At 62.2% G+C, this 57,671-nt stretch carries 47 protein-coding genes and 2 riboswitches (1 of these 49 cut by a window edge); of the genes, 21 read left to right on the plus strand and 26 right to left on the minus strand.

What is annotated here, in order from left to right; translation table 11 throughout:
* Together IB264_RS08375 and IB264_RS08380 are read right to left on the minus strand one after the other, a co-directional pair.
* Positions 1–1,403 carry the 5' portion of a sugar ABC transporter ATP-binding protein gene (locus IB264_RS08375; RefSeq protein WP_025429327.1) on the minus strand. 121 nt of this gene lie to the left of the window's left edge, so only the first 1,403 of its 1,524 coding nucleotides appear in the window; it begins with the start codon at positions 1,401–1,403; its stop codon lies beyond the left edge, outside the window.
* 176 nt (positions 1,404–1,579) lie between these two features.
* Positions 1,580–2,470 carry a substrate-binding domain-containing protein gene (locus tag IB264_RS08380; RefSeq protein ID WP_107027436.1) on the minus strand — a complete coding sequence of 297 codons (891 nt, stop codon included), beginning with the start codon at positions 2,468–2,470 and terminating at the stop codon, positions 1,580–1,582.
* A 343-nt stretch (positions 2,471–2,813) separates the two neighbouring features.
* Here IB264_RS08380 and IB264_RS08385 point away from each other — a divergent pair, with 343 nt between their 5' ends.
* From IB264_RS08385 to IB264_RS08400, 4 genes are all read left to right on the plus strand, one after another.
* Positions 2,814–3,509: an RNA polymerase sigma factor gene (locus tag IB264_RS08385; RefSeq protein WP_107027437.1), complete on the plus strand. Its 696-nt coding sequence runs from the start codon at positions 2,814–2,816 to the stop codon at positions 3,507–3,509.
* 87 nt (positions 3,510–3,596) lie between these two features.
* Positions 3,597–4,121, plus strand: a complete 525-nt coding sequence (locus IB264_RS08390) for a DUF4142 domain-containing protein (protein WP_025429324.1) — start codon at positions 3,597–3,599, stop codon at positions 4,119–4,121.
* A 9-nt stretch (positions 4,122–4,130) separates the two neighbouring features.
* Positions 4,131–4,451: a cupredoxin family copper-binding protein gene (locus IB264_RS08395; RefSeq protein ID WP_057221908.1), complete on the plus strand. Its 321-nt coding sequence runs from the start codon at positions 4,131–4,133 to the stop codon at positions 4,449–4,451.
* A 188-nt stretch (positions 4,452–4,639) separates the two neighbouring features.
* Complete coding sequence (locus IB264_RS08400; RefSeq protein ID WP_057221945.1) at positions 4,640–4,924, plus strand: acylphosphatase; 285 nt, start codon at positions 4,640–4,642, stop codon at positions 4,922–4,924.
* An 83-nt stretch (positions 4,925–5,007) separates the two neighbouring features.
* Here IB264_RS08400 and IB264_RS08405 read toward each other — a convergent pair whose 3' ends face one another.
* A complete protein-coding gene (locus IB264_RS08405; RefSeq protein ID WP_245449177.1) occupies positions 5,008–5,712 on the minus strand; it encodes a TetR/AcrR family transcriptional regulator in 705 nt (234 codons plus the stop codon).
* Between the two features lie 208 nt (positions 5,713–5,920).
* On the opposite strand from IB264_RS08405, the gene IB264_RS08410 reads away from it, so the two are divergent.
* Positions 5,921–7,117, plus strand: a complete 1,197-nt coding sequence (locus IB264_RS08410; RefSeq protein ID WP_107027439.1) for a multidrug effflux MFS transporter — start codon at positions 5,921–5,923, stop codon at positions 7,115–7,117.
* A gap of 103 nt (positions 7,118–7,220) precedes the next feature.
* Here IB264_RS08410 and nrdF read toward each other — a convergent pair whose 3' ends face one another.
* The 6 genes from nrdF to metE all read right to left on the minus strand — a co-directional run bounded on the left by nrdF (position 7,221) and on the right by metE (position 14,836).
* On the minus strand, positions 7,221–8,210 hold the full coding sequence (gene nrdF, locus IB264_RS08415) for a class 1b ribonucleoside-diphosphate reductase subunit beta (protein ID WP_057221906.1): 990 nt from the start codon (positions 8,208–8,210) through the stop codon (positions 7,221–7,223).
* Between the two features lie 16 nt (positions 8,211–8,226).
* Entirely contained in the window at positions 8,227–10,380 is a 2,154-nt protein-coding gene (nrdE, locus tag IB264_RS08420; protein WP_113568508.1) for a class 1b ribonucleoside-diphosphate reductase subunit alpha, read from the minus strand.
* Positions 10,350–10,766 (minus strand): class Ib ribonucleoside-diphosphate reductase assembly flavoprotein NrdI, encoded by a 417-nt coding sequence (gene nrdI, locus IB264_RS08425; protein ID WP_057209889.1) that lies wholly within the window; start codon positions 10,764–10,766, stop codon positions 10,350–10,352. The genes nrdE and nrdI overlap by 31 nt, the downstream gene beginning before the upstream one ends.
* Before the next feature lie 17 nt (positions 10,767–10,783).
* The gene (gene nrdH / locus IB264_RS08430) at positions 10,784–11,005 is read right to left on the minus strand and encodes a glutaredoxin-like protein NrdH (RefSeq protein ID WP_025429316.1); all 222 of its coding nucleotides are present in this window, start codon (positions 11,003–11,005) and stop codon (positions 10,784–10,786) included.
* A gap of 301 nt (positions 11,006–11,306) precedes the next feature.
* Positions 11,307–11,533: riboswitch (cobalamin riboswitch) on the minus strand.
* Positions 11,534–11,684: 151 nt separating this feature from the next.
* Positions 11,685–12,485: an acyl-CoA thioesterase gene (locus tag IB264_RS08435; RefSeq protein ID WP_057221904.1), complete on the minus strand. Its 801-nt coding sequence runs from the start codon at positions 12,483–12,485 to the stop codon at positions 11,685–11,687.
* On the minus strand, positions 12,482–14,836 hold the full coding sequence (gene metE, locus IB264_RS08440; RefSeq protein WP_107027441.1) for a 5-methyltetrahydropteroyltriglutamate--homocysteine S-methyltransferase: 2,355 nt from the start codon (positions 14,834–14,836) through the stop codon (positions 12,482–12,484). Before metE ends, IB264_RS08435 begins: the two co-directional genes overlap by 4 nt.
* Before the next feature lie 97 nt (positions 14,837–14,933).
* Positions 14,934–15,154, minus strand: a riboswitch (cobalamin riboswitch).
* A gap of 462 nt (positions 15,155–15,616) precedes the next feature.
* Here metE and IB264_RS08445 point away from each other — a divergent pair.
* Complete coding sequence (locus IB264_RS08445) at positions 15,617–16,561, plus strand: LysR substrate-binding domain-containing protein (protein WP_057209885.1); 945 nt, start codon at positions 15,617–15,619, stop codon at positions 16,559–16,561.
* On the opposite strand, the gene IB264_RS08450 is transcribed toward IB264_RS08445, so the two are convergent.
* From IB264_RS08450 to IB264_RS08470, 5 genes are all read right to left on the minus strand, one after another.
* Positions 16,519–17,256: an aspartate/glutamate racemase family protein gene (locus tag IB264_RS08450; RefSeq protein WP_057221902.1), complete on the minus strand. Its 738-nt coding sequence runs from the start codon at positions 17,254–17,256 to the stop codon at positions 16,519–16,521. The two genes, IB264_RS08445 and IB264_RS08450, sit on opposite strands and share 43 nt — an antisense overlap.
* A gap of 5 nt (positions 17,257–17,261) precedes the next feature.
* Positions 17,262–18,083: an ABC transporter permease gene (locus tag IB264_RS08455; protein WP_025429311.1), complete on the minus strand. Its 822-nt coding sequence runs from the start codon at positions 18,081–18,083 to the stop codon at positions 17,262–17,264.
* Position 18,084: 1 nt separating this feature from the next.
* Complete coding sequence (locus tag IB264_RS08460) at positions 18,085–18,999, minus strand: ABC transporter permease (RefSeq protein ID WP_107027442.1); 915 nt, start codon at positions 18,997–18,999, stop codon at positions 18,085–18,087.
* Between the two features lie 89 nt (positions 19,000–19,088).
* Positions 19,089–20,387, minus strand: coding sequence for a PotD/PotF family extracellular solute-binding protein (locus tag IB264_RS08465; RefSeq protein WP_057209879.1), 1,299 nt, complete (start codon positions 20,385–20,387; stop codon positions 19,089–19,091).
* 32 nt (positions 20,388–20,419) lie between these two features.
* The gene (locus IB264_RS08470; protein ID WP_057221900.1) at positions 20,420–21,508 is read right to left on the minus strand and encodes an ABC transporter ATP-binding protein; all 1,089 of its coding nucleotides are present in this window, start codon (positions 21,506–21,508) and stop codon (positions 20,420–20,422) included.
* A gap of 433 nt (positions 21,509–21,941) precedes the next feature.
* Here IB264_RS08470 and IB264_RS08475 point away from each other — a divergent pair, with 433 nt between their 5' ends.
* Genes IB264_RS08475 through IB264_RS08495 form a run of 5 tightly spaced genes read left to right on the plus strand, consistent with a single transcriptional unit; the run spans position 21,942 to position 26,966 of the window.
* Entirely contained in the window at positions 21,942–22,778 is an 837-nt protein-coding gene (locus IB264_RS08475; RefSeq protein ID WP_057219289.1) for a metallophosphoesterase, read from the plus strand.
* Positions 22,775–23,938, plus strand: a complete 1,164-nt coding sequence (locus tag IB264_RS08480; RefSeq protein WP_057219205.1) for an ABC transporter ATP-binding protein — start codon at positions 22,775–22,777, stop codon at positions 23,936–23,938. The genes IB264_RS08475 and IB264_RS08480 overlap by 4 nt, the downstream gene beginning before the upstream one ends.
* Positions 23,931–24,845 carry a carbohydrate ABC transporter permease gene (locus tag IB264_RS08485; protein ID WP_057219204.1) on the plus strand — a complete coding sequence of 305 codons (915 nt, stop codon included), beginning with the start codon at positions 23,931–23,933 and terminating at the stop codon, positions 24,843–24,845. The genes IB264_RS08480 and IB264_RS08485 overlap by 8 nt, the downstream gene beginning before the upstream one ends.
* Complete coding sequence (locus IB264_RS08490; RefSeq protein WP_057219202.1) at positions 24,842–25,678, plus strand: carbohydrate ABC transporter permease; 837 nt, start codon at positions 24,842–24,844, stop codon at positions 25,676–25,678. The genes IB264_RS08485 and IB264_RS08490 overlap by 4 nt, the downstream gene beginning before the upstream one ends.
* 22 nt (positions 25,679–25,700) lie before the next feature.
* A complete protein-coding gene (locus tag IB264_RS08495; RefSeq protein WP_107027444.1) occupies positions 25,701–26,966 on the plus strand; it encodes an ABC transporter substrate-binding protein in 1,266 nt (421 codons plus the stop codon).
* Positions 26,967–27,045: 79 nt separating this feature from the next.
* Here the strand turns inward: IB264_RS08495 and IB264_RS08500 are convergent, their stop codons facing one another.
* Positions 27,046–28,032, minus strand: a complete 987-nt coding sequence (locus IB264_RS08500; protein ID WP_107027445.1) for a LacI family DNA-binding transcriptional regulator — start codon at positions 28,030–28,032, stop codon at positions 27,046–27,048.
* 233 nt (positions 28,033–28,265) lie between these two features.
* Between IB264_RS08500 and IB264_RS08505 the strand changes: the two genes are divergently transcribed.
* The 8 genes from IB264_RS08505 (at position 28,266) to IB264_RS08540 (ending at position 38,073) form a co-directional block, all read left to right on the plus strand.
* A complete protein-coding gene (locus IB264_RS08505) occupies positions 28,266–29,294 on the plus strand; it encodes a substrate-binding domain-containing protein (RefSeq protein ID WP_025429301.1) in 1,029 nt (342 codons plus the stop codon).
* Positions 29,295–29,360: 66 nt separating this feature from the next.
* Complete coding sequence (locus IB264_RS08510) at positions 29,361–30,908, plus strand: sugar ABC transporter ATP-binding protein (RefSeq protein ID WP_107027446.1); 1,548 nt, start codon at positions 29,361–29,363, stop codon at positions 30,906–30,908.
* Positions 30,909–30,936: 28 nt separating this feature from the next.
* A complete protein-coding gene (locus IB264_RS08515) occupies positions 30,937–31,926 on the plus strand; it encodes an ABC transporter permease (RefSeq protein WP_025429299.1) in 990 nt (329 codons plus the stop codon).
* Positions 31,927–31,928: 2 nt separating this feature from the next.
* Positions 31,929–32,939 (plus strand): sugar-binding transcriptional regulator, encoded by a 1,011-nt coding sequence (locus IB264_RS08520; protein ID WP_057209872.1) that lies wholly within the window; start codon positions 31,929–31,931, stop codon positions 32,937–32,939.
* Positions 32,936–33,931: an aldo/keto reductase gene (locus IB264_RS08525; protein WP_107027447.1), complete on the plus strand. Its 996-nt coding sequence runs from the start codon at positions 32,936–32,938 to the stop codon at positions 33,929–33,931. The genes IB264_RS08520 and IB264_RS08525 overlap by 4 nt, the downstream gene beginning before the upstream one ends.
* Before the next feature lie 11 nt (positions 33,932–33,942).
* A complete protein-coding gene (locus IB264_RS08530; protein ID WP_107027448.1) occupies positions 33,943–35,691 on the plus strand; it encodes a glycerol-3-phosphate dehydrogenase/oxidase in 1,749 nt (582 codons plus the stop codon).
* Positions 35,664–36,506: a class I fructose-bisphosphate aldolase gene (locus IB264_RS08535; RefSeq protein WP_025429295.1), complete on the plus strand. Its 843-nt coding sequence runs from the start codon at positions 35,664–35,666 to the stop codon at positions 36,504–36,506. Before IB264_RS08530 ends, IB264_RS08535 begins: the two co-directional genes overlap by 28 nt.
* Positions 36,507–36,540: 34 nt before the next feature.
* Positions 36,541–38,073, plus strand: coding sequence for an FGGY-family carbohydrate kinase (locus IB264_RS08540; protein WP_107027449.1), 1,533 nt, complete (start codon positions 36,541–36,543; stop codon positions 38,071–38,073).
* A gap of 224 nt (positions 38,074–38,297) precedes the next feature.
* Here the strand turns inward: IB264_RS08540 and IB264_RS08545 are convergent, their stop codons facing one another.
* From IB264_RS08545 to IB264_RS08585, 9 genes are all read right to left on the minus strand, one after another.
* Positions 38,298–38,936 carry an outer membrane protein gene (locus IB264_RS08545; RefSeq protein WP_025429293.1) on the minus strand — a complete coding sequence of 213 codons (639 nt, stop codon included), beginning with the start codon at positions 38,934–38,936 and terminating at the stop codon, positions 38,298–38,300.
* 221 nt (positions 38,937–39,157) lie between these two features.
* Positions 39,158–40,495 (minus strand): HAMP domain-containing sensor histidine kinase, encoded by a 1,338-nt coding sequence (locus IB264_RS08550; RefSeq protein WP_025429292.1) that lies wholly within the window; start codon positions 40,493–40,495, stop codon positions 39,158–39,160.
* Positions 40,492–41,166 (minus strand): response regulator transcription factor, encoded by a 675-nt coding sequence (locus IB264_RS08555; RefSeq protein ID WP_025429291.1) that lies wholly within the window; start codon positions 41,164–41,166, stop codon positions 40,492–40,494. Before IB264_RS08555 ends, IB264_RS08550 begins: the two co-directional genes overlap by 4 nt.
* A 443-nt stretch (positions 41,167–41,609) precedes the next feature.
* Complete coding sequence (locus IB264_RS08560) at positions 41,610–43,349, minus strand: M14 family metallopeptidase (protein WP_107027450.1); 1,740 nt, start codon at positions 43,347–43,349, stop codon at positions 41,610–41,612.
* Positions 43,346–44,200: an ABC transporter permease gene (locus IB264_RS08565; RefSeq protein WP_057219179.1), complete on the minus strand. Its 855-nt coding sequence runs from the start codon at positions 44,198–44,200 to the stop codon at positions 43,346–43,348. Before IB264_RS08565 ends, IB264_RS08560 begins: the two co-directional genes overlap by 4 nt.
* 4 nt (positions 44,201–44,204) lie before the next feature.
* Positions 44,205–45,128, minus strand: coding sequence for an ABC transporter permease (locus IB264_RS08570; protein ID WP_025429288.1), 924 nt, complete (start codon positions 45,126–45,128; stop codon positions 44,205–44,207).
* 61 nt (positions 45,129–45,189) lie between these two features.
* On the minus strand, positions 45,190–46,722 hold the full coding sequence (locus tag IB264_RS08575; RefSeq protein WP_057209860.1) for an ABC transporter substrate-binding protein: 1,533 nt from the start codon (positions 46,720–46,722) through the stop codon (positions 45,190–45,192).
* Between the two features lie 51 nt (positions 46,723–46,773).
* Positions 46,774–48,606, minus strand: a complete 1,833-nt coding sequence (locus IB264_RS08580) for an ABC transporter ATP-binding protein (RefSeq protein WP_025429286.1) — start codon at positions 48,604–48,606, stop codon at positions 46,774–46,776.
* A 13-nt stretch (positions 48,607–48,619) separates the two neighbouring features.
* Positions 48,620–49,204: a winged helix DNA-binding protein gene (locus IB264_RS08585; protein ID WP_025429285.1), complete on the minus strand. Its 585-nt coding sequence runs from the start codon at positions 49,202–49,204 to the stop codon at positions 48,620–48,622.
* Between the two features lie 121 nt (positions 49,205–49,325).
* Between IB264_RS08585 and IB264_RS08590 the strand changes: the two genes are divergently transcribed.
* Both IB264_RS08590 and IB264_RS08595 read left to right on the plus strand, forming a co-directional pair.
* Positions 49,326–52,946 (plus strand): hydantoinase B/oxoprolinase family protein, encoded by a 3,621-nt coding sequence (locus IB264_RS08590; protein WP_107027451.1) that lies wholly within the window; start codon positions 49,326–49,328, stop codon positions 52,944–52,946.
* A gap of 283 nt (positions 52,947–53,229) precedes the next feature.
* Entirely contained in the window at positions 53,230–55,131 is a 1,902-nt protein-coding gene (locus IB264_RS08595) for a methyl-accepting chemotaxis protein (RefSeq protein ID WP_107027452.1), read from the plus strand.
* 71 nt (positions 55,132–55,202) lie between these two features.
* Here the strand turns inward: IB264_RS08595 and IB264_RS08600 are convergent, their stop codons facing one another.
* Positions 55,203–56,747, minus strand: coding sequence for an aldehyde dehydrogenase family protein (locus tag IB264_RS08600; RefSeq protein ID WP_057209853.1), 1,545 nt, complete (start codon positions 56,745–56,747; stop codon positions 55,203–55,205).
* A gap of 18 nt (positions 56,748–56,765) precedes the next feature.
* A complete protein-coding gene (locus IB264_RS08605; protein ID WP_057209852.1) occupies positions 56,766–57,650 on the minus strand; it encodes an NAD(P)-dependent oxidoreductase in 885 nt (294 codons plus the stop codon).
* Positions 57,651–57,671: the final 21 nt, after the last annotated feature.

Raw genomic sequence — 57,671 nt, forward strand, 5'->3', positions numbered from 1 at the left:
TCCGGCAGCTCGGAGGAGATCAGCAGGATCGCCGTTCCTTCGGCCGCCAGCTGGCGGATGATCTTGTAGATTTCGAATTTCGCGCCGACGTCGACGCCGCGGGTCGGCTCGTCGAGGATCAGCACCTTCGGCCGGGTCAGGAGCCATTTGGCGAGCACGATCTTCTGCTGGTTGCCGCCGCTGAGAGAGCCTGCCGGCGTGTCGAGCGAGCGCGTCTTGATGGCAAGCCTGCCGACCTCGGCTGCCGCTGCCTTGCGCTCGGCGCTGCCGCGGGTAAAGCCAAACGGGCCGGTGAAGTCAGGCAATGCCGCCATGGAAATGTTCCACTCGACGCTGTGCCCGAGCACGAGGCCTTCTTCCTTGCGGTTTTCGGTGACGAAGCCGATGCCGCGGGCAATCGCTTCGGCCGGCGAGCGGAAGCGAACCTCCTTGCCGTCGAGGCGAACCGTGCCGCTCGCGTTCTTCATGCCGAACAGTGCGTTCATCACTTCGGAGCGACCTGAGCCGACGAGGCCGAAGAAGCCGAGGATCTCGCCGGCGCCGACCGTGAAGGAAATATCGGCGAATTCCTCGTCGCGCGTCAGACGCTCGACCGCCAGGACCGGAGGCTGATCCGAAGTAATCTCCGTCGAGCGAACGTGGATTGGGGGCGGATAGATCTCCTCCATCCGACGGCCGACCATCAGCGCAATCAGCGCCTCGATCGTGACGTCGTTGCGATCGTGAGTGGAGACATACTCACCATCGCGGATGACGGTGATGTCGTCGCTGAGCCGCATGATCTCTTCCATGCGGTGGGAAATATAGATGACCGCGACGCCGCGGCTTTTCAGCCGGCCGATGATGTCGAACAGGATCTCGGCCTCGCTGTCGCTGAGCGACGAGGTCGGCTCGTCGAGAATGACGACCTTTGCCTCATGGCTGAGGCCCTTGGCGATCTCGACCAGCTGCCGCTGGGCGATCGAGAGATTGCCGACCTTCTCGGTGACGTCGATCGGCAGCCCGAGTTCAGCGACGATCGACCTTGCCCTGGCAACGAGCGCCTTATCGTTGATGAAGCCGAACTTGCGCGGCTCGCGCGTCGCCAGAATATTCTCCGCCACCGTCAGGTTGTTGCAGAGGCTCAATTCCTGGAACACGATCGCAAGCCCGAGCGCTGCTGCCTGCTGCGGGTTGGTGGGGCGATAGGGTTGATTGTCGAGGGTAATGTCGCCTGACGTCGCGCTGTGAACGCCGGCAAGAATTTTCATCAATGTCGATTTGCCGGCACCGTTTTCGCCGAGCAGCGTATGCACGCGGCCGCGGCGGACATCGAGCCGCATGCTCTTCAACGCGGCAACCTGCCCGAATGACTTCGTGACATTGCTGATCTTGAGAACGGTGTCCGTGGTCGAACCATGCATGGCGGCCTCCTTGGATCGCGCCGAGAAGCGCCTCCGGGCTGCAGCGCAACGTGTCTCATCAGACGCGCAAAGGTCGCTGTAGCACTTCGAATTGCTGCCCGTTTTTGTCGGCAGCAGGCGGAGGCGTTCGTCGTGTTGGTGCCGCCGCCCTCGGGCGGCGGCTGTCCTGGGAGGACTTACTTTGCGGTGTAGACGCCGGGCACGATCGGCTGTTCGGCCGGAACCTGTTCGCCGGCGGCAACCTTGACGGCAGTGTCGACGGCCTGCTTGCCCATCTGGTCGGGGAACTGCTGGATCACGCCGACCATCACCGGGTTGGTGTCGACAGCGTCGCGGGCTTCCTTCATGCCATCGAAGCCGATGACCTTGACCTGGGTTTCGAGGCCCGCCGCCTTGACGGCAACCGCTGCAGCAAGCGCTGCGTCATCACCGAAGCCGAAAATGCCGGTGATGTCAGGGTTGGCCTGCAGCATGTTCTGTGCCGCTGCGAGTGCCTCGGCGCGGGTGATGCCGGTCTGGATGGCGACGATTTCCATCTCCGGATGCTTGGCGATCGCTTCCTTGAAGCCGTTGACGCGGTTCACGACCGACTGGACGGTTGGGTAGTCGATAACGGCGACCTTGCCCTTGTTGTCGAGGATCTTTGCCATCAGTTCGCCAGCCTTGACGCCGCCGGTGAAATTATCGGTGCCGATATGCGAGGTGACGGTCGCGCCGTTGGCAGGCACGTCGACGGTGATCACCTTGATGCCGGCCTTCTCGGCCTTTTCGATCGCGGCGCGCACGCCCTGGCTGTCGACCGGCGAAATGACGATCACGTCAACGCCCTTGACGATGAAATCCTCGACGTCGGCGAGTTGCTTGTTGAGATCCTGGTTGGCAATCGCAACTTCGAGCGCGACGTTCTTCTCTTTCGCCTCGGCTTTCATCGCGTCGGCAAGCTCGATGTAGAACGGATGCTGCTGGGTCAAGAGCGAGGCGCCGATGCCTTCGGCCGATGCGGCGGAAGCAATCAGGATCAGTGCCGTGCCGGCGACAAGCGCCTTGAGAATACGGGGCATGTTCATGGGTTTCCTCCCTTGGAAACGATGTGGGCCTTTGGTCTTGGCGGCCAAGCAGGAGGGCCCTCCCATCACCGTCTTGGCGATGATGTAAAAACCATAAAACTTTGCGCGCGTCAATTTTTAAAAGTACGCGATGAAAAGATTAACAGGGTAACGCGAGAAATTTAGACGCCTCTCGCTTGAGTGGTCGGCAGGCCATTCGACGTTAGGCGGCCAAGGTAGGACCACAATGGCGCAACCGCATTCTCTGAAGAGGTTCCAAAAAGAACGGCACGGTGTCTGCAATTGGAAAAATGACGGGAACCTTTGGCGGAACCGTGCATCTAATGTTGCGGGAGGCTCGGACATGGCAGACATTCGAACAGGCGCGCTGGCGATCACGGACCCGACCGCGAATGTGGCACTGGCGCAAAGGGCGATCGCCGGTGACGGGCAGGCGTTCCTCGCGATCATGCAGGTTCACAACCAGCGCCTCTACCGCATTGCCCGAGGCGTCGTTCGAAACGACAGCGAAGCCGAAGACATCGTACAGGAAGCCTATGTGCTGGCCTTTGCGCATCTCGCAAGCTTTCGTGGCGAATCGTCGCTTGGAACCTGGCTGTCACGCATCGTCATCAACGAGGCGCTCGGACGGTTGCGACGGGGACGCCGCAAAGCCGACGCCCTGGGCTCGATCGGCGATGGCCGCGATGCGACGATCATCCAGTTCCCGCTGCCGGCAAGTGCCGATGATCCCGAACGCACGATGGCGCAGCGGCAGATCCTGCAACTCGTCGAACGGGCGACCGACAATCTGCCCGATATCTACAGAACGGTTTTCGTCGCGCGGGTGATAGAGGGGCTGAGCGTGGAGGAAACGGCTGATCTGCTTGGGTTACGCCCCGAGACGGTCAAGACACGGTTGCATCGGGCGCGGCAGCTGGTGCGCAAACAGTTGCATGAGCAGATCGGCCCGGTTTTGCTCGATGCTTTCCCCTTTGCCGGGCGGCGCTGTGCGCGGCTGACCGCGGCGGTCATGAAGCGGCTTGGCCTTTCCAGCTGACCGGCGGGAACCTTTGCGGGCAGGCGGCATCCAATGGATGTCAACTGCAAACAGGGTCCGCGCCCTGCGTGGAACAAGGAGGTTTCCATGAACATTCGGCCAATGACCGCGCTCGTCACGCTTTGCCTGCTCGGGCTTGTGATCCCGGCACAGGCAGCGGATAAGCCGACCGACCCACAGATCGCTCACATCGCCTATACGGCCGGAGTGATCGATGTGGAAAATGCCAAGCTTGCGATCTCGAAGTCCGGCAACAAGGACGTCGTTTCGTTTGCCGAAGATATGATGCGCGACCATGAGGCGGTGAATACGCAGGCGCTCGATCTCGTCAAGAAACTCAAGGTGACGCCGGAGGACAACGATACCAGCAAGGCGCTCTCGAAAGCAGCTGACGACGAGCGCGCCAAGCTTGCCACGCTCGACGGCGCGAGCTTCGATAAAGCCTATGTCGACAATGAAGTCGCCTACCACAAGCAGGTGAACGGAGCCCTGGAGACCCTGCTCATTCCATCGGCCAGCAATGCCGAACTTAAGGCACTGCTTGAGACCGGCTTGAAGATCTTTCAGGGCCACCAGCAGCATGCAGAACATGTTGCCGCATCGCTGAAGTAGAGCGCGGCCATGCCATCCGGGTTTTATCTCGTTGCCGTTGCCGGGCTCCTGCTCGGCAATGGCGCTGTGGATGCTCAAGCAGAGACAATCCGCGTGACGATCGAAAAAATGGCGTTTGTTCCCGCAGAGGTCGAGGTACGCGTCGGCGACACGATCGAGTGGGTCAACAGGGACATCCTCGTCCATACAGCGACCGTGAAGGGTGGTTGGGAGGTGTTGATCCCGGCGAAGAAGACCGCAAGTCTCGTCGTGCGGGAGGCGGGGCAGATCGATTATTATTGCCGCTTTCATCCCAACATGAAGGGCCGCATTTTGGCGGCGACGCCATAGGCTATTTCCAGGAGAACTGGGAAGCGGTTTTGCGTCCGGAAATGCGTCAAAACAAGGCGGCGGAGAATTCCGCAACTTCGCCCGATGTGGAAACGGCCCGGCGTCGCAGGCGCCCGCAACGTCAGGTGGCTTGTCTTTGTCCGCCTTCGCTCCAGTTTCTCTTCTATAACAAAAAAACAGGTGCGATCATGATCAGAGAGCGCAAGGCGATGCTCGTTCGTGTCAGCGGAAGGGTGCAGGGCGTCAGCTTCCGCATTTGGGCCCGCCGCGAGGCCGAACGCCTCGGAGTGACCGGCTGGGTGCGCAACGAGCGCGACGGATCGGTGGCGGCGATGATCGTCGGCTCCGATGTTGCGCTCGCAAACATGGTCGAGCGGCTCTGGATGGGGCCGGCGGCTGCCTCGGTCGTCAGCGTCGAAACCGAACCGGTGGCCTTGCCCGATCCGGTGCAGGGGTTCCAGATCACTGGTTAGGTGATCGGAGATGCGGAGGGGCGTTGGTCTTAGGTGCGTCGCGAAGACGTCAGGGTGACTGAATTGGTCAGAGCGACTGGCGGTCAAGCCGATTGGTCGAGGCGACCGGCTTTTTTCTGGGGTCGTTCGGTCTCGACCCTGCCATAGGCGCGCAGGAAGGTCCTGACGGCGTTGCGGGCAGAGGTCTGCAATTGCTCCTCCGTTGGAGCTTCGCCAAAAGGACCGGCTATCTGCATGTCCGCCTTGATCAAGGCCAGGAATTGCCGAGCGGCCAAGTCGAGGTCGTCGATCTCAAGCGGGGCCGCGTGGGCAAGTCGAGCAAACAGTGCCGAGAGTGCCGCGCCGATCTTGCCCGGTCCCTGTTCGCGCCAGATCCTGATCAGCTCGGGATATCGCTCTCCCTCGGTCTCGACCAGCTTCTGGATGAACTTGCCGTCCTGATTGCAGATGCAGTTCCTGTTGAGGCGCACTGCAAAGGCAGTGAGGTCGTCCTCGAGATTGTCTGCCCGTTGCGGGAAGGTCGCGAGGATCGAGAACAGCGCGGCGTTGGTTCGGTCGAGGATATCCTGCACCACCGCCATGAACAGCGTCTCTTTTTCGCGGTAGTGATTGTAGATGGTCTGCCTGGAAACACAGGCTTCCGCGGCGATTTCGTCTATGCTGGCGCCGGAAAAGCCTTCGCGGCAGAAGACCTCTGCGGCGGCGTCGAGGATCGAGATGCGTTTGGCGCATTGACCCTTCTGGGTGGGGCCACCGGCGGTCGGCAAGGCGGCTTGTCGTTTTTTCATGATCCGACGATAGGACATGTTGACGGTTTGGACAATAGTGTCTAATTTGACATGTGTGTCCAAAATTATGGACCACATAGGTCAGCGCAGGATGCGTCTCCCGGACGTTCGATCCTGGCACGACCGGCTCATTCCAGTTTCAATCCCGGCGGCAACGAATGCAGGCGCGCGTCCTCGTTCGTTTCGCGACCTCTGAAAGATCATCACCATGACGGCGTCCTTTCTACGCACTGCCATAGTCCTCGGTCTGATTTCAGCGATCGGGCCTTTCGCAATCGACATGTATCTCCCCGCGCTGCCGTCGATCGGCAAGGATCTCGCCGCAGAGACCGGTGTCGTGCAGCTTAGCCTGCTCGCCTTCTTCATTTCCTTTGCAATTTTCCAGCTCGTCTATGGCCCACTCTCGGATATGTGGGGCCGCAAGGCGCCGCTCTATCTCGGCATCGGCCTGTTCGCGCTGGCCAGCATCGGCTGCGCGCTCGCGACCGATATCGAAACGCTCATCGCCTTCCGCTTCCTGCAAGGTATTGGCGGTGCCGCCGGCATGGTCATTCCGCGCGCCATCGTTCGTGACATGCACACCGGCGTTCAGGCGGCACGCCTGATGTCGCTGCTGATGCTGGTGTTCAGCATCTCGCCGATCCTGGCGCCTCTGACTGGCAGCGCCGTCATCGAGTTCTACGGCTGGCGCGGCGTTTTCTGTGCCGTCATGATCGCAGCCTTCATCGGCCTGATCCTGCTGTCGACTCAATTGGCTGAGACCCGTCCGAAGAAGGACAGGGCAGACAGCAATTTCGGCAGCGCGATTGCCGCCTACCGGCTGCTTCTGAGCGACCGGAACTTCCTGACGCTCACCTTCATCGGTGGCCTCGGCATTTCGAGCTTCCTCGTCTACCTCGCAAATTCGCCCTTCGTGCTGATCGATCATTATGGCCTGACGCCGACGCAATACAGCTTCGCCTTCTCGATCAACGCGGTATCGTTCTTCGCGGTCTCGCAGGCGACCGGTTGGCTTGGCGTTCGTTTCGGTCTCGTGCGTGTCATGCAGCTTGCCGTCGCCGGCTTTGCCTTGACCATGGCCAGCATGTTCATTCTCATGAGCCTCGGCTTCAACCAGTTGCCGGTCATGGCGGCATTCCTGTTCGTCGGCTACGGCGCGCTCGGTCTGGTCATCCCGACCTCCGCGGTGCTGGCGCTCGAGGATCACGGCGAGATTGCCGGTACGGCATCGGCGCTGATGGGGACGCTGCATTTTGTCACGGCGGCTGTCGCCATGATCGTTGCTGCCGTCTTCTTCAACGGAACGGCGCTTCCGATGGCCGCGGGCATTGCGATTTGCGCGGTCAGCGCGTTCCTGCTGACACAGGCAACCATCGGCCGCAGCCGTGTCGTGCCGGCGGAGTAACACCACCTCGCTTCGCGCAGTTGAAACAGGACGGCCGGTGAAGACCTTCTCGTCTTCACCGGCCGCTTTGCTATTGGCTCAGCAACGGAGTGCGGCGCGCTTGTCAGAAATCCCAGTCTTCGTCTTCGGTCGCAACCGCCTTGCCGATGACATAGGAGGAGCCTGACCCCGAAAAGAAGTCGTGGTTCTCGTCGGCATTCGGCGACAGCGCCGACAGGATTGCCGGATTGACCTTGCAGGCATCGGCCGGGAACAGCGCCTCATATCCGAGGTTCATCAGCGCCTTGTTGGCGTTGTAGTGCAGGAACTTCTTCACGTCCTCGGTCAGGCCGACGCTGTCGTAAAGCGATTCGGTATATTTCGCCTCGTTGTCGTAGAGTTCGAGCAGCAGGTCGAAGGCGAAATCCTTCATCTCCTGCCGACGCTCGTTACTCAGCCGCTCCAGGCCCTTCTGGAACTTGTAGCCGATGTAGTAGCCGTGCACCGCTTCGTCGCGGATGATGAGGCGGATCATGTCGGCGGTGTTGGTCAGCTTGGCGCGGCTCGACCAATACATCGGCAGATAGAAGCCGGAGTAGAACAGGAAGCTCTCGAGGAAGACGCTGGCGATCTTGCGCTTCAGCGGATCCGTGGTGCGATACTGCTCGAGAATGAGCGCCGACTTCTTCTGGAGATGTTCGTTCTCCTCCGACCAGCGATAGGCGTCATCGACATCAGGTGTCGAGCAAAGCGTCGAAAAGATCGAGGAATAGGAACGGGCATGCACCGCTTCCATGAAGGAGATGTTGGAATAAACCGCTTCCTCATGGGGCGTGATCGAATCCGCCATCAGTGTCGGTGCGCCGATGCTCGTCTGGATCGTGTCGAGCAGGGTCAGGCCCGTGAACACACGGATCGTCAGCTGCTGCTCTTCCGGCCGCAACGCCGCCCAGGAGGGAATGTCGTTGGAAAGCGGCACCTTTTCCGGCAGCCAGAAATTGCCGGTGAGCCGGTTCCAGACCTCAAGGTCCTTGTCGTCCTCGATACGGTTCCAGTTGATGGCGCGCACGGCTTGCGAGCCCTTGGGCGCCTTGGTCTTCAGTTGGATGTTCATCTTGTTCCCCGGAGTATCAAAGCGCGCAGGAAACGCAGCCCTGCACTTCCGTGCCGGACAGCGCCATCTGACGAAGGCGGATGTAGTAGATCGTCTTGATGCCCTTCTTCCAGGCATGGATCTGCGCGCGGTTGATGTCGCGGGTCGTTGCCGTGTCCTTGAAGAACAAGGTCAGCGAAAGCCCCTGGTCGACATGCTGGGTCGCAGCCGCATAGGTGTCGATGATCTTCTCCGGACCGATCTCATAGGCATCCTGGTAGTAGTCGAGATTGTCGTTGGTCATGAAGGCCGCGGGATAATAGACGCGGCCGATCTTGCCTTCCTTGCGGATCTCGATCTTCGAGACGATCGGGTGGATCGAGGAGGTCGAATGGTTGATATAGGAGATTGAGCCGGTCGGCGGCACCGCCTGCAGGTTCTGGTTGTAGAGGCCGGATGTCATCACCGCCTGCTTGAGTTCCAGCCAGTCTTCCTGCGTCGGGATATCGATGCCTGCGGTTTCGAACAGTTCGCGCACCCGCTCGGTCGCCGGCTTCCATTCCTGTTCGGTGTACTTGTCGAAATAGTCGCCCGAGGCGTATTTCGAGTTCTCGAAGCCCTTGAAGCTCGACCCGCGTTCGACGGCGATGCGGTTGGAGGCGCGGATGGCGTGGTAGGTCACCGTGTAGAAGTAGATGTTGGTGAAATCGACGCCTTCGTCCGAACCGTAATAGACCCGTTCGCGGGCGAGATAGCCGTGCAGGTTCATCTGGCCGAGGCCGATCGCATGGCTGTCGTCATTGCCCTTCTCGACGGAGGGAACCGAGGCGATATGGCTCATGTCGGAGACCGCGGTCAGCGCCCGGATCGATGTCTCGATCGTCTTGCCGAAATCGGACGAATCCATCGCGGCGGCGATATTCAGCGAGCCGAGATTGCAGGAGATGTCCTTGCCCAGGTGCTTGTAGGACAGGTCGTCATTGTACTCGCTGGCTTCGCTGACCTGGAGGATTTCTGAGCAGAGGTTGCTCATGGTGATGCGGCCGGCGATCGGGTTGGCGCGGTTCACCGTGTCTTCGAACATGATGTAGGGATAGCCCGACTCGAACTGGATTTCGGCCAGCACCTGGAAGAACTCGCGCGCCTTGATCTTCTTCTTGCGGATCCGGCTGTCGGCGACCATTTCCCGATATTTTTCCGTGACCGAGATGTCGGTGAAGGCAACGCCGTAGACGCGCTCCACGTCATAGGGCGAGAACAGGTACATGTCCTCGTTGTTCTTGGCGAGTTCGAAGGTGATGTCGGGAACGACGACGCCCAGCGACAGCGTCTTGATACGGATCTTCTCGTCGGCGTTCTCCCGCTTGGTGTCGAGGAAACGCATGATGTCGGGGTGGTGGGCGTTGAGATAGACGGCGCCGGCACCCTGGCGGGCGCCAAGCTGGTTGGCGTAGGAGAACGAATCCTCCAGCAGCTTCATCACGGGAATGATGCCGGACGACTGGTTTTCGATCTGCTTGATCGGGGCGCCGGCCTCGCGGATGTTGGTAAGCGACAGCGCCACGCCGCCGCCGCGCTTCGACAATTGTAGCGCCGAATTAATGCCGCGCGCGATCGATTCCATGTTGTCCTCGACCCTCAGCAGAAAGCAGGAGACGAGCTCGCCGCGCTGCTTTTTGCCGGCGTTGAGGAAGGTCGGGGTCGCCGGTTGGAAGCGACCGGAGATGATCTCGTCGACCATGTCGCGCGCCAGCGCCTCGTCGCCGCGCGCCAGCGTCAGCGCCACCATGCAGACCCGGTCCTCGTAGCGCTCGAGGTAGCGCTTCCCGTCGAAGGTCTTCAGCGTGTAGCTGGTGTAATATTTGAAGGCGCCGAGAAAGGTCGGGAAACGGAACTTCTTGTCATAGGCGTGATCGAACAGGTCGCGCACGAAGTTGAACGAATACTGGTCGAGAACCTCCTGCTCGTAGTAGCCCTCGGTGACGAGGTAATCGAGTTTTTCGCGCAGGTTATGGAAGAACACGGTGTTCTGGTTGACGTGCTGCAGGAAGTACTGCTTTGCCGCCAACCGGTCCTTGTCGAGCTGGATCCGGCCGTCCTCGTCATAGAGGTTCAGCATGGCGTTCAGCGCGTGGTAATCGAGCGCCGATTCCGTCGCCTTCAAGGGGCGTTCGAGTGTTGAGACGTCCAAAATCGTTCCATCCCGTTTTTGACATTGGCGACGTCCTCATCGGTTCCCAACAGTTCGAACCGGTAGAGATAGGGCACCTGGCACTTGGCCGAGATCACGTCGCCGGCGATCCCGTAGGTCGCGCCGAAATTGCTGTTGCCCGCGGCAATCACGCCGCGGATGTGGGAGCGGTTGTCCGCATCGTTGAGAAAGCGGATCACCTGTTTGGGCACGGCGCCCCGGCCGTCGTCGCCGCAATAGGTCGGGACGACGAGCACATAGGGTTCGTGCACGTCGAGCGGCGCGTCGGCCGCGCTGACGGGAATGCGTCTGGCGCGCAGGCCGAGCTTGCCGACGAAGCGATGGGTGTTTTCCGAGCGGGTGGAAAAATAGACGATCAGCCCCATCGCGCCGTACCTCGGCTTCAGGACAGTGCGCTGATCTTGTCGGGGCGGAAGCCTGCCCAGTGCTCCGGACCGGCGATGACGACGGGAACCTGCATGTAGCCAAGGCCCTTGACCGTCTCGAACGCGTCCTGGTCGACCGAAATGTCGATCACCTCGTAATTGACGCCCTGGCGGTCGAGCGCGCGATAGGTTGCGGTGCACTGGACGCAGGCGGGCTTGCTGTAGACGGTGACGTTCATTTCTTCCTCGTTTGGTCGGCTGGATCTGGGCATGAAAAGGCATGCGGATACGCACAAGCGATCCGGCGAAATGCAGGACTGGCAGGATGACCGCTTGCTCGGGTCGAGAAGACCCGGGCGCGGTTGTTCGTCAGATTCGCGGCTTCCCGCGCCTCTTCATTGGCGAATGATAGGAATTCGATGACGCGGACATGACTTCACCCCGAAGTTGAAGACGGCGCTTCCGGGGAGACGTCGAGACGATCAGGCAGGTTTCATCCTGCCCCATGCACACCTCTGACCTCTCCGGACACCCCGCCCGTGGACGTTTATCGATCGAGGCAGGTCTCCTGGCTCACGGGTCGGTGCTTCTGTCCGGACCTTCCCGATGCATCATGCTTCAGTGGCCGAATGCTGGACAGTTGCTCGCCGTTTACAGTTGCGGGGGCAGCCACGGCTTAGCCAAGCGAAATCGCTACGACGGCACCGTATTCCCATCTTCGCTCCCAATCCTTGCGAATCGGGAGAACCTCGAACACTAGATATAGTATATGTCGGGAAAATTGCGTCAATAGGTTCCATGTCGAAGCCACCTGGGAGGCGGACAATATTTTTTCGGGTGTGGATAGCGGGGAGTAAACGACAAGTGTCGGCGAAGCCTGTGGATGGAGAGCCGTCATTGACAGCTCTGCTGAAATCCTCAAGCCGCGAAGGCGGGAACAGGACGATTGTCCCCGTCGACTGCCACCATGATGAAGGCGCCATGGGCAGTCAGGGTCTGTTTCGCTCCCGTCAAATCCTCTGACCACAATTCGACATCGACCGTCGTCGAGCTCCGTCCGGTGCGCACAATCCTGGCGACAAGCTCGATGATCGAGCCAACGGTGATCCGGTGCTTGAAATCGATGCGCTGGCAGGAGGCGAGCACTGTCGTCTTGCGGCTCGCCCGTGTCGCCGCGCCGAAGGCGGCCTTGGTCATCTGCGCCAGCGCGTCGCCGCCAAACATGGCGCCGAAGCTGTTGGCCTGATCCGGAAAGACGATATCGACCATGCGCACGGCATCGTCTTTTGGCGCTCCGATCGCATCGGTGTCGAGAGAAGGCAACGACCAGCCGGCGCCCTTGCCCTCCGGCATCGCGACCATGGTGAACTGGCCGCGGGCGCACAGATCGCGGGTGCCGGCCGTCAGATCTTCCGCGATCATATCGACTTCGACGACCATCGAACGCCGCCCGACCCGGATCGGGCGGCCGCTGCAGCTGACGATATGGCCGATGTGGGCGGGGCCGCGGAAGTCGACGCGATCGCAGGAGGCGGTGACGAAGGGAACGCGGCCGTGGCGCGTGGCGACGATGAAGGCGGTCCGGTCCATGAGTGCGAGGCCCGCACGGCCGAAGAGCGTGCCGTGGTGATTGGTGTCGCCGGGAAAGACGATGTCGATCAAGGTGGCGGGCGCCGGGGTTTCCCCCGGCGCCTTCTCGATATTGCTATCGTCCGTCATGCGTTTGCGGCCTCTTGCCGGCCGGCAGTGAAGGATTGGCGCAGCGTTTGCGCCGCCGCGACCATGTTGACGAGCGCCGGGCGAACTTCCTCCCACCGCCTTGTTTTCAGCCCACAATCCGGATTGACCCAGATCTGCGCCGGCGTCAGACCGTCGGTCGCCTGTTCGATCAGATGCACCATCTCGTTGACAGTGGGTACCCGCGGCGAGTGGATGTCGTAGACGCCGGGGCCGATCTCGTTCGGATAGGCCTGATCGATAAAGGCGCCGAGCAGCTCCATCTTCGAGCGCGAGGTTTCGATGGAGATGACATCGGCATCCATTGCCGCAATCGCCGCCATGATGTCGTTGAACTCCGAGTAGCACATGTGGGTGTGGATCTGGGTTTCGTCACCGACGCCGGAGGCGCTGATGCGGAAGCACTCGACCGCCCAGTCGAGATAGGCCTTTCGATCGGCCTGTCTCAGTGGCAGTCCCTCGCGCAGCGCCGGTTCGTCGATCTGGATCACGGCGATACCGGCCGTTTCCAGGTCGGTGACTTCGTCGCGCAGCGCCAGTGCGATCTGCCGGCATACGATCGACCGGGGCAGGTCGTCGCGCACGAACGACCATTGCAGCATCGTCACCGGGCCGGTGAGCATGCCCTTCATCGGCTTGTCCGTCAGCGACTGCGCATAGGTTGCCCAATCGACCGTCATCGGGTTCGGGCGCGAGACATCGCCGAAGATGATCGGCGGGCGTACGTAGCGCGAGCCGTAGCTCTGCACCCAACCGCTCTGAGTGAACCCATAGCCGGAGAGCTGCTCGCCGAAATACTGCACCATGTCGTTGCGCTCGAATTCGCCGTGCACCAGCACCTCGATGCCGATTTCCTCCTGCCAGCGCACGGCCTTCTCCGTCTCCTGGCGCAGGTAGGCGAGGTAGTCGACATAGCTGAGCTCGCCCTTGGCATGCAGCGATCGTGCCTGGCGCACCTCTGACGTCTGCGGGAAGGAGCCGATCGTCGTCGTCGGGAAGAGCGGCAGTGCCAGCCTGTCTTCCTGCCGCCGCCGGCGCGTTGCAAAACTCGATTGACGGCGGCTGTCTGCTGCCGTCAGGTTCTTCAAGCGTCCGGCAACGAGTGGATCGTGGACCTTGAGCGAGGTCAGCCGTGCCTCGACCGCAGCAATCGATTTTGCAAAGACCTGCTCGGGATTGGCCAGGCCCGGCTCGAATGCGCGGGCAAGCAGGCTGAGTTCGTCCAGCTTCTGCAGGGCGAAGGCAAGCCAGGAGACGAGCTCCGGATCGAGCGCTCGTTCGAGATCGAGGTCGATTGGCACATGCAGCAGCGAGCACGATGGTGCAAGCTCGATACGATCGCGGCCATGCGCCTCGATCAACGGCTGCAGCCGGCGGAAGAGGCCGGCAAGATCGGTACGCCACACATTGCGGCCATCGACGACGCCGAGCGACAGCACAAGCTGTGCCGGTACCGTCTGAAGTAGCAAGTCGAGCTGTTGCGGCGCCCGCACGAGGTCGACATGCAGCCCGGCAACCGGCAGCGAAAGGGCTGTCGGCATGTTGTCACTGACCGCGCCGAAATAGGTCGCGAGCATGATTTTCAACTGCGGAAGTTCCGAGGCGAACGTCTGGTAGGTCAGCGCCAGCGCCTGGCGTTCCCGCTCAGTGAGATCGAGCACCAGGCATGGCTCGTCGATCTGCACCCATTCGACGCCGGCTTCCCCAAGCTCGGTGAGAAGCTTCGTATAAACAGGCAGCAGCCGCTCGATCAGATTGATGGTGTCGAATCCGCCGGCAAGCGCCTTGCCCAGTTTCAGGAAGGTGACGGGGCCGAGGACGACAGGGCGGGTGACATGCCCGAGCGCCTTGGCTTCGAGGAAGGCGTCAAGCGGCGCATTGCTCGTCAGCTCGAAGCGCTGATCCTCCGCGAATTCCGGAACCATGTAGTGGTAGTTCGTGTCGAACCACTTGGTCATCTCCAGCGCCTGGTTGCCCCCGTCGGGCCCGCCATGCGTGCAACCGGACGCGCAGGCGGCAGTCGTCGAACCGCGCGCCATGGCGAAATAGGCGTCGAGGTCGACCGGGCCGCCCTTCCAGCCATAGGCCGGTGGCACCGCACCAACCAGCACTGATGTGTCGAGAACCTGGTCGTAAAGCGAGAAGTCGTTCGATGGAATGATCTGGATCCCACGCGCCTTTTGCGCGGCCCAGTTTTCGGCCCGCAGCCTGGCGGCGACGTCGAGCAGGTCCTGTCTCTCGATCTTGCCGGCCCAATAACGCTCCAGCGCGAACTTCAGTTCACGGTGGCTGCCGATACGTGGAAAGCCGAGATTGGCTGTCTTGATGGTCATTTCCTTACCCCGAAGGTTGTGGGCAAGGCTTTGAATGCGACGCATCCACGACCGAGACTGGCTCGCTCGTCAAGGCGACACATCGGACACCCCGCCCGTGGACGTTATCTATCGCGGCAGGTCTCCTGGCTTGCGGGTCAACACGAACCGTCCCGTCTTCCCGAGGCGTCTCCCTCAGTGACATCATTGGACGACCGCTCGCCGCTTACAGTTGCGGGGGCAGCTCCGGCATGAGCGCCTTGCAGCGCCGCACCGAATTCCCTCTTAGCTCCGGCCTGTCGTCAGACGAGCCGCAGAACCACGATTGTTCGACAATGCCCCGCAAAGTCGACGGCGTCAATCGTATAAAGAAATGTTTATGTCTTTATTTTCTCCATTCGGCCGAGGTCGAAAGCTTGTCGCGAGGGCGGCGACGCGACTTCATCATTTGGCGTCTGCGGCGAAAGGGCACCGCCCGGATCAGAGCCCGCTACGTGCTGCCACGGATCAGCAACATCGCCCGCGCGCGCCCGGATGCTGTCATTGTCTCGCGTCAGGCCGATGTCCCTCAGTTGGAACTCGCTGAATGTATCGATGGTCGTCGTGGCGTCGGCAGCTCTCTTGGCCGAAGTCCAGACGTGGAGGATGATCGATCGCAGTGCGCTAAGCATTGCTAACCCCTTCAGTTCTGTGGTGATGTGTTCGCGAGAAAATTGAGGATTTTGGTGGTTTCGCGCAAAGCGATTTCTCGCATGCTGCCATAAAGAATGCTTATCTCACTTCATGAGCAAGATTCCCCCCATGAGTGCGGTGCGCGCGTTCGAGGCCGCAGCCAGGCACTTGAGTTTCACCCGCGCGGCGCAGGAGCTCGGCATGACGCAAGCCGCTGTCAGCTATCAAATCCGACTGCTGGAGGACCGCACCGGCACGCCGCTGTTTGTCCGTCTGCCGCGGGAAGTGCGCTTGACGGCTGCCGGACGGCAGCTTGCGCCGAAGGTGACCGAGGCGCTCGATCTACTGGGTACGGCGTTCTCCGAGATTGCCGACAAGACCGAGCATCACCTGCACATCTCGGTACTGCCAACCGTCGTCTCAAGTTGGCTTGGTTCCAGGCTCGCCTCGTTTCAGACAGCCCATCCAAACATCAGCATTCGCGTGCACATGTCCACGGAGCTGATCGACTTCAAGCGCGATGCGATTGATCTCGTGGTGCGCAGCGGCAACGGCGACTGGTCGGGCAATGAAGTGTTTCCTCTTTTCCCGATCGAATACATGCCCGTCTGTACGCCGACGTTCCTGGAAAAACATCAGCTGAAGGATCCGGCCGACGTTCTCACGGTGAGGCGCTTCGGCAACGCCAGCTGGTGGCGGCGCTGGATGACCGAAGCGGGCGTGGAACCGCCGGCCAGCAATGGCACTGAGCTGATCTTCGACGTCCAGGCAATGGATGTGGCCACCACATTGCTCGATCATGGCATTGCCATGGTCGTCTCCACCTTTGTGATTGAGGAGCTTCGCAGCGGAAAACTCGTCCGGCCGTTCAACCATGTGGTCAGGGATGGCCGTGCCTATTGGCTGGTCTATCCGCAAAGCCACCGGCGGCAGAACAAGATCCAGGTGTTTCGCGAGTGGATCATTGCCGAAGCCGCCACATCGAACGCGCAGCTGGCCGCCGTGGCCGGAGAGCTTCCCTCGGTACGGTCTCAAGCCGAGATCGGTGCGAGCGCGCTCATAAGACCTGAATAAGATTTGCTGAGCGGCGGAGCATAGGAGCCGCGCTTGCTGGTCGTCAGTCCTTGCGACACCAACGCCTCGGCCTGCTTGACGGCTGCCGATACGCCATCAATGACCGGAACGCCGTATTCGGCTTGAAGTGCGCGCGCAAGATCGGCCATCCCGGCGCAGCCAAGCACGATCGCCTCGGCGCCGTCCTCAACGAGCGCCAGCTCGATTTCGCATCGCAGCTTCGCCAACGCGGGCGAAGCCTTGTCCTCAAGCTGCAGCACCGGGATGTCCGCAGCGCGAACCTTCGTCCGGGCACTCATCCCATAGCGTATGACCAGGTTCTCGATAAGCACACGCGACCGCTCGAGTGTGGTTACGACGGTGAAACGCTGAGCAAGCATGGCGGCCGTCGCCACAGCGGATTCGCAAAGCCCGACCACGGGGATGCGGGCAAGCGCGCGGGCTGCTTCCAGACCAGTATCGTCGAAGCATGCGATGACGGCGGCGTTGGCGCCTGCCGCTTCGCCGTCCCGGATTTCGGTGAGCACGCCCGGAAGCGCGATCGCGCCATCATAGTGGCCTTCGATCGAAGCCGGTCCGGACTTGGACGTCCTCGCGATGATCTCCGTGTTCGGGCCCGCGACGGCGCGGGCTGCGGCCGCCGCCTTCTCGGTCATGGATAGGGTGGTGTTCGGATTGACGATCAGAATGCGCATCGAACCTAGCTCATTTTTACCTGCCGCCGACGAAGCGTCAGAATGACGGCAAGCGCGACGAGGATGGTGGTGAAGGAGAAGAGCGTCGTGACCGTGCCCAGCGCGTAAAGCACCGGCGTCGTCACATTGGTGGTCATTCCGTAGATTTCCAATGGCAGGGTGTTGTAGCTGCCCGAGGTCATCAGTGTACGGGCGAACTCGTCGTAGGAAAGGGTGAAGCCGAAGAGGCCGACCCCGATCAGGCTCGGCGCTATCATCGGCAGCACCACATGCCGAAACGTCTGCCACGGGGTGGCGCCGAGATCGCGGGCCGCCTCTTCATAGGCCGGCGAAAAGCGGTTGAAGACGGCAAACATGATCAAGACGCCAAAGGGTAGGGTCCAGGTAAGATGTGCGCCGAAGCCGGAGGAATACCAGGCGGGCTTCAGGCCAAACTGCTGGAAGACGACACCGATCCCGAGCGAGATGATGATCGAGGGCACGACCAGGCTGGCAACGGTCAGGTAGAAGAGGGCCGTCGCCCCCTTGAAGCGGTGGCGAAAGGCAAGGCCGGCGAGGAGCGCCACGACGACGTTGACCACCATCACCATCAGTCCCAGCGTGAATGAGCGGCGGAAGGACGCGCCGAAGTCGCCGACCGCCTGTTTCTCGAAGAGATTGTAGAACCAGTGCAGCGATAGTCCGTTCAACGGAAATGTGAGACCGCCATTCGGCCCCTGAAAGGACAGGATCAGCACCGCCGACAACGGCCCGTAGAGAAACAGCACGAACAGGGCGAAGAAGCCCGCGAGCAGGTAGAATTCAAGGGTGCGCCGCTCATGGTTCATCTCAGAGTTCCTTTCGGATATCAACGACCCGAAGGATCGCGGCGACCATCAGGAGCACGACGATCAGCAGCACTACCGCATTGGCGGCCGCAGCCGGATATTGCAGCAGTGACATCTGGTTCTTCATCATCAGCGCGACCGAAGCGCTCTGTCCGCCCGACATAACTTGAACCGTCGAGAAGTCGGCCATGACGAGGGTGACGACGAAGATCGAGCCGATGGCGATGCCGGGCTTGGCGAGTGGCAGGATGACGTTCCAGAGCACTTGCCGGCCGCTGGCGCCGCAGTCGCGCGCCGCTTCGATCAGCGAACGGTCAATGCGCATCAGCGTGTTGAAGATCGGCGTCACCATGAAGAGCGTATTGAGGTGAACCATGGCAAGCACGACAGCAAAATCGGAATAGAGCAGCCACTCGATCGGTTGCGGAATGATGCCGAGGTCGATCAGCGTCGAATTGACGAGGCCATTGCGTCCAAGCACCGGGATCCAGGAGATCATGCGGATGATGTTCGAGGTTAGAAACGGCACGGTGCAGATGAGGAAGAGCACCATCTGCATGGTCGTCGTGCGCACGTGGAATGCGAGGAAATAGGCGGCCCAGAAGCCGATCAAGAGTGTGAGGCACCAGACGAGGGCGGTGAATTTCAACGTGTTGAGATAGGTCTTCCACGTCACCCACGAACCGAGCGTGTCGACATAGTTCATGGTCAGGAAGTCCGGATAAAGCCCGGCAAAGTCGTAGTCCCAGAAGCTGACGACAAGAACCGTCAGGATCGGCAGCACGAAGAAGAACCCGAGAATGAGGATGAGCGGCAGCGCCTGCAGATAGGCGCCCAGCCTTTGCAGCCAAGCACGGACACTGCTGGGTCTACCGGCCAAGGCCTCCGATGGCTGCGAAATTGCCACTACCGCCATTGTTCATCCTCTCGCGTTGCTCGTCAGGTTCCGCTCGCTGCGGGCGGCCCCATTCGAGGGCGCGCCGCAGCGAGGGCGTTTCGTCTGCCTCAAGCCGCGATGAACTCGTTCCAGCGCTTGATCATGTAGCGATCCTCATCCATGACCGAGTTCCAGCAGGCGACCTTGCCCATGCGGTCTTCGAAGGAGCCGCCATCGCGCACGGCACCGGCCTTCTCCATGACCTTGCCCTCCGGCGAGAGGATATCGCCCTTTGCCGGCTTGCCCTCGACCCAGTAACCCCACTCGTCCTCGGACATGAAGCCCTTGGCCGTGTCCATGGCGGCCGAATAGTAGCCCTGACGGTTGAGATAGGCGCCGACCCAGCCCGACAGGTACCAGTTGATGTATTCATAGGCCGCGTCGAGCTGGGCGCCCTGGAGATGAGCGGCAAGGCCGAGGCCGCCACCCCAGGCGCGATAGCCTTCCTTGAGCGGCTGGTATTTGCACGCGATCCCCTTCGAGCGGACGGCGGCGACGGCCGGTGACCACATGGACTGGATCACCACTTCACCGGAGGCCATCAGGTTGACGCTCTCGTCGAAGGATTTCCAGAAAGCGCGGAACTGACCGTCCTGCTTGGCCTTAATGAGGAAGTCGATCGTCTGGTCGATCTCATCCGTCGTCATGTTGCCCTTGTCGGCATATTTGACGTTGCCCAAGGCTTCCATGATCATGGCGGCATCCATGATGCCGATTGACGGGATGTTGAGGATCGCGGCCTTGCCCTTGAAGGCCGGATCCATGATGTCGGCCCAGCTCGTGATGTCGCGGCCGACGAGATCCGGGCGGATGCCGAGGGTATCGGCATTGTAGATCGTCGGAATGAGCGTCATCCACTGGGTCGGCGACTTCGCGAAGGTCCTGGAAGCCTGCGCCTCGACAAAGCCGACGGTGTGCGGGGCGGTGCCTTGGGCGATAATGCTTTCGGGCTTCAGCTTGCCGTCGATGAACAGCGGGACGATCTTGTCGTAGTACTTGATTTTCGAGACATCCATCGGCTGCATCACTCCGGCCGGGAAGACCTTCTTGGCGATCCAGTATTCGATGTCGGCGATGTCGTAGGAATCGGGCTGCGTCACTGCCCGCTGGGCCGCGGCGTCCGAATCCGTCGCAGTCATTTCCAGTGTGATGCCGAGATCCTGTTTGCACTTCTCGGCAATGGCATTGATGTTGGAAACGCCGGTGCCGAACTGGCGCAGCGTGATCGGGTTTTGCGCCCAGATCGTCGGAAAGCCGGTGATCGCCCCGGACCCGGCAATCGCGCCGATTGCCGCCGCACCGGTCTTGAGCAGCGTGCGTCGGGACAGGCCCTCCTTCGAGGTCTTCGGTGTAGTTTCATTCGTCATGCGCAGTTCCCCTTTTTTTGATGGTTGGTCACTCATGCTGAAAGGCGACCGAGGGGGACGACATCCTCCAGGGCCCAGCTCAGGGACACCGCGTCGCCGACCGACACGGTTTTGTTGAAATAGTCGGCATCGCTGACGATCACTGTGAAGTCGTCGCTGCCGGCGCCACTGACGGTCAACTTCACCGAAGCGCCGCGATATTCGATGTTGGAGACCACCGCCTGAAAACCGAGGGTCTTTTCCGAGGCAGGCTCGAGGCGAACGCGGTCGGTGCGGATGCCGATGTCGATTGGCGCACCGATTTCCTGTGCGATGTCGCGAACGGCAAACCTCGGGCCACCGGCCGCCTCCATCTCGACGATCCCGTCACGGATGGCGCTCACTCGGCCCGAAAGCACATTGTGGTCGCCCATGAACCGGGCGACGAAGGCGGTTGCCGGCTGCTCGAAGACGATACGTGGCGCTGCCGCCTGCTCGATGCGGCCATCGTTCATCACCACGATCAGGTCGGCCAAAGCCATGGCCTCTTCCTGGCTGTGCGTGACATGGACGAAGGTGATGCCCAGCGTTTTCTGCAGCTTCTTCAGCTCTGCCCGCATGCGGATCTTGAGGAATGGATCGAGCGCCGACAATGGCTCATCGAGCAGCAGAGCTTCCGGTTCGGTGATCAAGGCGCGTGCGAGTGCCACCCGCTGCTGCTGTCCGCCCGAAAGCTGCGCCGGCCGACGGCCGGCATAGGCCTCCATCTGCATCAGCCTCAACATGGCCAGCGCCTTGGCCCGGCGTGTTTCCTTGTCGACGCCCTTCATCTTCAAGCTGAAGGCGACATTGTCGACGAGGTCGAGATGAGGAAACAGGGCGTAGGACTGGAACATCATCGCCGTATTGCGGCGGGCCGGCGGGAAATCGGTCACGACGACATGGCCGAGACGAAGGTCGCCGGACGAAATGCTCTCGTGGCCGGCAATCATGCGCAACGTGGATGTCTTCCCGCAGCCCGACGGCCCGAGAAAACAGCAGTAGCTGCCTGCGGGGATCTTGAGGCTGATGGCGTGCACGGCGGTTGTCGCGCCGTAGATCTTGGAAACAGATACGATATCGATTTCGGCGGCTTTCGGCATGATGGCTTCTCCTGATGACAGGGAAGAAGCATCAAACGTGCCAATCTCGTGCGGCGACGATAACTCTATATTTTCGTTTAGGAATCTAGTGTAACCGCCGAATCCGCAGTATCCGGCGCAACAACCTTCTGCTCACGAAATGAGCTTTTGTCGTCAATATTCGCCAATTATTGTATACGATCATGTGAATTTTTGAGCACAGGCACCACGCGCCTTTTGGCGAGAAGCCAGTCCGTTTTTCCTCCACCCGCCATCACGGTCGCGCATGGACGTCGGAACGTGACGCTTTCATGGAGAAACTGAAAAACAGCTGAGAACGTCTGTTACCAAACTGACAAGACAGCTCCCTAAACAGTGCGACCTAAGCACCGAACGGGAGCGACACGGCTTCCGGACGACATGCGCAATGACCATGGTCGGAGGCCCGAATTCCGTGAAGATCATCCAGATCAGCGATACGCATCTCAGCCCGTCGAAATCGCATTTCACCGACAACTGGGAGCCTGTCTTCCGATGGATCGAGGCGACGGCGCCAGATCTGGTGATCCATACCGGCGACCTGACGATCGACGGAGCCGATCACCTCGAAGACATCACTTTTGCTGTGGAACTGATGGCGCAGCTTTCCGCACCAGTGCTGATGGTGCCGGGCAACCATGACGTCGGGCATCTGCCGGGCTCAGGCCAGCCGGTCGATCCCGTCCGTCTTGCCCGCTGGAGAGCCCACGCGGGCCCGGACTATTGGTCCTCCGACCGTGGTGATTGGCGTTTCATCGGCCTGAACAGTCAGCTCTTTGGCTTCGATGACGAGGAGGACGAACGGCAGTTCGGCTGGCTCGAAGAGCAATTGCAGACCGCGGGGGATTGCCCGGTCGCGATCTTCGCGCATAAACCGCTTTTCGTCGATGATCCGGGCGAGGGCGACACCGGCTACTGGAGCGTGCGGCCGCGTCAACGCCAGCGGCTCTTCGACCTGATGGCCGGCCGCAATGTCGCGCTTCACGCCAGCGGCCACCTTCACTGGGCCTGGACCGGCGAGCATGACGGGACATCCCTCGTATGGGCTCCGCCGACATCCTTTATCGTCGATACCCTTGAGCGCGAGATGCCCGGTGAACGGCTGGTGGGCGCGGTTGTGCATCGTTTCGAGGGCCGCCAGGTTTCGAGCGAGATCGTCGCCGTGCCTGGGCTGACGACGCATATCCTCGATCACGTGATCGAAGAGGTCTATCCGCGCGCCGCAAAGGCGCTCGTGGAGGCGGTTCGATGAGCGTGCTTTCGCTTCGAGGTATCGCCAAATCCTATGGTGGAAACACCATCCTGAAGAACATTGCCTTCGAGGCGGAAGCGGGTGAGTTTATTGCGCTTGTCGGGCCATCCGGATGCGGCAAGAGCACGCTTCTGCGGATTGTGGCGGGATTGGATCACGCCGATCATGGCAATATCGCCATTGCCGGTCGCGACGTGTCGCGGGTGCGGGCCGCCGATCGCAACATTGCTATGGTCTTTCAATCCTACGCGCTCTACCCGCATTTGACCGCGGGTCAGAACATTGCCGTTCCGCTCGCCATGCGGTGGCTGACCGCGATGCAGCGTCTGCCTTTCATTGGAAATCTGTTGCCGGGTCAGCGGCAGATCCGCGCCGACATAGCGCGTCAGGTCAACGAGATGGCGTCGTCGCTGAAAATAGATCACCTGCTGACCCGCAAGCCCGGGCAGATGTCGGGTGGTCAGCGGCAACGCGTGGCGCTGGCGCGGGCCATGGTCCGGCGGCCGAGTGTGTTCCTGATGGACGAACCGCTCTCCAATCTTGACGCGAACCTGCGCGTTCACGCGCGCGGCGAAATCGTCGATCTGCATCGCCGCGCCGGCGTGCCGACGCTCTACGTCACGCATGATCAGTCGGAAGCCTTGTCGATGGCCGACCGTGTAGCGGTGATGATCGGTGGCCACCTCTTACAACTGGCCGACCCCAGGGAGATCTACGACAACCCGGCTCATATCGAGGTTGCGCGCTTTCTCGGCCAGCCGAAGATCAACGTGCTTGAGACCCGCATGGATGCCTCTGGTGTCGTCCGTTTCGGCGGACTGGTCCTGGCCGGCGAACGCCGCGCCGGAGAGACGCCGGTCATGGTCGCGTTCCGGCCGGAATTCGCCCGGCTCCGCACCGACGAAGGCGGCATGCTGCGTGCTCGCGTCGAACGCCTGGAGTTCTTGGGCTCGGAGGTCATCGTCCATGCCCGTCTCGACGCGATCGGCGAGACGATTACCAGTAAATCGACACCTTCCGAGGCGGCGGCACTGTCGGCTGGAAGACCGGTGGGGCTCGATGTCGTGCCTGATCGCGTGATGCTTTTCGGCCAAGGCGGCGAGCGCATGGCGGCACGACCGATCGAAGTTGCCGCCAGTCTGGAGACGGCCAATGTCTAGCGTCGCGACCGTGGATCATACTGCCGTCGAGCCGGCCGCACGCGAGGCGCGCATCGCCTGGCTGCTGGCACTGCCGGCAATCGTGCTCCTGTTCTTGTTCATCCTGCTGCCGACGCTGGCAGTTATCGTCCTCGGCTTCACCGATTTCGAGCTCGGCTATGCCGGCTTCCGGTTTGTCGGCTTTGAGAACTATGCCGAGCTTGCCGGTGATCGTACCTTCCGCCGGTCGCTCTGGAATACCGCCGTCTACACGGTCATTGTCGCTCCGGTATCGATCGTGCTGGCGCTGGCGATCGCCATGCTGATCGAAGCCGAGACCCGCGGCAGGGCATTCTTCCGCACCGTCTATTTCCTGCCAGTGGCCTCCTTGCTCGTCGCCATGGCCACCGTCTGGCAGTTCCTGTTTCATCCGACGATCGGCCCGGTGAACGCCTTTCTCGCCTATTTCGGTATCGCCGGCCCGAACTGGCTCGGCGCCTCTGGAACGGTTCTCTATGGCCTTGCCATCATCGGCGTCTGGCAATCGGTCGGCTTCAACATGGTCTTGTTTCTGGCCGGCCTTACGGCGATCCCCCGCGAGCTTTATGCGGCAGCGGAGGTCGATGGTGCCAAGTCATGGTTCGATCGCGTTCGCCTCGTTACCTGGCCGATGCTCGGACCGACGACGCTCTTCGTCACCACGATCAGCATCATCAATTCTGTCAAGGTGTTCGAGACGGTGAAGACCCTGACCGAAGGCGGCCCGAACAAGGCGTCGGAAGTGCTGCTCTTCACCATCTACCAGGAGGGCTTCGTCTATCTCCGGGTCGGTTACGCCTCGGCGATGACGGTCGTGTTCCTGGCCATCCTCGTCGCCTTGATGTTCCTGCAATACCGCGTCCTCGACCGGAAGGTGCACTACGCATGATCACGACCTCGCTTTCCCTGGGGCGCATCATGCGGCTCGCCGTCCTTTCGCTCGGGGCGCTCATTTTTTTCGCTCCCTACATTTTCATGATCTCAACCGCCGGCAAGGCGCAGAGCGAGATCTTCTCGTCGTCGCTATCGCTTATTCCGCAGCAATGGTCCTACATCGAGAATTTCTCGAAGGCCCTTTCGCGGGTCTCGATGTGGACGCTGCTCATGAACGGGGTCATCGTCTGCGCTCTCATTTTCGTCGTGCAGGTGGTCGTCGCCATTCCGTGCGCCTATGCCATGGCCAAGCTGAAGTTCCGGGCGGCGCGCACGATGATGGTGCTCGTCATGATCGGTCTGTTGGTGCCGATCCACGCGACGGCACTGCCGCTCTATGTCGCCTTCGACCGGCTGTCGGTGCTCAACAGCTATCTGGCGCTCGTCGCTCCGTTCTCTATATCGGTGTTCGCGATCTTCCTGTTCCTGCAGTTCTTCCGCGCCATCCCGGACGATCTCATCCAGGCGGCACGCCTCGACGGCATGTCGGAAGGCGGCATCGTCGCTCGGGTGGTCGTGCCCAATGCCTGGCCGGCGATTACCGCCTTTGCGATCTTTTCGGTCGTTGCCCATTGGAACGATCTGTTCTGGCCGCTGATCGTCGTGACCAACCAGGATTACGCTACGCCGCCGCTCGGACTTCTCTACTTCCGAGCGGCCGAAGCAGGCGACGACTACGGCGCGCTGATGGCGGCCACTCTGATCATCACCCTTCCTCTCATCACCGCCTTCCTGCTTGCACAGAAGCGTTTTGTCGAGGGCATCACCATGACCGGGCTTAAAGGCTGACCGGTCCAACCAGGAGTACGTCATGCAGCAGTTCAAGCAGCTTTTCGCGGCCGCCGCGATCTCAATGACCTTCACCGTTGCGGCTCATGCCGAAACGGTGCTGACTATGCACTATCCGATGCCAGGCTTCTTCAAGGACGTGATGGACACGATTTCGAAGAAGTTCATGGAGGAAAACCCCGACGTCAAGATTACCTTCGCCAATCCGTCGGCGACCTATGAAGAAGGCATTCAGACGATCATGCGCCAGGCCGGCACGGCTGAGATGCCTGACCTGACGTTCATCGGGCTGAATCGCCTGCGCATGGTCAATGAGCGCGACATTCCAGTCGACCTGGGCCCGTTCCTCGCCAAGGACGGCAACATGGCCGAGCAGGGCTTTTCGGACAACATCCTGAAGCTCGCCCAGGTCGGCGGCAAACAGGTCGGTCTCGCTTTCGCGACCTCCAATCCGATCATGTACTACAACGCCGACCTCGTTCGCAAAGCTGGCGGCAACCCGGACAGCCCGCCCAAGACATGGGACGAAGTGATCGCGCTCGGGGGCAAGATCAAGGCGCTCGGCGACGGCAACGAAGGCATCGACTTCCGTTGGCAGGGCGACGACTGGATGTTCTCCGCACTTCTTTTCGGCGCCGGCGGTCACATGCTCAACGAAGACGAAAGCAAGGTTGCATTCAACGGCACGGAGGGCGAGAAGGCGATCGCGGTGCTTGATCGTATGGTCAAGGAAGGTGGCCTTCCGGTTTTGACCAAACAGGCCGGCGAACAGGCGTTCGTTGCCGGCAAGGTCGGTTTTGCCTTCCAGACCACGGGCGCCCTTCGCAACACCATCAAGAATGTCGGTAGCAAGTTCGACCTGCGCACCGCGCACATCCCGCTGATCGATCCGGAAAACGGCACGCTGCCGACGGGCGGCAACGCGGTGGTCATCCTCACCCGCGACGCCGAGAAGCAGGCGGCGGCCTGGAAGTTTGCGAAGTTCGCCGCTGGCCCCTATGGCGCATCGGTGGTGGTGCCCGGCACCGGTTACGTGCCGAACAATGAACTGGCCGCAGCGTCGCCCGAATATCTCGCCAACTTCTACAAGGAGAACTCGCTGTTTCGTGCAGGCCTCGAGCAGATGCCGCGGATGATGCCATGGTATGCCTTTCCTGGTACCAACGGAGTGAAGGTGACGCAGTCGATCGTCGAGAACCTCTCGCGTGTCGTCGAGCAGACTGCGACGCCGCAGGAGGCGCTCGAGGATGCAGCGGCCGAAGTGGAAGGGCTGCTTCCGCGCAGCTAAGCGGCGCCAATCGGCCCACTTGGTCGTTGAAACCGAGACCATCCCGCGAGATTTTGCGGGGTGGTGATCTCAGTTTCGCCTAGCGCAATTGCTGCACCGTCTCACCGACGTAAAGTCGATGGCCGAGGCGCAGATGGCGGGACTGCGAGGCGTTCTCGGCGATATCAAGCAACATGGCTGCGGCGGCCACCCCCATGTCGCCGTCCGGCATGGTCATCGTCGTCAGCGATGGGCTCATCAGGCGGCCGATGGCGATGCCGTCGAAGCCGGCCACGGAAACGTCGCCCGGCACCGAAAGGCCCTCGCGCCTGAGGGCGCTGATGACGCCCAGCGCCAGCAGATCGTTGGAGGCGATGATCGCTGTTGGCCGATGCCGTTCGATCGCGGTGGTGAGTTCGAGGTGCTCATAGCCGTCAACGAACCGGATTTCCACGCTTTCCAGCGGCGCGAGGCCTGTCTCTTTCATTGCCGCCCTGTAACCCTCGTAGCGCAGCCGCGCTCGATCAGAGGAGGCGAAATGGCCGGAGACGTAAAGGATTCGGGCGTGTCCACTTTGCAGGACATGCCGTGTGATCTCTCGGCCCGCACGATGATTGTCGACTGTGACTGCAGCGGCAAAACGCGGGACCGGCAGATTGTTGAGCAACACTGTTGGCGGAAGGGCCGCTGATAGCACCTCACTCGTCTGTGCATTGCACAGTGTAAGAATGAGGCCGGTCGGCCTTTGTTCGAGCAAGGCGCTTACTGCCTTTGCCTCCAGCGACGGATCGTAGTTTGATTGGGCGATCAATACTCCGTGGCCGGCCGCATGCATGCGGTGCTGGATGCCAGCGAGCGATGCGGCAAACACCGGGTTGGTCACGCTTGGGACGAGCACGCCGACCACGGGACTGCTGCGGCTCGTCCCTCGAGCGGTCGATGTCGCCGGTCGGTAGCCAAGCTCGGCTGCGGCGCGACGGACCCGGCGGACCATCTCGTCGCTTGCCGGGCCTTCGCCGTTGAGGACGCGTGACACGGTTGCCAACGAGCAGCCGGCCTGAAAGGCGATTTGCTGAAGGGTTGCCATTTGCCGGTGTCTAGCGAACATCCGTGACAGGAAATTGAACCGATTGCGCCACCCACTGCAGAACTGGCATGAATTATTATTCATGCCATGAATTATATTGACAGAAGCCTTGGTCGTCGTTTTAATCACCACAGTCGGAAGTCGAGGAGGAGTTCCGGCAAACTCACACATCAGCGGTCATTTCTGACGGCACGATTGGTTTTTGGGAGGGGCTTTGGCCTCGAGGAGGACGCTTGCGCACTTTTTTGAGCTCGACCGCACTGGCGGTCATTGCAACGACGTTTCTGGCTGGCCCTGCCAGCGCGGAGACGGCCAACCCGTTTCGCTGCGAACCCGGCGAAAAATACGTCATGAACGTCATGGTTTCGGGCGTCGAATACTGGTTCCCGGTCTATGAAATGTTCAAGCAGGCCGGCCAGCAGTTCGGCTGCGAGACCGAATATACCGGCACCCCGGAATATGACGTCAACAAGCAGATCGCCACTTTCGATCAGGCGCTGGCGCAGAACCCGGCCGGTATCCTTGTTCATCCGATGAACTCGGATCCGTTCATCGAGCCGATCAACCGGGCGATCGACCAGGGCACCGCGGTCGTCACCTTCGCCGCCGACTCGCCGCTCTCCAAGCGCATTTCGTTCATCACCTCGGACAATACCCGCGAAGGCGTTTATGCCGCCGATGCGATCGCCGAGAAGATGGGCGGCAAGGGCGAATATGCCGTTCTGGAAAACCCCGGCCAGGACAACCACGACAAGCGCATCGCCGCTTTCGTCGGCCGCATGGCTGAAAAGTGGCCCGACATGAAACTCGTCGGCCGCGCCGCTTCGAACCAGGATCCGAACAAGGCCTATCAGGGCCTGATGAGCCTGATCCAGGCCAACCCGAACCTTGGCGCGGTCTTCATGCCCGAAGCCAACTCGGCGATCGGTGCCGCACAGGCCAGCAAGGAAAGCGGCGGCAAGGTTCTCGTCATGTGCGCCGACGTCAACGCCAACATCCTCGACATGATCAAGGCCGGCGAAGTGTTCGGCTCGATCAACCCGAACCAGGGCATGCAGGGCTATATGGGTTTCATGTTGCTGTGGCTGGCCAAGCACCCAGACCTCATCGACCCGATGAACGACGCCAAGCGTTCCGGCTTCAACCCGATGAGCATTCCCTTCGTCGACAACGGTCTCTCCATCGTCACCGCCGCCAATGCGGATGACTTTTACTGGGACAAGTACCTGAAGCGCCGCGGCACCAAGGGCATTGACGAGTAAGGGGCTTTTGACATGGCTATCCGGATGTCCGGATAGCCGGTCAAACGATTGAGAGTGGAGAAGGCGATGATATCGCAGCCGGTCCTTCAGGTCCGCAACGTCACCAAGCACTTCGGGGCTGTGAAGGCGCTGACCAATGTGGATTTCAACCTCGAAAAGGGCGAGATCCATGCACTTTGCGGCGAGAACGGCGCCGGCAAATCCACGCTCATGAACATCATCGCCGGCGTGCTGCAGCCGAACGAGGGCGAAATCCTCGTCGACGGCACGCCGACGAAGATCTTATCGCCGGCCGCAGCTCAGTCGCTCGGTATCGGTCTTGTCCACCAGGAGATCGCGCTCTGCCCGGACGCGACGGTGGCGGAAAACATGTTCATGGCCGCGACAAACCGGCGGCGCTCGCCGCTGATGAACTACGCGTCGCTTGCCCGCGATGCGCAAGCCGTGATGAACCGGCTGGCGCCGATCGACGTGCGCCGCAAGGTCGCCGACCTTACCATTTCCAGCCAGCAGCTGGTCGAGATCGCCAAGGCGCTGACGCTCGATTGCCGGGTGCTGATCCTCGACGAGCCGACGGCGGCGCTGACGGAGGCCGAAGCGCAAGCGCTTTTCGGCATCATCCGCGACCTGAAGGCCGCAGGCATTTCCATCATCTATATCAGCCATCGCATGGCCGAAATCTTCAGCCTGTGCGACCGGGTCACCGTTTTTCGCGACGGCCGCCACGTCTCGACGGAGCACATTGCCGATGTGACGCCCGATGATGTCGTTCGCCGCATGGTCGGCCGCGAGATCACGCAGCTCTATCCGCCGAAGCAGGCACAAGGCGAACAGTCCGGCGAGGTCATCCTGTCGGTTCGGGGTCTCAGCGACGGCGAACGCATTCATGATGTCGCCTTCGACCTGCGCAAAGGAGAAATTCTGGGGATAGGCGGGCTGATCGGCTCCGGCCGCACCGAGATCGCCGAGGCGATCTGCGGGTTGCGCCGGAAGGTTCGCGGCGACGTGCTGCTGCACGGCAAGAAGCAGACGATCGGCAACTACAGAAACGCGGTCGACGCCGGCATCGTCTACCTCTCGGAGGATCGCAAGGGCTCCGGCGTGTTCGTCGACATGTCGATCGCTCAGAACATTTCGGTGCTGGATCTGAAGACGCTGACCGGGCCGCTCGGCTTGATGAACGCGAAGGCGGAAGCGGACCTCGCCCGCGATTTCACCCGGCGGCTCGGCGTGCGCATGGGCGGTATCGCCATGCCGGTATCGTCGCTCTCGGGCGGCAACCAGCAGAAGGTGGCCATCGCCAAGCAGCTCGCGGTGCGGCCGAAGGTCATTCTCATGGACGAACCGACGCGCGGCATCGACGTCGGCGCCAAATCGGAAATTCACCGCCTGTTGCGCGATCTCGCGTGCTCGGGCATCGGCATCGTCGTCATCTCGTCGGAACTGCCTGAACTTCTGGGGCTGTGCGACCGGGTGCTGGTTGTGCGCGAGGGCGGCATTGCCGGCGAACTCGGCGAGGCCGAGATGACGGAGGAGGCGGTGATCCGCCTTGCCTCCGGGGTCGGGCAGCACGGCGAACCACAGAAAATCAAGGCGGCCGAGCATGTTGCCTGAAACAAGCAGACGGAATGGGGAGGCGGAAATGGCAGTCGATACGGTGGTTGCAACGCAGGTTCAGGTTCCGGCCTGGCGACGGATCGGCACAATGCGCGAGGCTGGGCTGATCGCCATCATTCTTGCGCTCGGCATCGTCATGAGCTTTGCCTCGCCACACTTTCTCACCTTCGGCAACATGCGCGCGATGCTGATGAGCTTCTCGGTCGAAGGCATCGTCGTTGTCGGCATGACGATCCTCTTGATCGTCGGCGGTATCGATCTCGCAGTCGGCTCGGTCGTCTGCTTCGCCATGGTGCTCGCGGGGTCGCTGTTCCTCGCCGGGGTCGATCCATGGACGGCCTCGCTCTTCGGGATCCTCGCTAGCAGCCTCATCGGCGCCATAATGGGCTTCTTCGTCACCGTGGTCGGGCTCAACCATTTCATCACGTCGCTTGCGGCAATGGTGATCGTGCGCGGGCTTTGCCTGGTCATCACCAAGGGCACACCGCTGTCGCTGTTCACCATGCCGGCATCGTTCAAAGCCGTCGGCCAAGGCACCTTCCATGGCGTGCCTTATGTCATCCTGATCTTCGTCGCCGTCGTGATCCTGTTCGACTTCCTGCTGCGCCGGGCGACCGCATTTCGCAAGGTGTTCTACACCGGCAGCAACGAGAAGGCGGCGCTCTATTCCGGCATCAAGACCAAGCAGGTGAAGTTCTGGGTGACAGTGCTCTGCTCAACACTCGCCGGTGTCGCCGGCGTCATCTACATGTCGCGCTTCGGCGCTGCCACGCCCACCTTCGGCGTCGGCATGGAGCTCAACATCATCGCGGCTGCGGTGATCGGCGGGGCGTCGCTGAATGGCGGCTCGGGCACGATCCTCGGCGCCATCCTCGGCATCGCCCTGTTGTCGGTGGTCACCAGTTCGCTGATCCTGCTCGACGTCTCGGTCTATTGGCAGGATATGATCAAGGGCTGCATTCTGCTTGCCGCCGTCTCCATCGATCATTTCCTGCACAAGCGGAAGGCCATCTGAACATGCCGATCGCCAAGCCCAATCAGAACCTCATTTCCAGTGCACGCGAGGAACTCGTCGTTGCCCGGCAGATGCATCAGGCACTGGTGCTGCACTTCCTCGAAGGCCTGACGCAGTCGCAGATTGCCGATCGCCTCGGCATCTCGCAGCCGACGGTCAACCGCCTGATCAAGCGCGGACGCCAGCTCGGCCTGGTCGAAATCAAGATCAAGTCTCCCGTCGAGCCGCTGGTCGACATGGAGGAGCAATTGCTGGCGCTTGGCGGCATCAGCCGTGCCGTCGTCGTTCCGACCGTGTCGGACAACCAGCAGACGGCGCTGCAGGCGGTGGGCGAGGCTGCCGCCCGGCTGCTGATGGAAGAGATTGCCGACGGCGACACCATCTGCATCACCGGCGGCAAGGGCGTCAGCGCCGTCGTTGCCGGTCTGCACCCGTCACGGCGCCTGGATGTCGAGGTGATCCCGGCGACCGGCTGCGTGCAGGGCAAGCACTACACCGACGTCAACCACGTCTCGACCCTCCTGGCGGATCGGCTCGGCGGCAGGTCCTATCAGATCCATGCGCCGCTCTTTGCCGACAGTGCCGCGGAGCGCGCCATGCTGATCAACATGCGCTCGGTGGCCGACGTGTTCAAGCGCGCCAGGGAAGCCAAGGTCGCGATCGTCGGCATCGGCTCGATCCTTTCCGACGATTCGAGCTACTACGACCTGCACCCGTCTTCGAGCACCGATCGTGACGCGATCAAACGCTCCGGCGCAAGCTGCGAACTGCTTGCGCACCTGCTCGACGACCAGGGACGGGTCTGCGACTACAGCCTCAACCGCTCGCTCGTCTCGCTGACGCTCGACGAGTTCGCGTCGATCCCGACCAAGATCGGGGTGGCGAGCGGGCCGAACAAGGCCGGCCCCATTCTCAGCGTCCTGCGCGGCAGGCATCTCGATACACTCGTGACCGACGAGGCGACCGGCGAGCGCATCCTTGCCATGGCAAGCGAAAAGGGACTTTCGGCATGAGCAATGAACAGTTGACGCGCGAGATCGGCCGCACCGGTGTCAAGGCATCCGCCGTCGGGCTCGGCACCTGGGCGATCGGCGGCTGGATGTGGGGCGGAACGGACGAAGGCTCGTCGATCGCCGCGATCCAGGCCTCGCTCGATGCCGGCGTGACCCTGATCGATACGGCTCCCGCCTATGGTCTCGGGCGTTCGGAGGAAATCGTCGGCAAGGCGTTGGCCGGCCGCCGCGACAAGGCGGTGATCGCAACCAAATGCGGCCTCGTCTGGCATACGACGAAGGGGCGTCATTTCTTCGACCAGGACGGAAAGCCTGTTCATCGCTACCTCGGTCGCGACGCCATCGTTCACGAGGTCGAAGAGAGCCTGAAACGGCTCAGGACGGACTATATCGACCTCTACATCACCCATTGGCAGGACCCGACCACGCCGATCGAGGAGACGGTGCGGGCGCTGGAAGACCTGAAGAATGCCGGCAAGATCCGCGCGATAGGCGCCAGCAACGTCGACCGGTCCGAGCTGGAAGCCTATATCGCCACCGGCCGCCTCGACGCGATCCAGGAGCGTTTCAGCATGATCGATCGCGAGATCGAGGCGGAACTGTTGCCGCTGACGACTGCCAACGGTGTCGCCACGCTCAGCTATTCCTCGCTTGCCCTGGGCCTCTTGTCCGGTACCGTCGGCCCGGACCGGGTGTTTGCCGGAGACGATCAGCGCCGCGACAACCCGCGCTTCTCCGTCGGTAACCGTGAGAAGGCGACGGCCTTTGCCGAGGCGATACGGCCCATCGCCGAAAAGCATGCGGCCAGCATAGCCCAGACGGTCATTGCATGGACGCTTGCCCAGCCCGGCGTGACCTTTGCGTTGTGCGGCGCGCGCAATCCGGCGCAGGCGCTCGACAACGCCCGTGCAGGCACAATCCGGCTCGACGGCCAGGACCTCGCGGCGATCGATGAAGCGATAGCGGCGAAGCTCGCTCACATGGATAGGTAACGGACGCCATCATGAACCGAGAAGAGATTTTTGACGGGCTCCGCCAGAGCCCGAAGGTGGACGTCTGCGTCCTCGGCGGCGGCATCAACGGCCTCAGCGTGTTTCGCGAGCTGGCGCTGCAGGGCGTCAATGTCGTGCTCGTCGAGAAACACGATTTCTGTTCCGGCGCCAGCGCCGCGCTGTCGCGCATGGTTCATGGCGGATTGCGCTATCTCGAAAACGGCGAATTCAGCCTGGTGCGGGAATCGCTTGTCGAGCGCGACCGGCTCCTTCGCAACGCGCCGCACTATGTCGGTCCACTACCGACGACGGTTCCCGTGTTCGACGTGTTCTCCGGCATCGCCAACGGCGCGGTCCGGTTCCTTGGCTTGAGCCGGCGGCCGAGCCGCCGTGGCGCCGTCGTCATCAAGGCAGGGCTTGCGATCTACGATTTCCTGACGCGCAAGCGCGCCATTATGCCCCGCCACGAGTTTCGCGGTCGGCGCGCGACGCTTGGCCGATGGCCGGCGCTCAATCCCGCGATCAAGAATTCCGCGACCTATTATGACGCCTGGGTCAGTCAGCCCGAACGTCTCGGCATCGAACTGCTTGAGGACGGGCTGTCGTCTGGTACCCATGCGCGCGCTGTCAACTATGCCGAGCTGAAGCTGGTAGCTCCGGGGCGCTATGCCGTCAGAGACAATATCGCCGGCACGGAGGTCTTGATCGAGCCGACCGTGATCATCAACGCCACCGGCGGCTGGATCGACATCGCTAATCAGAGCCTGTTTTCCGAACCGGCCCGGCCGGCACCGTTGATGGGCGGCACCAAAGGGTCGCATCTGATCATCGACAACGACGATCTGACCCGCGCGCTCGATGGACACATGATCTACTACGAGAATGAGGACGGGCGCATCTGCATCCTGTTTCCCTATCTCGGCAAGGTTCTGGTCGGCTCCACCGACATTCGCGTCGACGATCCGGAAACCGTGCGCTGCGAGACGGCGGAACGGGACTACATCCTGCAGTCGCTCGCTTTCGTCCTGCCGACGATCAAGGTTCGTCCCGATGAGATCGCCTTCCAGTTTTCCGGGGTCCGGCCGCTGCCGGCGAGCAAGGACAGTTTTACCGGCCGCATCCCGCGCGATCACTATTGTACCTTCGTCGAGACCGCCGATGCCGGGCCGCCGGTCTTATGCATGATCGGTGGCAAATGGACGACCTTCCGCTCCTTCGGAGAGCTGGCTGCCGATCTTGTGCTCGAACGACTGGATCAGCCTCGCCGCGTGGCCACGGCCGATCGGGCGATTGGTGGCGGCCGGGATTTTCCCGCCGACCGGGAAGCCTGGATTGCGCGGGTCGCCTCGGCGGCGGCCCTTGCGCCGACGCGCGTCGCCACGCTCTTTGAGCGCTATGGCACGGATGCCGAGCGCATCGCCGCCTTCGTCGCTGCCGCGCCCGACGCTCCGCTTCCGCATCCTGATTATTCGACCCGCGAAATCCAGTTCCTGATCCGCAGCGAGAAGGTCGAACAACTCGACGACCTCTTGCTTCGGCGCACGACCCTGGCGATCACCGGCGAGCTTTCGCTCGAAATGACGGACGCCGTGCTCGCATTGCTCGCGGCCGAAAAGCACTGGCCAGTGGCCCGCCAGGCGCTTGAACGCGCCCGTTTTCTCACCCTTCTCCTCGAACGCCATGGCGTCGATGAAGACATGCTTTCCGCACGGAACGAACAAAGGAGTGCATTATGCGAAACAACCGCAAGGTCCGGATGAACCGTCTTTTTGGCGCAGGACGCTGCCTGGACGTGGCCATCGACCATGGCGTCTGCAACGAACCGTCGTTCCTCGACGGTCTTGAGAACATGGAATCCGTAGTGAGGGCCCTGGTCGACGCCAGGCCCGATGCGATCCAGATGAACTATGGCCAGGCCGATCTGCTCCAGGACCTTCCGGGCAAGGACAAGCCGGCTCTGGTCATGCGTATCGACATGGGCAACCCGTATAATCGCATCCGCCACCGCGACATGTGGGCTGTGCTGCAGAACGAGGCCGAACCGCTGGTCGGCGCTTTGGAGATGGATGCCGCCTGCGTGGTCGTCAATCTGTTCATGCTGCCCGACGAACCGGACCTCTTTCGCCAGTGCGTCACGAACATTTCGCGCGTCCGTGCCGATTGCGAAAAATACGGCATGCCGCTGATGATCGAGCCACTGGTCATGCAGCCGGTCACCGAGCGCGGCGGCTACATGGTCGATGGCGATGCGGAAAAAATCGTCACGTTGACGCGGCTCGCCCGTGAGATGGGCGCCGATATCGTCAAGGCCGACCCGACGACAAATGCCGAGGATTTCCACCGCGTGGTCGAGGCAGCCCGCTGCCCGGTTCTGGTGCGCGGCGGCGGCAAGGAGGACCTGCGTGCCGTGTTCGACAAGTCTGCGGCCTTGATGCGGCAGGGCGCTGTGGGCATGGTCTATGGGCGCAATATCTACCAGCATGCAAACCCGAGCGCCGTCGTTCGCGGTTTGATGGCCATCGTGCACGATGACGCCGATGGCGCAGCCGCCTTCGCCCTGTATCAGCAAGGCTGAGAAAGACGATCCGAACCTTGGGAGGGGTTCTTCAATGGCAGACTATCTTTTAGGACTCGACGCCGGAAACACTGTCATCAAGGCGGTGATTTTCGACCTTGAGGGCAACGAGATCGCGGCGGCTGCGCAGGAGGGGCACAGCCGGGTTCCGCGGCCCGGGTATGTCGAGCGGGGGCTCGAAGAGCTGTGGACCCATGCCCGGGCAGTCATCCGCCAATGCGTCGAACGTGCCGGCATCCGTGCCGAAGAGATCGTGGCGATCGGTTGCGCCGGTCACGGCAACGGCCTTTATGCTCTCGACCAGGGCGGTGAGCCGCTTCTCGGCATCCAGTCGCTCGACACGCGTGCCGCCGGGCTAGTGGAAGAATGGAAGGCGCAGGGTGTCGGCGACCGCACCTATGCCATCGGCCGGCAACGGCCCTGGCCGTCGCAGACGCCGACCTTGCTTGCCTGGCTCAAGCGTTTCCAGCCCGAGACCTATGCCAGGATCGGCACGGTGTTTCTGTGCAAGGATTTCATCGTCAACCGACTGACCGGCAAGCGGGTCAGCGACGTCTCGGATATGACCGGCTGCGGCCTCCTTAATGTCGTCAACCGCCGCTACGACCGCGATCTGATGGCGGCCTTCGATCTCGGCGAGGCAACCGGCCTCTTGCCTGACCTCGCCGAAAGTGCGGATGTGGTCGGCACGGTCACGCCGGAGGCGGCAGCACAAACCGGTCTTGCTGCGGGCACGCCGGTGGTCGGCGGTCTCTTCGATGTCGTCGCCTCGGCAATCGGCTCGGGCGTCACGCGCACCGGCGCTGCCTCGATCATCGCCGGAACCTGGAGCATCAACCAGGTGATTATCGATGGCCCTGACCTTTCGGGCCCGGTGTTCATGTCCTCCACCTTCGATCGCGGCCGCTACATGGCAATCGAATCGAGCGCGACGTCGGCGGCCAATCTCGAATGGCTGGTGCGCGAGTTCTTTGCTGACAGCGGCATCGACGACGGCCGATCGCCGTTTGACGTCTGCTGCTCGTTTGCATCCGATATCGAACCGGCCGCGAATGACCCGATCTATCATCCCTTCCTCTATGGCGCGCAGCAGGACGGTAACGCCCGCGCCGGGTTCTATGGCGTCGCCGGCTGGCACACGAAGGGTCACCTGGTTCGCGCGGTTCTCGAAGGTGTCGCCTTCGGCCACCGCCAGCACATCGCCACGATGCGGGCGGCGGGCGCGACCTTCGACGAGGCGGTGCTTTCAGGCGGCGGATCGCGCAGCCTGATCTGGCCGCAGATCTTTGCCGATGTGCTCGGGGTTCCGGTGTCGGTCGCCCGTTCGCGCGAAACCGGCGCGCTCGGCGCCGCGATTGCCGCGGGCACGGGGGCAGGGATCTTTGCCGATTTCTCGGAAGGTGCGGCAGCCATGGTGAGGACGGAACGCCACTACCGCCCGAACGCGGCGATAGCGCGCCACTACACGCGACGGTACGAGCTTTATCGGGACATCGCCGACGCAATGGCGCCGATCTGGCGGCGGCTTTCGAATGCCGAAGCCGAGGTTTCGGAGGCGGCAGCTTAGAGATTTTCAGGAAAAGTGCGACGCGGTTTTCCGTCAGGAAATGCGTAAAAACAAGGAGATAGAGCGTTTCTGACTCCACTTAGACCGGAAACGCTCTAGACGCGGGCCAGCGAAAGAGTGAAGCCGAGGGCCGGGACCGGCCTTCGGCTTGATCGTTCCACGTCGAACCGAGCGCCGCTGACCCAGGGAGGATCGGGTGACGGCGCTGCGTCGCGTGGGAACCATCAGAACCGCATGTTCACGCCGGCCTTGATGACGTGGCTGTTGATGTCCTTCTCGCTCGACCCAAAGGCCGTGTTGGTGCGGACGTCGGGCGTGGTGATGTAGTTGTATTCGATCTTCGCCGAGAGACCGCCGGCGAAAGCCTGCTCGACGCCGGCGCCCACCAGATAACCGCCCTTGAAGCCGACATCGTTCTGGACGCCGCCGCCCTTCTTGTAGTTGGTCATGGCATAACCGGCCGTGCCGTAGACGAGTGTCTGGTCGAACGAGAGGCCGGCCTTCGCCTTGATCGCGCCGCGCCATTTTTCCTTGAGTTTGCCGCCGCTGACCTTGTGTTCGGTGTCGCCGAGATAGGAGCCTTCGATTTCGGCACCGACGATGCCGGGACCGACCTGCATGTTGTAGCCGGCCTGTGCGCCGAAGACGACGCCGTTGCGGTCGGAAAACGGATTGGGACTACCGGTAAAGCCGAGACCGCCATGGGCGCCGACATAGGCACCGCTCCAATTGAAGGCAGGCGGGTCCTGGTAGGACGAAGCCGGTTCCGGCGAATAGGGGTCGGCGGCCAGTGCCTGTTGCACACCGGCTGTGGCCAAAAAGGTGATGCCGAGCCAGAGGGGAAGTTTGTGACGTTGCCGCATGGCGTTGCTCCGTGGATTGGACTAGGCGCCGGTCGCGGCGCATTTATCTTCTCTCTTCGCTTCGCGCCGGCTGGCACGATTATCGACGCTGGAAGATGTGCGCATTTGTGCGCCGCACGGATTGCATCAACATTGCAAATATCGACTAAATCGCTGATTTTGTTATTAATAACCTGTTAGTCTCTATGGCGAAGATGCGGCAGTCAATCGCCCAAAGTCTTTCACGCGACCGGCAGGGTCATGCGGAAACAGGCGCCACCGGTCGGCGCACAGACCACCGATATGTGGCCCTTGTGACGGTTGACGATCTCGCTGACGAGATGCAGCCCAAGGCCAGCACCGTGGTCACGCGGTTGCAACCGGTGAAACGGCTCGAAGATCCGCTCCCGTTCGCTTTCGGGAATGCCAGGCCCCTCGTCGCTGACCTCGATGATACCGCCACGCTCGACGTGAATGGAGATCAGGCCGCCGGCATGCTCGATTGCGTTGCGCACCAGATTGGTGACGGCACGCTCCAGCGCGCCAGCGTCTCCCCGCGCGCTAACCTGATCGGGCCCATGGGTAAAAGAGATGTCGCAATCGGCCGACAGTGCGAGAGGGGCGAGGTCGGCGGCGACGTCGCGGCAGAGCGAAACCAGGTCGAGGGGTGCGAAATGCGCGCCGTCGCGGTCGATGCGCTCGAGGTCGAGCAGCTGTTCGGCAAGGCCGGCAATACGGGCGGCATCAACAAGAAGACGGGCGCGCAACGGCCCGATGTCCATGCCCTCCAGCCGGGTCTGCAGGATCGCGACCGGGGTCCTCAACTCGTGGGCTGCATCCAAAATGAAGCGCTGGCGGCGCTCGTAACCTTCGTCCAAGCGCTGCAGCGCACCGTTGACGGCTTCGACCAGCGGGCGCACCTCGCCCGGCACGCGGCCATCGGGCAGACGGGCGCCCCGGCGGTCGACGTCGATGCTTTTGGCGTGGTCGGCGACCTCGGCGAGGCTGGAAAAGGCACGGCGCACGATGATCGGAATGGCGAAGGCGGGAATGAGCACGAGGATGAGCACGATCGGCAGCAGCAGCAGGTTCGTCAGGAAAAACACCGCGAACGAGGCGCTCCACAGGCGTCCGCCGCCGGTCAGAACCGTGTAAGTGCCGTTCTCGGTCTCGATCGCGCGAACGATCGCCGAGAGCAGGTAGGGTTCCAGTCCGTCGCGGATGTCGGCGAAGGCGACGCGGTCGAGATGCTCGCCGATGCCGCGATAGGCATCGGGGACCGGCCCGCTTTGGATCGTGTCGCCGCGCTCGTTGCGCACGACGAACCAGAAGCCCGGCGTTTCGGCGAGCAGGGCCTGAAGCTGCGGCGTGTTTTTCAGCCTCAGTTTCTGGTCGGGGGTCACCTCGACGGCACTGGCGGCAATCGACGCCGAACTGGCATCAAGGATCATGCCGCCGAGATCGGCCCGGATCAAAAGCGCCATGAAGCCTGCAATGACGGCAACGAGCAGCAGCACCTGAAATGTGAGGATGTGCCAGATGAGCCGCTTCTTCAGCGAGTGGTTGGGGTTGTCGCTCATGACATCGGTCTCAGCAGGTAGCCGACCCCACGAATGCCGTGGATCTCCACGCCGGAGCCGGACTCCAGCAATTTCCTGCGCAGTCTCGAAACATGGGCGTCGAGCGAGTTGGACTGGATTTCGTCGTCGTACCCGTAGACGGATTCCTCCAGCGTCGAGCGTTGCACGGTGCGCCCCTGCCGTCGCGCCAGCGCTTCGAGCACAAGCAGTTCCCGGCGGGGAAGCTCGAGCACGCGGCCGTCGATCCGCGCTTCCCGAGCGCCGAAATCGAAGACAAGATTGCCGATGCGTGCGGTCATCGGTGCGATATCGGGTGCCCGGCGCATCAGCGCGCGTAGTCTTGCCAACAATTCCTCGACCGCGAAGGGTTTGGCGAGATAATCGTCGGCCCCCATGTCCAGCCCCTTGATCCGCTCGTCGACGGCGCCACGCGCCGTCAGCACGATCACCGGGATGCCCGACTTCAGCGCGCGAACACGGGGAATGAGCGTCAACCCGTCTCCGTCAGGCAATTGCCGGTCGAGAATGATCGCGTCATGGACCCGGTTGGCCATCGCGGCGATGGCGTGATCGAGCGACGGCGCATGGTCGAGGATCATGTCGTAGCGGCCAAGGGCAACGCCGAGCGCGGCAGCCATCTCAGGCTCGTCCTCTACAAGGAGTAGGCGCATGTCTCGATTCTCCAACGTGTCTGTGCGGTAGGCGCACATTTGCTTGAGCACCATTGCCGCAAAGTTGCGGTTGGTTCGCGCTCTGACTGCATCATTTACAGGCTGGCGCGCAATGCGGCCGCAACGCTGCGCCGGCAGCCTTTACGGTATCCGGCGGCTCCAAGTGATATGAGAGGCAAGTATTGCGCGTCTTGGCGAAAGGGCGTTCATGCAGGGATTATCACGGAGGCGATCGTCATCGGCGCATCGAGGAAGCAGAGCGAGTGCCTGCCGTATGGCCGCACCGAACAGCACGCGCGCTGCGCAGTTCGCTACCGCACGTATGAACCGCGCAGTAGCTCATTCACCGGGCATGGCGGCGGCGATACGCATGCCGGTGAAACGGGCAGATGTGACGGCCCCGAAAGCCCATCACATCCTTGAAAGATTTGTCGGGCGTCAGCCTAGGCAACTGCCATCATCGACTGGAACGCCTCGTAGGCGGCCAGAACCGTCTCCCGTTGCGCGCCATGGCCGGCAACGAAGGCGTCGCCATAGATGGTTTCGTCGGGATATTCCGTGATCAGCGTCAGCGGCGCCTTGTGGCGATCGTCGACGGAGATCATGCAGGGGAAGCCGTTGATGATGCGGAAGCCGGTTTCGCCCGCATGGGTTTCGTAAAGCGCGATCTGCTGATCATTGTAGGCGAGAAGACCGGGCACAGTGGCGAGTCGAGCCGTCACCGCTTCGATCAGCTGTTCGGCACGCGCTTCCCAATCGGCGTGGTGGCGCATGATCAGGAAGAAGCCCTTCGGCAGCGTCCACATGGCAAAGCCGCGCGGCACATAGCCGGACAGCGGCCGTGTCCACTCGTGCGATGGGTAGCCGTGCAGGTTGACATGAAGCTCGGCGCCCGACAGGGCTTCGGCCTCGTTGCGGATCGCCCGCTCGTTGAGGGCAGCGCCGGCACGATATTCAAGATCGTCGCCAAGTGCAGTGTAGCGGGCGGCGTGATGCATGTGCAGCGGGTTGTCGGCACGCAACCGATGGTGAACGGCATAACCGTCGGGGTTTTCGAGCGGAGATATCGTGAAGTGCGTGCCGGGGAGAGTGGCCAGCGTCTGAGCCGCGCGCAATGCGCCGACGATGCCGGTGGTCTCGTTGGGGTGCTGGCCGCCGCTGATCATCACGGCAGCATCGGTGCCCTTGTGATAGCGCGCCTTGACCGGGCGTCCCGCCCGCGAATGCGCCTGGAAGGGTTGGCCTTCGATCTTTTCCAGTTCGGCATGGATCTGCGCAACCGCGAGCGGTGCCTGAGCCGTGTCGAGAGGTTGGATTTCGCCGTCGGCGTCCGTCGTGGCGAGCAGCCGTGTTTCGACACGGACCGTGGGTTTGCCATCGGCAAAGACGATTTCGGGGACGATCTGGCCGGGTTTCAGGCCACGGTCGCCCAACGGGCGGCCCGACTTCTTCTGGAAGACTTCGAGCAGCGAGAAATAGAAGTCCTCATGCATCGCTTCGCGCAGGCTGACGACCTCTTCGCCGACCGGCAGCTGCAGATCGTTGATCGGCAACGTCGCACGGATGTTGAGTTCGTCGAAATAGGGTTCGCTGTCGCCCCAGCCGTGCTCGGCGATTGCACGCATGGCGCCTGCAAACAGCCGCTCATAGTCAGTTTCGAGGTGGCATTCCCGCCGCTTGCTGCTGCTGTCGTCGAGACGGACCCAGCCGGTCGGAGACAGGAGTGTTTCGCCGATGAAATCGGTGTGCTGGCGGTTGGGCGCAAACACCGTATGGGCTTCCGTGCGTCCGTCGGCAAAGGTCAGCGCGACGTCGTAGGTCAGTGCCGTATCGCTGCCGCCGACAAAGACGATCTCGGCGTCGCCGACGAGCGCTGTCAGCGGATAGGCTTCGAGCAGGAAGCGGTTCGCCGGGCAGTTTTCAGCCTGGGGGTAACGGATATCGACGCGCTTCAGCGCCTTGCGATCGATCTCCTCGAGAAAGAAGTGCAAGAGCGGCTTGTAGGCGCTCCTGAGCTTTGCCTCGACGCCGAAGGCGCCAAGCTTCTGCTCGGCCGCCCTGCGGCTTTCGCGATCATCGAAGAGCCATGCCTCCAGCCGGGTGCCGCGTGCAGCCTCCTTGCCATAGGTAGCGAGCATGGTGTCGAGCGTGCGCTCGAACGTCCCTTCGAAAATTGTGGTCATCGTGAAGTTCTGCCTGTTGGGTCGAGACTGTCGCGCAGCCAGTCGCCGAGAAGGTTGAGGCCAAGGACGGTAAGAAGGATTGCAAGCCCCGGGAAGACGCTGACCCACCAGGCGTTCTGCAGGTAGGTGCGGCCGTCGGCGAGCATGCCGCCCCAGCTCGGGATCAGCGGGTCGACGCCGAGGCCGAGGAAGGTCAGGCTGCTTTCGAGAAGGATGTTGTTGGCAACGTTGAGCGTCATCAACACGATGACCGGCCCGATCAGGTTCGGCAGCAGATGCTGGAACAGGATCTTCACATCGCGAACGCCGATGGCGCGGGCCGACTGGATGAACTCCCGTTCGCGCAGCGACAGCACCGAGCCGCGCACGAGACGGGCATATTGCACCCATTGCGAGATGATCAGTAGCACGATCGTGTTGGTCAGCCCGCCGCCGACGATGGCGATGAAGGTGATGGCGAGCAGGATGAAGGGCAGCGCCAGCTGCACGTCGGCAAATCGCATGACGACCATGTCCCAGAAGCCGCGATAGTAGCCGGAGACGAGGCCCATCACCACGCCGATTACGACGGCACCGGCTACCGAGGTGAAGCCGACGAGCAGGGAAATCTTGCCGCCGGCAACGACGCGAGCAAGCACGTCACGGCCGAGCGGGTCGGTGCCGAGCGGATGTGCCCAGTTGACGAAGGGCGGCGTCAGCCGCGCCATCAGATCGATTTTGTCGGCGCCGCCCGGAAAGAGCACGCCTGACAAGAGAACAGCGAGGCACATGCCGCCGGCAAGCAGCGCGCCGAGGATGAATTCGAGGTTGCGGAAACGGGCGAAACGGGTGTTTGCGGCCTTGGTGGTCATCGGCTCACTCCGTCCGGATGCGCGGGTCGACGAGGCCATAGGCGATGTCGACGATGAGGTTGACGCCGACGATCATCAGCGAGAGCACGGTGATGACGGCCTGCAGCACGGGATAGTCGCGGGCGCCGACGGCGTCGAAGGCGAGGGTGCCCATGCCCGGCCAGTTGAACACGCGCTCCACGACGACGATGCCGCCGAGAAGACCGCCGAACTGGAGGCCGAAATAGGTGATGAGCGGGATGGCACAGTTACGCAGCGCATGCTTGTAGAGCACCTTGCTTTCGCTGAGGCCCTTGGCGCGGGCCACCATGATGTATTGCGACTGCAGGGTTTCGAGCATCGCCGTGCGCACCAGGCGGACATTGGTTGCCGTCAGGATGATGCCCATGGTGACAGCCGGCATGATGAAGCTCGCAAACCCGTCCATGCCGCTCGGCGGCAGCCATTTGAGCGTGATCGAAAACAACAGCACCAGCATGATCGCCAGCCAGAAGTTCGGGAAGGACAGGCCAACGAGCGAGAGGATGCGGATCGCCTGATCAGCCCATTTGCCGCGGGCGACAGCCGCCTTGATGCCGAGCGGGATCGAAATGATGATCGAAACGATGAGTGACGCGAAGGCCAGCATCATCGTTGCCGGCAGGGCGGCGGCAATCAGCTGCGAGACCGGGGTGCCGCCCATGAACGAGCGGCCGAAATCCAATGTGAACAGGCCTTTGATGAAGGCAAAATACTGCGTCATGAAGGGTTGGTTGAGGCCGAGCGCCTCGCGGATGCGCGAGAGGTCTTCCTCGGTGACGCTACCCGCACCTTGGGCGAGCATCAGTGCCGGGTCGCCCGTCAGGCGGATGGCAAAGGAGACGATGAGCGTTACGACGAAAACAACGAACACCGCCTGCAGAACACGTTTGATCAAAAATCCGGCCAACTTACCCGCCCTTCATGAAGACGACCCGCCGCTCGCTGTTGGGAAGCGGCGGATCTGATTGTTACTCGACCGTGACGTCCGTCAGCCGCAGGCGGCTGTCGGGAACAGGCGTGAAGTTCTTGACGCGCTTGCTCACGCCGAAGATGGCGTTGAGGTTGTAGAGCGGCATTTCCAGCGCACGGTCGGCGGCGTAGTTGGCGATCTGCTTGAGGATTTCCTCGCGCTTGGGCTGATCGGTGATCGAGCGCTGGGATTCGAGCAGCTTGTCGAGTTCGGCGTCGCTGTCGTACGGGTTCCACTTTTCACCCGAGTGGTACATCGAGTAGGCCGTGTTGTCGTAATCGAGCGTCCAGCCGCCCCAGGCCTGCTGGAACATCGCGCCCGTCTTGCCGGCCGGGATGATGTCGTTCAACAGAACGTTGGTTTCGTAAGGCTTGATCGTCGCGTTGATGCCGACGAGCTGCAGGTAGCTGGCGACGGCCTGAACAACTTCGTTGAAGGTTGCGTCGTTGCCGCGCACGTCGATCTGGACGGAAGCACCCGGCGCGACGCCCGCTTCCTTCAACAGCGCCTTCGCCTGCTCCGGATCGTATGGCAACGGCTTCATGCTTGGGTCGAAGCCGAACGACAGTTCGCCCTGGAAGCTGGCGATCGGAGCGGCCTGGCCGCCGAGGATCGACTGGATGATGGTGTCGCGGTCGACGCCGAGGATCAGCGCCTTGCGGACCTTCGGATCCTTGGTGATGCCGTCGCGGGTGTTGAAACGCAGCGCATAGACGGTCGGGCCGGGGGTCGAGACGAGTTCGAGCTTGTCGTCACCCTCGATCGTCGGGATCATGCCGATCGGGATGGTCGGCGGGATGACGAGATCGACGCGGCCGGCCTGCAATTCGGCAACGGCGGTTGCCGGCTCGGCGATGAAGCGGAAGTCGAGGTTGGAAAGCTTCGGTGCGCCGCCCCAATGATCGGCGAAGGCTTCGAGCTTGATCGCCACCTTCGGCTCATAGGAGACGAATTTGAATGGGCCGGTACCGACAGGATGGGTGTTGAAATAGTCCTCACCCTTTTCCTGGATGTATTTCGGCGGCACGATCATCGCGCCGTAGCCGGCGAGCTTGGTCAGTAGAACAGGATCCGGTGACTTCAGGTGGAGATCGACGGTCTTCTCGTCGACGATCTCGACACGCTCGATGACCGCATAGTTGGATTTCTGTGGCCCCTTGGAGCCTTCTTCGCCGAGCAGGCGATCGAAGGTGTATTTCACGGCTTCGGCGTTGAAAGGCTCGCCATTGTGGAACTTGACGCCTTCGCGCAGCGTGAAGCGCAGGCGCTTGCCGCCGTCGAGCTCTTCCCAGGCGGTTGCAAGGCCTGGAACCAGCTTGCGGTCAGGGCCGCGATAGGTCAGGCCGTCGAAAATGTTGGTGGAGACAGATGCCCAGTTGACGAGGAAGGTGTCGACCGGATCCCAGCTGCCCGGATCCTGTGGCGACGAAACCGTCAATGTGCCGGCGGCAAAGGCCGGCGCGGCCGTCAGAAAGCTGCCAGTCAGCGCAAGCGCGATGAAGGCGGCGTGGATCCCCTTTTTGTTGATCATTTTTTACTCACTCCTGTTTCGACTGCCTTCCCCTGAAAAGAGAAAGCGGCTTTACGCGTCCAGGGCCACGAAATGGCCCGGCGCGATCTCCTTGCGCGGAAGCACCGCGGGTTCTTCTCCGACACGCCGGATCGGGCTCGGGATCTCGCCTTCGATCATCCCCCGGTCGCGCCCCTTGCCGGGATCGGCGACCGGAACGGCCGATAGCAGCCGGCGGGTATAGGGATGGGTCGGGGTTTCGAACACCTGGCGGCGGCTACCGAATTCCATCACCTGGCCGAGATAGAGCACGGCGACGCGGTGGCTCATGCGCTCGACCACGGCCATGTCATGGCTGATGAAAAGATAGGCGAGGCCTTCCTGTTCCTGCAGCTCCATGAACAGATTGATGATCTGGGCCTGGATCGACACGTCGAGCGCCGATAGCGCCTCGTCGGCGATGATGAGCTTGGGCCGGGATGCGAGCGCCCGGGCGATACAGACGCGCTGGCGTTGACCGCCGGAGAACTCATGCGGGTAACGCTCGGCATGGGCGGAGGTCAGCCCCACCCGCTCGAGCAGTTCGTGAACGCGCTTTTCGATTTCCTTGTTGCCAAGGATCAGCCCATGGGTGCGGATCGGTTCGGCAATCGAGAAACCGACGGTCTTGCGCGGGTCGAGTGAGGCGAAGGGATCCTGGAAGATGTACTGGATTTCCTGTTTCAGCCGCTGGCGCTCGGCAAAGCTCATGGCGGAGACCGGGCGTCCGCCGAAGAGGATTTCACCTGAGGTGGCGCTCTGGAGCTGCTGGATTGTACGGCCGATCGTCGACTTGCCGGAACCGGATTCGCCGACAAGTGCCAGGGTCTCGCCCGGGAAAATGTCGAAGCTGACATTTTCAATTGCGTGAACGCGGTGCGTGGCCCTGCCGAAAAGGTTCTTCTTGACGTCAAAGCGTGTAACGAGATCGCGCACGGAGAGGATCGGTGCTGCGTCGTAGCGGGCGGTGCGCTGGATATGCTCTTCGCCGACAAGCTTCGGCGCGCCGTCGATCATCATCGTCAGCGGCATGCGCTTGGGGAAGTCTTCGCCGGTCATGCTGCCGAGCTTCGGCACGGCGGAAAGAAGCGTCTGGGTATAGGGATGTTGTGGATTGGCGAAGATCTCGGCGACCGGACCTTCCTCGACCTTGCGGCCCTTCCACATGACGACGACATCGTCGGCCATTTCGGCGACGACGCCCATGTCATGGGTGATGAAGATCACCGCCATGCCGAGCTCCTTCTGGAGGTCGCGGATGATGGTGAGGATCTGGGCCTGGATGGTCACGTCGAGCGCCGTCGTCGGCTCGTCGGCGATCAAAAGCTTCGGGCGACAGGCAAGCGCCATGGCGATCATGACGCGTTGGCGCATGCCGCCGGAGAGCTGGTGCGGATAACGGCCGACGAGCTCGGCGGAATCGGGCAGCCGCACCATGTCGAGCAGCCGGCATGTCTCGGTGAGAGCTTCGGCTTTCGTCATCTTCTCGTGCAGCATCAGCACTTCGGCGATCTGGTCACCGATCGTGAACACCGGATTGAGCGACGTCATCGGCTCTTGGAAGATCATGGCGATCTCCTTGCCGCGAATGCTGCGCATCGCTTTCTGCGGTTCGGCCGTCAGGTTCACCGCGCCGTTCTTGCCCTGGAACAGGATGCGACCGGAGGGGAACCGACCTCCCATCATGTCGGCAAGCCGCATGATCGAAAGCGAGGTCACCGATTTGCCGGAGCCCGATTCGCCGACGATTGCCAGCGTCCGTCCCGCGGTGACCGAAAAGCTCAGGTCTTCGACGACGGCATTGCCATTGAAGGCGACGGACAGGTTTTCTACGGCCAGCAGCGGGGGTGTCGTATCAGCGGTCACGCGATCTTCCTTGTCACAATGTGGTCGCGGCACGCGCGGACTGTTCATAGGCCCCCGACATGAAGCGCAGCACAGCGGCGATTTCCGAGAGTGTCTCCTCGGAAGGGCGGGCATTGGCCGTCGAGGTCACGAGCAGGCGCTCGCGGATTTGCGCATAACGGGTGCAGGCTTCCGCGCCCTTGTCGGTGATCTGGATGGTCTTTTCCTTGCCCGCCTTGCCTGTGGTGACAAGGCCGGCCGCCTCGAGCTTGCGGATGGCATAGGTCGCCACATGCGTGTCTTCGATGTCGAGCACGAGGCAGATATCGGCGAGCTTCTTGCCGCGGTCGCGGTGGCGGATCGTATGCAGGATGAGAATTTCTGTGGAGGAAAGGCCGGGCACACCGGCGGCAGCCATGCAGCGCACCATCCAGCGATGAAACGCGTGAGAAGCGAGAATCAGACCGTACTCGACTTCCGAGAGCCCTGGGGACCCGCCTTCGGCCAGATGTGCGGAGGAGACGATCGGTCCGATCGCGGACACGGGCTTCATGTGGTCGGGCAAAGCGTCTTGCGCCCATTCCCTCCCTTCAAAGCTCTCCTCAGACTTCTTCGTCATTCAGCACTTCCTCATCTTGACGATTTTATGTCATCATTTTATCGACATTTTGTCAACGAACTGCTTTGATGAATTTCGGAGCCGACCCGAGCTGGCGGCAGACGAGTGAGAGGGATGGACGATGAGCGCACGCGAAACCGGCAGCTGGGACTTCTGGATCGACCGTGGCGGCACCTTCACCGACGTGATCGGCAGGGACCCGCAAGGCGTTCTGCATGCGCGCAAGGTGCTGTCGGAGAATCCGGAAGCCTATCGTGATGCCGCCGTGCACGGCATCCGCCTGCATCTTGGCCTGCCGACCGGCACGCCGATCCCGACCGGGCTCATCAGCGAAGTGCGTATGGGCACGACGGTCGCGACCAATGCGCTGCTTGAGCGCAAGGGCGAACCGCTCGCACTGGTGACGACGCGCGGTTTCCGTGACGCGCTCAGGATCGGTTACCAGGAGCGCAAGAACATCTTCGCCACCGAAATCATCAAGCCGGAAGCGCTCTACAAGGATATTGTGGAGCTCGGCGAACGGGTGCTGGCCGACGGCACGGTCGAGCAGGCACTGGATGAGGCCGAGGCGCGCCAGGCGCTGACGGCGCTTCGCGACCAGGGTTACAACACCGTCGCGATCGTCTTCATGCACGCCTATAAATATCCGGAGCACGAGGCGCTGGTCGCCCGGCTTGCCCGCGAAATGGGCTTCGAGCAGGTGTCGGTCAGCCACGAAGTCTCGCCGCTGATCAAATATGTCGGTCGCGGCGATACCACCGTCATCGACGCCTATCTCTCGCCGGTGCTGCGCCGCTATGTGGCGCAGGTGTCGAGCGAACTCGACGTCGAGCGCTCCGGCGCGCGGGTCATGTTCATGATGTCGTCGGGTGGCCTGACGGCCGCCGACATGTTCCAGGGCAAGGATGCGATCCTCTCTGGTCCGGCTGGCGGTGTCGTCGGCTTGGCCAAAACCGGTGAAGCGGCCGGTTTCGACCGCGTCATCGGCTTCGACATGGGCGGCACCTCTACCGACGTTGCCCATTTCGACGGCGAATACGAGCGCGCCTTCGAAACCGAAGTCGCCGGCGTGCGCGTGCGCGCGCCGATGATGCTGATCCACACGGTTGCCGCCGGCGGCGGTTCGATCCTGCATTTCGACGGCGAGCGCTTCCGCGTCGGACCGGATTCCGCCGGCGCCAATCCGGGCCCTGCCTGCTATCGCAACGGCGGCCCGCTTGCGGTCACCGATGCCAATGTGATGCTCGGCAAGCTGATGCCGGAATTCTTCCCGGCGCTGTTCGGGCCGGAGCAGAACGAGCGGCTCGATGTCGAGACGGTGCGTCAGCGTTTCGCGGCGATGGCAGCCGAAATCGGCGATGGCCGGGCGCCTGAGGATGTTGCCGACGGTTTCATCCGCATTGCGGTCGCCAACATGGTCGAGGCGATCAAGAAGATCTCGGTCCAGCGCGGCTATGACGTGACGCGTTACGCGCTCAGCTGCTTCGGCGGCGCCGGTGGCCAGCATGCCTGCCTTGTCGCCGATCAGCTGGGGATGAAGAGCATTCTGGTGCATCCTATGTCCGGCCTGCTGTCGGCCTATGGCATGGGGCTCGCCGATATCCGCGCCACCCGTCAGAAGGCGCTCGGCGTTGCGCTCGACGACAAGGCGCCTTCGGCGCTTGCCGAGCTTGGGTCCGACCTGCAGGTCGAATGCCTCGGCGAACTCGAAGCACAGGGCATCGGCCGCAACGAGATCCGCACCCATCTTCGCGCCCATATCCGCTATGCCGGCACCGACACGGTCCTGGCTGTCGATGCGACCTTCCCCGGGCATGACGATATCGCCCGCCTACGCGCCGAATTCGAGACCTTGCACAAGCGCCGCTTCGGCTTCGTCGCCGACAACAAGGCGCTGGTGATCGACGCTGTCGAGGTCGAAACCGTCGGCGGCGGCGCTGCCCAGATGGAAGGTGAAGGCCTGGCGACGACGGCAGGCGCGCCCGCGCTTAGCCGCAGCACCCGCTTCTATTCCCAGGGCCAGTTCCACGATGCGCCGGTGGCGCTTCGCTCCGAGATCAAGCCGGGCCAACGCCTTGAAGGTCCGGCGATCATCATCGAGCCGAACCAGACCGTTATCGTCGAGGACGGCTGGCAGGGGGAACTGACTGCCAAGGACCATATCGTGCTTCGCCGCGTCAAGGCGCTGCCGGCGCGCAGCGCGATCGGCACCAAGGCCGATCCGGTCATGCTCGAGATTTTCAACAATCTCTTCATGTCGATCGCCGAGCAGATGGGCGTGACTCTGCAGAACACCGCCTACTCCGTGAACATCAAGGAGCGTCTCGATTTCTCCTGCGCGGTCTTCGACAACAGGGGCAATCTCGTTGCCAATGCGCCGCACATGCCGGTGCATCTGGGCTCGATGGATGCCTCGGTCGCAACTGCGATCCGCGAGAACCCGGTCATTCACCCCGGCGACGTCTTCCTGATCAATGCGCCCTATAACGGTGGCACACATCTGCCCGACCTGACCGTCTGCACGCCCGTGTTCGACGACCAGGGCAGGGAGATCCGATTCTGGGTCGCAAGCCGCGGCCATCATGCCGATATCGGCGGAATTTCGCCCGGCTCAATGTCGCCGCTGGCGACCAACATCGAGGAAGAAGGCGTCTATATCGACAACTTCAAGCTCATCGATGCCGGCCGCTTCTGCGAGGCCGAACTTGAGGCGTTGCTCAATGGCGCGCGCTATCCGGTTCGCAACATCGTGCAGAACGTCAACGACCTGAAGGCGCAGGTTGCCGCCAACGAAAAGGGCGTGGCGGAACTCAAGAAGATGATCGCGCAGTTCGGCGAGGATGTCGTTGAGGCCTATATGGGCCACGTCCAGGACAATGCCGCCGAAAGCGTGCGCCGCGTGCTGGACCAACTGCCTAACGGCGAATTCTCCTACGAGATGGATCAGGGCTGCAAGATCGTGGTGAAGATCACCGTCGATCGTGACAAGCGCGAGGCCACCGTCGACTTCACCGGCACGTCGGAACAGCGTTCGGACAATTTCAATGCGCCCGCTCCGGTCACTCGGGCGGCGGTGCTTTATGTCTTCCGCGTTCTCGTCGAGGCCGATATCCCGATGAACGCCGGTTGCCTCAGGCCGATCCACATCGTCATCCCGGAAGGCACGATGCTGACCCCGCGTTATCCCGCAGCGGTCGTTGCCGGCAATGTCGAAGTCAGCCAGGCTGTCACCAACTGCCTCTTCGGTGCCGTCGAAAGCCAGGCAGGCGCTCAAGGCACGATGAACAATCTGACCTTCGGCAACGCGCACTACCAGTATTACGAGACGATCTGCTCGGGCGCGTCGGCGGGGCCGGGTTACAATGGCGCCGATGCGGTCCACACCCATATGACCAATTCGCGTCTGACCGATCCGGAAATTCTTGAGACCCGCTTCCCGGTGGTGCTGGAGGACTTCCACATCCGCCGCGGCTCCGGCGGCAAGGGTAAGTGGTCGGCCGGCGACGGCACGAAACGCACCATTCGTGCCCGGGAAAAGCTCGACTTCGCGATCCTTTCCGGTCACCGCCGTGTTGCACCCTTCGGCATCAAGGGCGGTGAGCCCGGCAATCTCGGCCAGAACCTCGTCCGTCGCAACGACGGGCGAACCGAAGAGCTGTCGGGCTGCGCCCATACGGTTCTGGAAGCCGGCGAGGCCTTTACCGTCGTCACGCCCACGGGCGGCGGCTACGGCAAGAAATGATCTCCCAAGACTGCTGCGGCGGTCTGCGGGCGGGCGAGAAATCGCCCGCCCGCTTTGCGTTTGAAAGGCCGTTCGGATGGGCGCCGCCTTGGCCGGGCCGATCCTGATGTTGCTGTTTTGACGCTAATTTAAATTCGCAATTACTAAGTATCTCTCGGTCGGTGCGCTTGAGATCTCCGCCTCCTCCCTCGGAGCGCGCGCAACATTCCGGGTCTCCTCCCACCGGTTTGGCCGACCATGTCCTGCAAACCAGCGCGATCGCGACATCACAGGAGTCACGGCAGTGGCGTTCAAGAATTTATCGATATTGACCAAGGTCGGCCTCGTGGTCGTGGTCATGGGCATTTCGTCAACCCTGATCGCCCTTGCCGGTGCGCGCGGGCTCTCTTCACTCGGCACGACGATCGTCGAAGTCGGCGCCCGCGAAGAAGCCGCGCGCGAGGCGATGGACCTCAGGGTCGATATCATCGCCATCAGCCGCATGACCTATCAACTTGCGGCAACGCCCGGTAAGGCTTCGGAGTTCGGTGCGGAAACGGAAACGCGCGCCGCTGAAATGCTCGCTCGCGTCACCAAGATCGAGGCGGTCGCCGACGATGCCGAGGACAAGCTTCTCAACGACATCCGCACGACGCTGAACAGCTACTTCGACGAGATCCGCGCAATGATTGCCGTCGCCGGATCGAATGGCGCCGACGCCGCTGCCGTCAAGGCCGCGCTCGACAAGGCGCTCGACGCCCAGAAGACCGTGACGTCCGCCGTCAAGGCCTACAGCACCTATTCCGGCGATGCTCTTGCCGCTGCTCGCGCCGAGGCGCTCGAATCTTCCTCCGTCGCGATGACGATCCTCTTGGCTGCAGCCGGCGCCTGTATCGTCTTCGGCGTGGCCGTCAGCCTGCTCGTCGCGCGCCGCGGCATCGTGCTTCCGGTGCAAACGCTGACGTCGATCATGAGCGAACTTGCCGACGGCAAGCTTGATGGCGATGGCGCTGACTCTTCACGCCGCGACGAGATCGGCGAGATGGGCCGCGCCGTCGAAGTCTTCCGCAAGAACGCCATCAGCATGCGCGACATGAAGGCCCAGGAGGCGGCGCTGCATGCACGCAGCAGCGATCTCCAGTCCAACATCAGCATCGTGGTTGCCGCGGCCGTTGCCGGCGATTTCACCGGTCGCATCACCAAGGACTACGATAACGAGGACCTCAACCGCTTTGCCGCCAGCGTCAACGAGCTGGTATCGAGCGTCGATTTGACGGTCAACGAGGTCCGCCGCGTCGTGGCAGCACTCGCAGACGCCGACCTGACGCAATCCATGCGCGGTGAATTCCACGGCGCGTTCGCCGAGCTTCAGACCAACGTCAACGCCACGATGGTGACCCTGCGCTCGACGATGCAGAACGTCCGTACTGCGGCGGGCACGATCAACGACAATTCGGTGGAGTTGAGCTCGGCGGCTAACGATTTGTCGAAGCGTACCGAGCAACAGGCGGCAGCACTCGAAGAGACAGCGGCGGCCCTCGACGAAATCACCTCGACGGTCCGGACCGCGTCTGCGCGGGCCAATGAGGCGCACGAGATGGTGCGCGCCACCAAGGACAGTGCCGGACGATCGGGTGCGATCGTGCGCAGCGCAATCGACGCCATGGGCCGCATCGAGGATTCGTCGAACCGGATCAACCAGATCATCTCGGTGATCGACGAGATCGCCTTCCAGACCAATCTACTGGCGCTCAACGCTGGCGTCGAGGCCGCCCGTGCCGGCGAGGCCGGACGCGGCTTTGCCGTCGTCGCCCAGGAAGTCCGCGAGTTGGCGCAGCGTTCGGCGAACGCCGCCAAGGAGATCAAGACGCTGATCCACAGCTCCGCAAGCGAGGTCGAAAACGGCGTGTCGCTGGTGCGCTCGACCGGCGAGGCGCTGTTGGAGATCGAGACCCTGGTCAACAATGTCAGCGGCCACGTCAATACGATCGCGACCGCCGCACGCGAACAGGCAACCGCACTGCAGCAGATCAATACCTCGGTCAACCACATGGACCAGATGACCCAGCAGAATGCGGCAATGGTTGAAGAAACGACGGCTGCGAGCGGAACGCTCGCCGAAGAAAGCCGCCAGCTCCGCAAGATGCTGGCGAAGTTCAAGCTGGAAGGTGTTGCAACGCGCGAAAGCTGGAGCCGCGCCGCCTGACGAAACGGCCCCGAGCAAGAGAGAAGGGTCGGCGTCGCCGGCCCTTCTGTCATTTCATTCGCTCGACTGCCCTACGCCTCCGGGGCATAGCCGAAGACGACGGCAGGATTTTCCGCGGTTTCGACCCAGACGCTCTTTGTCTGGGTGTAGGCGAGCAGCGCGTCGCGGCCGCTGGAGCGGCCGTATCCGGAGCGGCCGAAGCCGCCGAAGGGCGACATCACGCTGATCGTCTTGTAGCCATTGATCCAGAACGTGCCGGCGCGCACGCGCGCGGCCATGCGGTGGGCTCGCCCGACGTCCCGTGTCCACACAGCGCCCGCGAGACCGTAAGGGTTGTTGTTGGCAAGCGCCACCGCTTCTTCCTCGTCGTCAAAGACCGTGACGCCGACGACCGGGCCGAAGACTTCCTCGCGCGCGATGGTCATGTCGGGCTTGACGTTGTCGAGGATGGTCGGGGCAAAGAAGAAGCCGCCGGAGGACGAAAGCGCTGCGGGCTTGGCGCCGCCGGTTGCAAGCGTTGCGCCTTCGGCAACACCCTGGCGCACCATCTCGTCGATCTTTGCCCATTGGCGGGCATTGTTGATCGGGCCAATCTGGGTGGCGTCGAGATAGGGATCGCCGACCGGGATGCGTTCGGCGGCGCGGGCATAACGCTCGACGAATTGCTGATGCACCGAGCGGTGGATCAACAGACGGGAACCGGCAACGCAGCTCTGGCCGGCGCCCGAGAAGATGGCCGACTGCGCGCCGACGATCGCCCGGCCGACATCCGCATCGGCAAAGACGATGTTGCCGGACTTGCCGCCGAGTTCGAGAATGCAGGGCACGACGTTCTTCGCAGCTGCTGCCGCAATCGCAGATCCGGCCTGGGCCGAGCCGACGAAGACGACGAGCGCTGTCTGCTGATGGGCAACCATCGCGGCGCCTGCGGTCACGCCCTGGCCGGCGATGACGTTGACGAGTCCGCGCGGTGCGCCGCCCGCCTCGCAAAGTGCTCCGAGGACAAGCGTGCTGAGCGGCGTCAGCTCCGACGGTTTGATCACGACGCCGTTGCCGGCGCAGATCGCCGGTGCGATCTGCCAGCCGCCGGTAAAGAGCGGCGCGTTCCAGGGCGTGATCTGGGCAACGACGCCGACCGGTTCGTGCCTGATGTAGTTCAGGTGTGAGGTCGGGACCGGAATGACCTCGCCGTGCAGCTTGTCGCACCAGCCGGCATAATATTCGAACATCTCGGCGACCCGCAGCGCTTCGCCGCGGATATCGCGGATCGGCCGGCCAGCGGAACGGCTTTCGAGCTCGGCCAGTTCCGGTGCGCGCTCACGGATCTTGCGGGCGATCTCGTTCATCACCCGGCCGCGGGCGGATGCCGTCATGGCCATCCACTCGCGCTGCGCCCGCGTCGCCGCTTCCATGCCCGCATCGATGACGTCGTTGCCGGCGTCCTTGAACGTGGCGAAAACCTCGCCGGTCGCCGGGTCGGTCAGGTTCTGCTCAGGCCCGGAGCCTGCCACCAGCACGCCGTCGACATAGCTTCCGATCTCGCTGCCGGGCAGGAAGCCATGAAACAGCGCGCGGATGCGCTCGGCCTTGGCGGCCGGCATGGTCATGTCGTTCATTGTCTTCCCCTTGTCGTCTCAGTTGTCGTTGGCCGTGGCGCGAAAGGCGCCCATGCGGGTGAAGTCGTCGGCATTGTCGAGCGGGCTTTCGGCCCAGAGCCGAGCGACTGCCGCCGAAAGCGGCAGTGCGGCGCCGGTGCGGGCGGCAAGCTCACTTGCAAGCCGCACGTCCTTGCGCATCAGGCCCATGGTGAAGCCGCTGTCGAAGCGGTCGTTCATCACCCAGGTCGGGAAATGCACTTCGCTGATCATCGATTTGCCCGAGGCGGCGTTCAGCACCTTGAGCGCCTGTTCGGGCTCTAGCCCTGCCGAAAGCGCCAGCTTCAGGCCCTCGCCCGTCGTCACCATATGGGCGGCTGCAAGCAAGTTGTTGACGAGCTTGGCGACATTGCCGGCACCGCTTGGGCCCACATGCAGGGCCTTGGCCGCCATCGCATCGATCACCATTTTCGCGCGGGTAACATCGGCGTCACTGCCGCCGATCATCATCGTCAGCATGCCGCTTGCAGCACCCGCCGGCCCGCCCGAGACGGGCGCATCGAGGAAACCGTGGCCAAGTGCGTTGAGACCGGCGGCGAGATCGCGCGAAACGTCGGGTTCCGACGTGGACGTGTCGATGATGACGACACGGTCGTCGGCAGCCTTCAGGGCGTCAAGATTGGCCTCGACGACGGCTGCGACGTCCTTGGCGGTCGGCAGCGAGAAAACGATGAAATCGGTATCGACGAAGACGTCGGCAAGCGTTTCGCAAGGCGCCACACCGCCTTCGTCCGCCAGCTTGCGTCTGCCGTCGGAAAGGTCGAAGCCCTTCACCGCAAAGCCGTTGCTGGCGAGCGTGGTCGCCATGCCGAGCCCCATGGCTCCAAGCCCGACCACGCCTATCGCTCTCTCTTTCGTCGTCATATCCGGTGTCACCCTCAGCGT

It is taken from the genome of Ensifer sp. ENS11, assembly GCF_014851895.1.
GTDB classification, from domain to species: Bacteria; Pseudomonadota; Alphaproteobacteria; order Rhizobiales; family Rhizobiaceae; genus Ensifer; species Ensifer canadensis.

Bases quoted from the DNA above. Each gene is read 5' to 3' on its own strand.
- IB264_RS08390 (WP_025429324.1), top strand. From the start codon at position 3,597: ATGAACATTCGGCCAATGACCGCGCTCGTCACGCTTTGCCTGCTCGGG.
- IB264_RS08540 (WP_107027449.1), top strand. From the start codon at position 36,541: ATGGCAGACTATCTTTTAGGACTCGACGCCGGAAACACTGTCATCAAG.
- IB264_RS08450 (WP_057221902.1), bottom strand. From the start codon at position 17,256: ATGCGCATTCTGATCGTCAATCCGAACACCACCCTATCCATGACCGAG.
- IB264_RS08465 (WP_057209879.1), bottom strand. From the start codon at position 20,387: ATGACGAATGAAACTACACCGAAGACCTCGAAGGAGGGCCTGTCCCGA.
- IB264_RS08510 (WP_107027446.1), top strand. From the start codon at position 29,361: ATGATATCGCAGCCGGTCCTTCAGGTCCGCAACGTCACCAAGCACTTC.
- IB264_RS08410 (WP_107027439.1), top strand. From the start codon at position 5,921: ATGACGGCGTCCTTTCTACGCACTGCCATAGTCCTCGGTCTGATTTCA.
- IB264_RS08520 (WP_057209872.1), top strand. From the start codon at position 31,929: ATGCCGATCGCCAAGCCCAATCAGAACCTCATTTCCAGTGCACGCGAG.
- IB264_RS08435 (WP_057221904.1), bottom strand. From the start codon at position 12,485: ATGACGGACGATAGCAATATCGAGAAGGCGCCGGGGGAAACCCCGGCG.
- IB264_RS08600 (WP_057209853.1), bottom strand. From the start codon at position 56,747: ATGAACGACATGACCATGCCGGCCGCCAAGGCCGAGCGCATCCGCGCG.
- nrdF (WP_057221906.1), bottom strand. From the start codon at position 8,210: ATGAACATCCAACTGAAGACCAAGGCGCCCAAGGGCTCGCAAGCCGTG.
- IB264_RS08495 (WP_107027444.1), top strand. From the start codon at position 25,701: ATGCAGCAGTTCAAGCAGCTTTTCGCGGCCGCCGCGATCTCAATGACC.
- IB264_RS08605 (WP_057209852.1), bottom strand. From the start codon at position 57,650: ATGACGACGAAAGAGAGAGCGATAGGCGTGGTCGGGCTTGGAGCCATG.
- IB264_RS08590 (WP_107027451.1), top strand. From the start codon at position 49,326: ATGAGCGCACGCGAAACCGGCAGCTGGGACTTCTGGATCGACCGTGGC.
- IB264_RS08455 (WP_025429311.1), bottom strand. From the start codon at position 18,083: ATGAACCATGAGCGGCGCACCCTTGAATTCTACCTGCTCGCGGGCTTC.
- IB264_RS08385 (WP_107027437.1), top strand. From the start codon at position 2,814: ATGGCAGACATTCGAACAGGCGCGCTGGCGATCACGGACCCGACCGCG.
- IB264_RS08585 (WP_025429285.1), bottom strand. From the start codon at position 49,204: ATGACGAAGAAGTCTGAGGAGAGCTTTGAAGGGAGGGAATGGGCGCAA.
- IB264_RS08530 (WP_107027448.1), top strand. From the start codon at position 33,943: ATGAACCGAGAAGAGATTTTTGACGGGCTCCGCCAGAGCCCGAAGGTG.
- IB264_RS08555 (WP_025429291.1), bottom strand. From the start codon at position 41,166: ATGCGCCTACTCCTTGTAGAGGACGAGCCTGAGATGGCTGCCGCGCTC.
- IB264_RS08500 (WP_107027445.1), bottom strand. From the start codon at position 28,032: ATGGCAACCCTTCAGCAAATCGCCTTTCAGGCCGGCTGCTCGTTGGCA.
- IB264_RS08460 (WP_107027442.1), bottom strand. From the start codon at position 18,999: ATGGCGGTAGTGGCAATTTCGCAGCCATCGGAGGCCTTGGCCGGTAGA.
- IB264_RS08470 (WP_057221900.1), bottom strand. From the start codon at position 21,508: ATGCCGAAAGCCGCCGAAATCGATATCGTATCTGTTTCCAAGATCTAC.
- IB264_RS08490 (WP_057219202.1), top strand. From the start codon at position 24,842: ATGATCACGACCTCGCTTTCCCTGGGGCGCATCATGCGGCTCGCCGTC.
- IB264_RS08550 (WP_025429292.1), bottom strand. From the start codon at position 40,495: ATGAGCGACAACCCCAACCACTCGCTGAAGAAGCGGCTCATCTGGCAC.
- IB264_RS08380 (WP_107027436.1), bottom strand. From the start codon at position 2,470: ATGAACATGCCCCGTATTCTCAAGGCGCTTGTCGCCGGCACGGCACTG.
- nrdI (WP_057209889.1), bottom strand. From the start codon at position 10,766: ATGGGGCTGATCGTCTATTTTTCCACCCGCTCGGAAAACACCCATCGC.
- IB264_RS08535 (WP_025429295.1), top strand. From the start codon at position 35,664: ATGCGAAACAACCGCAAGGTCCGGATGAACCGTCTTTTTGGCGCAGGA.
- IB264_RS08560 (WP_107027450.1), bottom strand. From the start codon at position 43,349: ATGACCACAATTTTCGAAGGGACGTTCGAGCGCACGCTCGACACCATG.
- IB264_RS08565 (WP_057219179.1), bottom strand. From the start codon at position 44,200: ATGACCACCAAGGCCGCAAACACCCGTTTCGCCCGTTTCCGCAACCTC.
- IB264_RS08575 (WP_057209860.1), bottom strand. From the start codon at position 46,722: ATGATCAACAAAAAGGGGATCCACGCCGCCTTCATCGCGCTTGCGCTG.
- IB264_RS08395 (WP_057221908.1), top strand. From the start codon at position 4,131: ATGCCATCCGGGTTTTATCTCGTTGCCGTTGCCGGGCTCCTGCTCGGC.
- IB264_RS08480 (WP_057219205.1), top strand. From the start codon at position 22,775: ATGAGCGTGCTTTCGCTTCGAGGTATCGCCAAATCCTATGGTGGAAAC.
- nrdH (WP_025429316.1), bottom strand. From the start codon at position 11,005: ATGAACGTCACCGTCTACAGCAAGCCCGCCTGCGTCCAGTGCACCGCA.
- IB264_RS08515 (WP_025429299.1), top strand. From the start codon at position 30,937: ATGGCAGTCGATACGGTGGTTGCAACGCAGGTTCAGGTTCCGGCCTGG.
- IB264_RS08545 (WP_025429293.1), bottom strand. From the start codon at position 38,936: ATGCGGCAACGTCACAAACTTCCCCTCTGGCTCGGCATCACCTTTTTG.
- IB264_RS08525 (WP_107027447.1), top strand. From the start codon at position 32,936: ATGAGCAATGAACAGTTGACGCGCGAGATCGGCCGCACCGGTGTCAAG.
- IB264_RS08400 (WP_057221945.1), top strand. From the start codon at position 4,640: ATGATCAGAGAGCGCAAGGCGATGCTCGTTCGTGTCAGCGGAAGGGTG.
- IB264_RS08485 (WP_057219204.1), top strand. From the start codon at position 23,931: ATGTCTAGCGTCGCGACCGTGGATCATACTGCCGTCGAGCCGGCCGCA.
- metE (WP_107027441.1), bottom strand. From the start codon at position 14,836: ATGACCATCAAGACAGCCAATCTCGGCTTTCCACGTATCGGCAGCCAC.
- IB264_RS08405 (WP_245449177.1), bottom strand. From the start codon at position 5,712: ATGAAAAAACGACAAGCCGCCTTGCCGACCGCCGGTGGCCCCACCCAG.
- IB264_RS08445 (WP_057209885.1), top strand. From the start codon at position 15,617: ATGAGTGCGGTGCGCGCGTTCGAGGCCGCAGCCAGGCACTTGAGTTTC.